This window comes from Venenivibrio stagnispumantis, assembly GCF_900182795.1.
Lineage (GTDB): Bacteria > Aquificota > Aquificia > Aquificales > Hydrogenothermaceae > Venenivibrio > Venenivibrio stagnispumantis.
In genome coordinates this window covers 1-55,395 of sequence record NZ_FXTX01000009.1, presented here as the reverse complement: position 1 = coordinate 55,395, position 55,395 = coordinate 1, and the positions used below count along the sequence as shown (strand labels likewise).

At 29.2% G+C, this 55,395-nt stretch carries 63 protein-coding genes, 1 tRNA gene and 1 pseudogene; 39 read left to right on the top strand and 26 right to left on the bottom strand.

The genetic code is table 11. The annotated features are described in order from the left end of the window. Window positions 1–1,157 (bottom strand): AMP-binding protein (locus QOR43_RS04765; protein WP_283571439.1); only part of this gene is annotated, 1,157 nt, incomplete at its 3' end. Between the two features lie 229 nt (window positions 1,158–1,386). Here QOR43_RS04765 and QOR43_RS04760 point away from each other — a divergent pair. The 5 genes from QOR43_RS04760 to surE all read left to right on the top strand — a co-directional run bounded on the left by QOR43_RS04760 (window position 1,387) and on the right by surE (window position 4,943). Next, window positions 1,387–2,613 (top strand): U32 family peptidase, encoded by a 1,227-nt coding sequence (locus QOR43_RS04760; protein WP_265134390.1) that lies wholly within the window; start codon window positions 1,387–1,389, stop codon window positions 2,611–2,613. After that, window positions 2,610–3,188, top strand: coding sequence for a UbiX family flavin prenyltransferase (locus tag QOR43_RS04755; RefSeq protein WP_265134391.1), 579 nt, complete (start codon window positions 2,610–2,612; stop codon window positions 3,186–3,188). Before QOR43_RS04760 ends, QOR43_RS04755 begins: the two co-directional genes overlap by 4 nt. Beyond that, entirely contained in the window at window positions 3,175–4,053 is an 879-nt protein-coding gene (locus QOR43_RS04750) for a tyrosine-type recombinase/integrase (RefSeq protein ID WP_265134392.1), read from the top strand. The genes QOR43_RS04755 and QOR43_RS04750 overlap by 14 nt, the downstream gene beginning before the upstream one ends. Window positions 4,054–4,084: 31 nt before the next feature. After that, window positions 4,085–4,157 (top strand) — tRNA-Pro (locus tag QOR43_RS04745). Window positions 4,158–4,184: 27 nt separating this feature from the next. Further along, on the top strand, window positions 4,185–4,943 hold the full coding sequence (gene surE / locus QOR43_RS04740) for a 5'/3'-nucleotidase SurE (RefSeq protein WP_265134393.1): 759 nt from the start codon (window positions 4,185–4,187) through the stop codon (window positions 4,941–4,943). On the opposite strand, the gene QOR43_RS04735 is transcribed toward surE, so the two are convergent. From QOR43_RS04735 to QOR43_RS04690, 10 genes are all read right to left on the bottom strand, one after another. Further along, complete coding sequence (locus QOR43_RS04735; RefSeq protein WP_283571438.1) at window positions 4,940–5,602, bottom strand: ABC transporter ATP-binding protein; 663 nt, start codon at window positions 5,600–5,602, stop codon at window positions 4,940–4,942. The genes surE and QOR43_RS04735 overlap by 4 nt on opposite strands. Continuing rightward, on the bottom strand, window positions 5,599–6,819 hold the full coding sequence (locus QOR43_RS04730; protein ID WP_265134394.1) for an efflux RND transporter periplasmic adaptor subunit: 1,221 nt from the start codon (window positions 6,817–6,819) through the stop codon (window positions 5,599–5,601). Before QOR43_RS04730 ends, QOR43_RS04735 begins: the two co-directional genes overlap by 4 nt. Then, on the bottom strand, window positions 6,816–8,081 hold the full coding sequence (locus QOR43_RS04725) for a TolC family protein (RefSeq protein WP_265134395.1): 1,266 nt from the start codon (window positions 8,079–8,081) through the stop codon (window positions 6,816–6,818). Before QOR43_RS04725 ends, QOR43_RS04730 begins: the two co-directional genes overlap by 4 nt. Further along, the gene (locus QOR43_RS04720) at window positions 8,078–8,530 is read right to left on the bottom strand and encodes a hypothetical protein (RefSeq protein ID WP_265134396.1); all 453 of its coding nucleotides are present in this window, start codon (window positions 8,528–8,530) and stop codon (window positions 8,078–8,080) included. The genes QOR43_RS04725 and QOR43_RS04720 overlap by 4 nt, the downstream gene beginning before the upstream one ends. A gap of 54 nt (window positions 8,531–8,584) precedes the next feature. Next, complete coding sequence (locus tag QOR43_RS04715) at window positions 8,585–11,020, bottom strand: AMP-binding protein (RefSeq protein WP_283571437.1); 2,436 nt, start codon at window positions 11,018–11,020, stop codon at window positions 8,585–8,587. Between the two features lies 1 nt (window position 11,021). Further along, window positions 11,022–11,903, bottom strand: coding sequence for a lysophospholipid acyltransferase family protein (locus QOR43_RS04710; RefSeq protein WP_265134398.1), 882 nt, complete (start codon window positions 11,901–11,903; stop codon window positions 11,022–11,024). Continuing rightward, complete coding sequence (locus QOR43_RS04705; RefSeq protein WP_265134399.1) at window positions 11,900–12,325, bottom strand: NUDIX hydrolase; 426 nt, start codon at window positions 12,323–12,325, stop codon at window positions 11,900–11,902. Before QOR43_RS04705 ends, QOR43_RS04710 begins: the two co-directional genes overlap by 4 nt. A 1-nt stretch (window position 12,326) precedes the next feature. Continuing rightward, window positions 12,327–13,715: an SLC13 family permease gene (locus tag QOR43_RS04700; protein WP_265134400.1), complete on the bottom strand. Its 1,389-nt coding sequence runs from the start codon at window positions 13,713–13,715 to the stop codon at window positions 12,327–12,329. Continuing rightward, window positions 13,702–15,030 (bottom strand): homoserine dehydrogenase, encoded by a 1,329-nt coding sequence (locus QOR43_RS04695; protein WP_265134401.1) that lies wholly within the window; start codon window positions 15,028–15,030, stop codon window positions 13,702–13,704. The genes QOR43_RS04700 and QOR43_RS04695 overlap by 14 nt, the downstream gene beginning before the upstream one ends. A gap of 228 nt (window positions 15,031–15,258) precedes the next feature. Next, on the bottom strand, window positions 15,259–16,437 hold the full coding sequence (locus tag QOR43_RS04690; protein ID WP_265134402.1) for a DEAD/DEAH box helicase: 1,179 nt from the start codon (window positions 16,435–16,437) through the stop codon (window positions 15,259–15,261). 134 nt (window positions 16,438–16,571) lie between these two features. On the opposite strand from QOR43_RS04690, the gene QOR43_RS04685 reads away from it, so the two are divergent. Both QOR43_RS04685 and QOR43_RS04680 read left to right on the top strand, forming a co-directional pair. Then, window positions 16,572–17,438 (top strand): UbiA-like polyprenyltransferase, encoded by an 867-nt coding sequence (locus QOR43_RS04685; protein ID WP_265134403.1) that lies wholly within the window; start codon window positions 16,572–16,574, stop codon window positions 17,436–17,438. Between the two features lie 26 nt (window positions 17,439–17,464). Then, window positions 17,465–17,680: a hypothetical protein gene (locus tag QOR43_RS04680; protein WP_265134404.1), complete on the top strand. Its 216-nt coding sequence runs from the start codon at window positions 17,465–17,467 to the stop codon at window positions 17,678–17,680. 47 nt (window positions 17,681–17,727) lie between these two features. Here the strand turns inward: QOR43_RS04680 and purT are convergent, their stop codons facing one another. From purT to QOR43_RS04665, 3 genes are read right to left on the bottom strand one after another with little or no spacing between them, the layout of a single operon-like run. After that, window positions 17,728–18,909, bottom strand: a complete 1,182-nt coding sequence (gene purT / locus QOR43_RS04675; RefSeq protein WP_265134405.1) for a formate-dependent phosphoribosylglycinamide formyltransferase — start codon at window positions 18,907–18,909, stop codon at window positions 17,728–17,730. Window positions 18,910–18,917: 8 nt separating this feature from the next. Beyond that, on the bottom strand, window positions 18,918–19,733 hold the full coding sequence (locus tag QOR43_RS04670; protein ID WP_265134406.1) for a 2,3,4,5-tetrahydropyridine-2,6-dicarboxylate N-succinyltransferase: 816 nt from the start codon (window positions 19,731–19,733) through the stop codon (window positions 18,918–18,920). A gap of 9 nt (window positions 19,734–19,742) precedes the next feature. Beyond that, window positions 19,743–19,961, bottom strand: coding sequence for a hypothetical protein (locus QOR43_RS04665; RefSeq protein ID WP_265134407.1), 219 nt, complete (start codon window positions 19,959–19,961; stop codon window positions 19,743–19,745). A 107-nt stretch (window positions 19,962–20,068) separates the two neighbouring features. On the opposite strand from QOR43_RS04665, the gene QOR43_RS04660 reads away from it, so the two are divergent. From QOR43_RS04660 to QOR43_RS04620, 9 genes are all read left to right on the top strand, one after another. Continuing rightward, window positions 20,069–21,148 (top strand): Mrp/NBP35 family ATP-binding protein, encoded by a 1,080-nt coding sequence (locus QOR43_RS04660; protein WP_265134408.1) that lies wholly within the window; start codon window positions 20,069–20,071, stop codon window positions 21,146–21,148. A 12-nt stretch (window positions 21,149–21,160) separates the two neighbouring features. After that, window positions 21,161–22,369, top strand: a complete 1,209-nt coding sequence (locus QOR43_RS04655; RefSeq protein ID WP_265134409.1) for a cysteine desulfurase family protein — start codon at window positions 21,161–21,163, stop codon at window positions 22,367–22,369. Between the two features lie 123 nt (window positions 22,370–22,492). Continuing rightward, window positions 22,493–25,120 (top strand): alanine--tRNA ligase, encoded by a 2,628-nt coding sequence (gene alaS / locus QOR43_RS04650; RefSeq protein ID WP_265134410.1) that lies wholly within the window; start codon window positions 22,493–22,495, stop codon window positions 25,118–25,120. 75 nt (window positions 25,121–25,195) lie between these two features. Continuing rightward, entirely contained in the window at window positions 25,196–25,633 is a 438-nt protein-coding gene (locus tag QOR43_RS04645; protein WP_265134411.1) for a PNPOx family protein, read from the top strand. A 94-nt stretch (window positions 25,634–25,727) separates the two neighbouring features. Further along, window positions 25,728–26,945 (top strand): M16 family metallopeptidase, encoded by a 1,218-nt coding sequence (locus QOR43_RS04640; protein WP_283571436.1) that lies wholly within the window; start codon window positions 25,728–25,730, stop codon window positions 26,943–26,945. A gap of 21 nt (window positions 26,946–26,966) precedes the next feature. Continuing rightward, window positions 26,967–27,158: a YgaP family membrane protein gene (locus QOR43_RS04635; protein WP_265134413.1), complete on the top strand. Its 192-nt coding sequence runs from the start codon at window positions 26,967–26,969 to the stop codon at window positions 27,156–27,158. Then, window positions 27,128–27,583 carry a Holliday junction resolvase RuvX gene (gene ruvX / locus QOR43_RS04630; protein ID WP_345782853.1) on the top strand — a complete coding sequence of 152 codons (456 nt, stop codon included), beginning with the start codon at window positions 27,128–27,130 and terminating at the stop codon, window positions 27,581–27,583. Before QOR43_RS04635 ends, ruvX begins: the two co-directional genes overlap by 31 nt. Then, complete coding sequence (mltG, locus tag QOR43_RS04625; RefSeq protein ID WP_283571435.1) at window positions 27,576–28,580, top strand: endolytic transglycosylase MltG; 1,005 nt, start codon at window positions 27,576–27,578, stop codon at window positions 28,578–28,580. Before ruvX ends, mltG begins: the two co-directional genes overlap by 8 nt. 3 nt (window positions 28,581–28,583) lie before the next feature. Beyond that, window positions 28,584–29,897 (top strand): L,D-transpeptidase, encoded by a 1,314-nt coding sequence (locus QOR43_RS04620; RefSeq protein WP_265134415.1) that lies wholly within the window; start codon window positions 28,584–28,586, stop codon window positions 29,895–29,897. Window positions 29,898–29,934: 37 nt separating this feature from the next. Here the strand turns inward: QOR43_RS04620 and QOR43_RS04615 are convergent, their stop codons facing one another. The 7 genes from QOR43_RS04615 to QOR43_RS04585 all read right to left on the bottom strand — a co-directional run bounded on the left by QOR43_RS04615 (window position 29,935) and on the right by QOR43_RS04585 (window position 34,036). Next, complete coding sequence (locus QOR43_RS04615) at window positions 29,935–30,159, bottom strand: ferredoxin (protein ID WP_265134416.1); 225 nt, start codon at window positions 30,157–30,159, stop codon at window positions 29,935–29,937. A gap of 64 nt (window positions 30,160–30,223) precedes the next feature. After that, a complete protein-coding gene (locus tag QOR43_RS04610; RefSeq protein ID WP_265134417.1) occupies window positions 30,224–30,895 on the bottom strand; it encodes a site-2 protease family protein in 672 nt (223 codons plus the stop codon). Further along, complete coding sequence (locus tag QOR43_RS04605) at window positions 30,895–31,326, bottom strand: universal stress protein (protein WP_265134418.1); 432 nt, start codon at window positions 31,324–31,326, stop codon at window positions 30,895–30,897. The genes QOR43_RS04610 and QOR43_RS04605 overlap by 1 nt, the downstream gene beginning before the upstream one ends. A 9-nt stretch (window positions 31,327–31,335) precedes the next feature. Then, on the bottom strand, window positions 31,336–31,818 hold the full coding sequence (locus QOR43_RS04600; protein WP_283571434.1) for a hypothetical protein: 483 nt from the start codon (window positions 31,816–31,818) through the stop codon (window positions 31,336–31,338). A 59-nt stretch (window positions 31,819–31,877) separates the two neighbouring features. After that, on the bottom strand, window positions 31,878–32,699 hold the full coding sequence (locus QOR43_RS04595) for a cytochrome c (protein WP_265134420.1): 822 nt from the start codon (window positions 32,697–32,699) through the stop codon (window positions 31,878–31,880). Window positions 32,700–32,753: 54 nt separating this feature from the next. Further along, window positions 32,754–33,185: an NfeD family protein gene (locus QOR43_RS04590; RefSeq protein ID WP_265134421.1), complete on the bottom strand. Its 432-nt coding sequence runs from the start codon at window positions 33,183–33,185 to the stop codon at window positions 32,754–32,756. Between the two features lie 2 nt (window positions 33,186–33,187). Next, the gene (locus QOR43_RS04585) at window positions 33,188–34,036 is read right to left on the bottom strand and encodes an SPFH domain-containing protein (RefSeq protein ID WP_265134422.1); all 849 of its coding nucleotides are present in this window, start codon (window positions 34,034–34,036) and stop codon (window positions 33,188–33,190) included. Window positions 34,037–34,155: 119 nt separating this feature from the next. On the opposite strand from QOR43_RS04585, the gene hisD reads away from it, so the two are divergent. The 6 genes from hisD (at window position 34,156) to QOR43_RS04555 (ending at window position 38,802) form a co-directional block, all read left to right on the top strand. Continuing rightward, entirely contained in the window at window positions 34,156–35,445 is a 1,290-nt protein-coding gene (gene hisD, locus QOR43_RS04580) for a histidinol dehydrogenase (protein ID WP_265134423.1), read from the top strand. An 8-nt stretch (window positions 35,446–35,453) separates the two neighbouring features. Then, complete coding sequence (gene smpB, locus QOR43_RS04575) at window positions 35,454–35,912, top strand: SsrA-binding protein SmpB (RefSeq protein WP_265134424.1); 459 nt, start codon at window positions 35,454–35,456, stop codon at window positions 35,910–35,912. Between the two features lie 14 nt (window positions 35,913–35,926). Further along, complete coding sequence (locus QOR43_RS04570) at window positions 35,927–36,187, top strand: DUF6952 family protein (protein WP_265134425.1); 261 nt, start codon at window positions 35,927–35,929, stop codon at window positions 36,185–36,187. 3 nt (window positions 36,188–36,190) lie between these two features. Continuing rightward, window positions 36,191–37,270: an alanine racemase gene (gene alr, locus QOR43_RS04565; protein ID WP_265134426.1), complete on the top strand. Its 1,080-nt coding sequence runs from the start codon at window positions 36,191–36,193 to the stop codon at window positions 37,268–37,270. 72 nt (window positions 37,271–37,342) lie between these two features. Next, a complete protein-coding gene (locus QOR43_RS04560; RefSeq protein ID WP_283571433.1) occupies window positions 37,343–38,311 on the top strand; it encodes a flagellin N-terminal helical domain-containing protein in 969 nt (322 codons plus the stop codon). A 140-nt stretch (window positions 38,312–38,451) separates the two neighbouring features. Next, the gene (locus QOR43_RS04555) at window positions 38,452–38,802 is read left to right on the top strand and encodes a rhodanese-like domain-containing protein (protein WP_265134428.1); all 351 of its coding nucleotides are present in this window, start codon (window positions 38,452–38,454) and stop codon (window positions 38,800–38,802) included. On the opposite strand, the gene QOR43_RS04550 is transcribed toward QOR43_RS04555, so the two are convergent. Beyond that, window positions 38,799–39,083: a GTP 3',8-cyclase MoaA family protein gene (locus QOR43_RS04550; RefSeq protein WP_265134448.1), complete on the bottom strand. Its 285-nt coding sequence runs from the start codon at window positions 39,081–39,083 to the stop codon at window positions 38,799–38,801. The two genes, QOR43_RS04555 and QOR43_RS04550, sit on opposite strands and share 4 nt — an antisense overlap. A 364-nt stretch (window positions 39,084–39,447) precedes the next feature. Here QOR43_RS04550 and QOR43_RS04545 point away from each other — a divergent pair, with 364 nt between their 5' ends. From QOR43_RS04545 to rpoD, 7 genes are all read left to right on the top strand, one after another. Then, window positions 39,448–39,654, top strand: a complete 207-nt coding sequence (locus tag QOR43_RS04545; RefSeq protein ID WP_265134429.1) for a cold-shock protein — start codon at window positions 39,448–39,450, stop codon at window positions 39,652–39,654. 12 nt (window positions 39,655–39,666) lie between these two features. After that, window positions 39,667–39,873 carry a cold-shock protein gene (locus QOR43_RS04540; RefSeq protein WP_265134430.1) on the top strand — a complete coding sequence of 69 codons (207 nt, stop codon included), beginning with the start codon at window positions 39,667–39,669 and terminating at the stop codon, window positions 39,871–39,873. A gap of 370 nt (window positions 39,874–40,243) precedes the next feature. Next, complete coding sequence (argS, locus tag QOR43_RS04535) at window positions 40,244–41,902, top strand: arginine--tRNA ligase (protein WP_265134432.1); 1,659 nt, start codon at window positions 40,244–40,246, stop codon at window positions 41,900–41,902. Beyond that, window positions 41,902–42,672 (top strand): SPOR domain-containing protein, encoded by a 771-nt coding sequence (locus tag QOR43_RS04530; protein WP_265134433.1) that lies wholly within the window; start codon window positions 41,902–41,904, stop codon window positions 42,670–42,672. Before argS ends, QOR43_RS04530 begins: the two co-directional genes overlap by 1 nt. Then, complete coding sequence (locus tag QOR43_RS04525; RefSeq protein ID WP_265134434.1) at window positions 42,669–43,313, top strand: DUF445 domain-containing protein; 645 nt, start codon at window positions 42,669–42,671, stop codon at window positions 43,311–43,313. The genes QOR43_RS04530 and QOR43_RS04525 overlap by 4 nt, the downstream gene beginning before the upstream one ends. A 47-nt stretch (window positions 43,314–43,360) precedes the next feature. Then, window positions 43,361–45,004, top strand: coding sequence for a DNA primase (gene dnaG, locus QOR43_RS04520; protein ID WP_265134435.1), 1,644 nt, complete (start codon window positions 43,361–43,363; stop codon window positions 45,002–45,004). A gap of 5 nt (window positions 45,005–45,009) precedes the next feature. Then, window positions 45,010–46,752, top strand: coding sequence for an RNA polymerase sigma factor RpoD (gene rpoD / locus QOR43_RS04515; protein ID WP_265134436.1), 1,743 nt, complete (start codon window positions 45,010–45,012; stop codon window positions 46,750–46,752). Window positions 46,753–46,785: 33 nt separating this feature from the next. Here rpoD and QOR43_RS04510 read toward each other — a convergent pair whose 3' ends face one another. Then, window positions 46,786–47,799 (bottom strand): aspartate-semialdehyde dehydrogenase, encoded by a 1,014-nt coding sequence (locus tag QOR43_RS04510; RefSeq protein WP_265134437.1) that lies wholly within the window; start codon window positions 47,797–47,799, stop codon window positions 46,786–46,788. Window positions 47,800–47,867: 68 nt separating this feature from the next. On the opposite strand from QOR43_RS04510, the gene QOR43_RS04505 reads away from it, so the two are divergent. From QOR43_RS04505 to QOR43_RS04490, 4 genes are read left to right on the top strand one after another with little or no spacing between them, the layout of a single operon-like run. Continuing rightward, complete coding sequence (locus QOR43_RS04505; protein WP_265134438.1) at window positions 47,868–48,074, top strand: hypothetical protein; 207 nt, start codon at window positions 47,868–47,870, stop codon at window positions 48,072–48,074. Beyond that, window positions 48,071–48,781 carry a tol-pal system protein YbgF gene (gene ybgF / locus QOR43_RS04500; protein WP_265134439.1) on the top strand — a complete coding sequence of 237 codons (711 nt, stop codon included), beginning with the start codon at window positions 48,071–48,073 and terminating at the stop codon, window positions 48,779–48,781. The genes QOR43_RS04505 and ybgF overlap by 4 nt, the downstream gene beginning before the upstream one ends. Next, window positions 48,778–49,467, top strand: coding sequence for an undecaprenyl pyrophosphate synthase (gene uppS, locus QOR43_RS04495; protein WP_265134440.1), 690 nt, complete (start codon window positions 48,778–48,780; stop codon window positions 49,465–49,467). The genes ybgF and uppS overlap by 4 nt, the downstream gene beginning before the upstream one ends. Further along, a complete protein-coding gene (locus QOR43_RS04490) occupies window positions 49,464–50,237 on the top strand; it encodes a phosphatidate cytidylyltransferase (RefSeq protein WP_265134441.1) in 774 nt (257 codons plus the stop codon). The genes uppS and QOR43_RS04490 overlap by 4 nt, the downstream gene beginning before the upstream one ends. On the opposite strand, the gene mqnC is transcribed toward QOR43_RS04490, so the two are convergent. Beyond that, a complete protein-coding gene (gene mqnC, locus QOR43_RS04485; protein WP_265134442.1) occupies window positions 50,210–51,295 on the bottom strand; it encodes a cyclic dehypoxanthinyl futalosine synthase in 1,086 nt (361 codons plus the stop codon). The two genes, QOR43_RS04490 and mqnC, sit on opposite strands and share 28 nt — an antisense overlap. Before the next feature lie 56 nt (window positions 51,296–51,351). Between mqnC and QOR43_RS04480 the strand changes: the two genes are divergently transcribed. The 6 genes and pseudogenes from QOR43_RS04480 (at window position 51,352) to QOR43_RS04460 (ending at window position 54,857) form a co-directional block, all read left to right on the top strand. Next, complete coding sequence (locus QOR43_RS04480; protein WP_265134443.1) at window positions 51,352–52,500, top strand: FIST signal transduction protein; 1,149 nt, start codon at window positions 51,352–51,354, stop codon at window positions 52,498–52,500. Window positions 52,501–52,503: 3 nt separating this feature from the next. Then, window positions 52,504–53,889, top strand: coding sequence for a bifunctional diguanylate cyclase/phosphodiesterase (locus QOR43_RS04475; protein ID WP_265134444.1), 1,386 nt, complete (start codon window positions 52,504–52,506; stop codon window positions 53,887–53,889). A gap of 12 nt (window positions 53,890–53,901) precedes the next feature. Continuing rightward, a complete protein-coding gene (locus tag QOR43_RS04470) occupies window positions 53,902–54,126 on the top strand; it encodes a cytochrome C oxidase subunit III (protein WP_265134445.1) in 225 nt (74 codons plus the stop codon). A 46-nt stretch (window positions 54,127–54,172) separates the two neighbouring features. Beyond that, window positions 54,173–54,290, top strand: a pseudogene (locus QOR43_RS08610) (IS1/IS1595 family N-terminal zinc-binding domain-containing protein); the annotation flags it as partial. After that, window positions 54,266–54,478, top strand: coding sequence for a transposase (locus QOR43_RS04465; protein ID WP_425609133.1), 213 nt, complete (start codon window positions 54,266–54,268; stop codon window positions 54,476–54,478). The pseudogene QOR43_RS08610 and the gene QOR43_RS04465, both read left to right, overlap by 25 nt. Further along, a complete protein-coding gene (locus QOR43_RS04460) occupies window positions 54,438–54,857 on the top strand; it encodes an IS1 family transposase (RefSeq protein WP_265135099.1) in 420 nt (139 codons plus the stop codon). Before QOR43_RS04465 ends, QOR43_RS04460 begins: the two co-directional genes overlap by 41 nt. 27 nt (window positions 54,858–54,884) lie before the next feature. On the opposite strand, the gene QOR43_RS08605 is transcribed toward QOR43_RS04460, so the two are convergent. Further along, window positions 54,885–55,130 carry an IS1 family transposase gene (locus QOR43_RS08605; protein ID WP_425609132.1) on the bottom strand — a complete coding sequence of 82 codons (246 nt, stop codon included), beginning with the start codon at window positions 55,128–55,130 and terminating at the stop codon, window positions 54,885–54,887. Window positions 55,131–55,137: 7 nt separating this feature from the next. Then, window positions 55,138–55,395 (bottom strand): hypothetical protein (locus QOR43_RS04455; RefSeq protein ID WP_283571432.1); only part of this gene is annotated, 258 nt, incomplete at its 5' end.

Below are 55,395 nucleotides of genomic sequence, written 5' to 3'. Positions count from 1 at the left end.
ACAGAACCAAGCACTCTTAAAGTTGATAAATCATATTTTGCTGGTATTTCTTCTCCAAATCTCATTAACATTCTTATTGCTGTTGGTGCTGTGTAAAATACATTTACTCCGTATTTTTCAACATATTCCCACCATATTCCAGGATGAGGATATACAGGAACTCCTTCCATTATTACAGAAGTTATACCATTTGCAAGTGGCCCATACACTATATAACTATGTCCTGTAATCCAGCCAATATCGGCAGTGCACCAATAGATAGTATCTTCTTTTACATCAAAAACTGCTTTTGTTGTTAGATATGTATTTACCATATATCCGCCGGTTGTATGTAATACTCCTTTTGGTTTTCCTGTTGTCCCTGATGTATAAAGTATGAATAATGGGTCTTCTGCATCCATTACCTCTGGCTCGCAAGTTTTTGGATGGCTTTTGATTAAAGTTTCAAAATCCACAACAAAATGCTCTTCAAATTCCTCAGACATATCTTTATCTCTATCCCAAAGGATAACTTTTTCAACAAAATCTAAATCTCTAATAGCTTCTCTTACAACCGGATAAAGAGGTATTCTTTTTCCTCTTCTTTTTGTATAAGTAGCTGTTATAACTACTTTTGCTTTTGCATCTTCTATTCTAATTTTTAAAGCCCCTTCGCTAAATCCGGCAAATACAACACTATGGATTGCTCCTATTCTTGCACAGGCAAGCATAGAGATTATAGCTTCTATTGTATTTGGCATATATATAGATACTCTATCTCCTTTTTGGACACCGAGGGATTTAAGCCCATTAGCCAATCTATTTACTTGTTCTAATAGCTCTCCATAAGTTATCTTTTTTTCATTTCCTTCTTCATCTACATATATGTATGCTACTTTATTTCTTTTTCCGTTTTTAACATGTCTATCAAGGCAGTTATAGGTGATATTTGTTTTTCCACCTACAAACCATTTTGCATAAGGATAATTCCATTCAAGGACTTTTTCCCATTTGGAAAACCATTCAAGCTGATTTGCTATTTCGCTCCAAAATTCATCCGGATTTTCTATTGATTTTTTATAAACAGATTCATAATCCGGAAAATTTGCTGTCTTTACTATCTCTTCCGGTGGGTAATACTTTTCCTGAACATTCAAAAGCAAATCTGTCTTTTCCATAATGAAACCTCCTTTGTTAAGATTTTTTAAAAAACGGTGAAGCATTATATATAACATCGTTTTATTTGTCAAATTTTTTATAATTAAATCAAGATTTTAAAACATTGTTTGATTTTGTTAAATAAAACAGTGTTTGATTTTTTAAATAAAAAATTAGATGACAAAAAACATCTTTTCTTTTATTGATTTATGTCATAATTTGTTATTATTAATAACCGGAGGTAATGTTATGAATAAACCTGAAATACTTGCACCTGTTGGACATTATGAAGGGCTTGCTGCTGTAATAAAGGCAGGGGCAGATGCTATATATATGGGCTGTGGAAAATTAAATCAGAGAGCCTTAAAATCTGAATTTGATATAAATGATGTAAAAGAGATTAGAAAAATTACACAAGATAAAGGAATAAAACAGTATATAGTTTTAAACTCAATAGTTTTTGAAGATGATTTGCCATTTATAAATGAAACCTTAGACCAGCTTAAAGAGATAGGAGTAGATGCAGTAATCGGTTGGGATATGGCTGTATTATCCGGAGCCATTCAAAGAGGTATAACAACTCATCTTTCTACAATGGCTTCTGTATCAAACTCACAGGCAGCAAAATTTTATGAATCTCTTGGAGTAAAAAGAATAGTTCCTGCAAGGGAAGTTAAACTGCAAGGATTATTAGACCTTAAAGAAAAAACAAATCTTGAAATAGAAATATTTGTCCATGGAGCAATGTGTATGGCAGTATCCGGAAGATGTTTTTTAAGTCACGATGTTTTTGAAACTTCCGGAAACAGAGGAGAATGTTATCAAGTATGCAGACATGAATTTGAAGTAAAAATAACATCAAAAAATACCGGAACAGATTTTATACTCGGTTCAGATTATGTTTTATCTGCAAGAGATTTAGTTACACTCAATTTTATAGATAGATTAATGTGGGCAGATAGCTGGAAAATAGAAGGCAGAAATAAAAACCCTGATTATGCATATCTTGTAACTTATGCTTACAGAGAAGCAAGAGATAGAATATTAAACGGAGAATGGAGCACAAAAGGTTATCAAGATTTATGGGATTTATTAGAAAGGGCATATCATAGAGAATGGGATAGTGGATTTTATTTCGGAGAAGGGTTATTTGGCTTAAATAAATCTATTGCAAAAGAGAAAAAATTATATGTAGGAGAAGTTATAAAATATTATCCAAAAATATCTGTAGCAGAAGTAAGAATAATAAATCATCCGATTAAAATTGGTGATACAATACATATTATAGGAAAAACTACCGGAGTAGTAAGACAAAAAGTAGAATCAATGCAGATTGATAGAAAAGATATTACAGAAACTGAAAGGGGAATGGTAATAGGCTTAAAAACAATAGATAAAGTAAGAGAAGGAGATAAAGTATATCTTATGCAAGAAGTATCAGAAGAGGAGTTATTGGCAGAAAAATCATTACGATGAAAAAATTTGTTGTAGGTATAACCGGAGCAAGTGGTTTTATATATGGAAAAAGATTAGTAGAAGAGCTTTCCAAAAACAATAAAGTCTATCTTATTGTTTCGCAGGCCGGTTATACCGTTATGGAAAAAGAAAATAATGTAAAAAAATCTGATTTTATAAAAAGTTTAAATGAAAATGTAAAAATTTTTGATAATAAGGATATAGCTTCTCCACTTGCAAGTGGTTCAAATATAGTAAAAACAGAGGGAGTTATAATAGCTCCCTGTTCTATGGATACATTATCTGCCATTGCAAATGGTGTAAGCTCTAATCTCATACAAAGGGTTGCAGATGTTGCATTAAAAGAAAGAAAAAAATTATATCTTCTTGTCAGAGAAATGCCTTTTTCAATAATTCATATACAAAATATGAAAAAAGCAACAGAAGCTGGAGCAATAGTAGCATCTGCTTCACCGGCATTTTACCATTATCCAAAAACAGTAGATGATATGATAAATTTTGTTGTAGGAAAAATTTTAGATACATTTGGTGTAGAGCATAATTTATATAAAAGGTGGAACAATGAAGCTCTCTGAATGTATAGATTTTTATATATCTTATATAGCAGATAAATCACCCCATACGGTAAAAAATTACAAATCCGATTTAAAACATTTTATACAGGCTATAGGAGATAAAGATATAGAAAATATAACAAAGGCAGATATAGCAAAATTTAGAATGTATCTACAGATGAATAAGAAAAAATCTTCAACAATAGCAAGAAAACTTGCATCTTTAAATTCATTCTTTCAATATTTTATAGATATAGAAATAATAAATGCTTCTCCTATAACAAAATCCCACAGACCAAAAGTTTCACAAAAAATACCAGCTTCATTATCAGACGAAGAGATAAAAAAAATTTTAGATAATATCCAAAGCCTACAAGATAAAGTAATAATATCAATGATGCTTACAACAGGTATTCGTTCTTCTGAACTTTTGAATATAAAAAGGAAAAATATTATTTTGTATAGAGAAAATCAAACTTACAGCATAGATTATGCAATAAATAATGGTTTAAAAGAAAATGATGTGGCATTTATTAAGATAAAAGGAAAAGGAGATAAGGAAAGAGATATTCCTATTTCCGGAAAAACCTTGGAAATATTAATTGAGTATCTAAAAGAGATACCTTTTGAAGATATCTTTCCTATATCTTATTACTCTTTATGGAGAAGAATAAAAAATATCGGGAAAAGCCTTGGAATAGAGCTTCATCCTCATAAACTTAGACATACAGCAGCAACTATGGCTTTAAAATCAGGAACAGAACTTAGAATTATTCAGGAACTACTTGGACATGCATCTCCTACCACAACAGCAAGATATGCAAAAGTCGGACAAAAAGCTCTTATTGAAGCAACAAAAATACTTTCAAATTTACTTGAAAAATGAGGTAAAATTTATATATTAAAAAATTTGCATTCGGAGCGTGGCGCAGGTGGTAGCGCACTGGCATGGGGGGCCAGAGGTCGCCCGTTCAAATCGGGTCGCTCCGACTAAAATAAATATATAAAGGAAGAAAGATGAGTAAATATAAAGTTTTACTTACAAATGATGATGGATACCAATCGGAAGGTATATTACAAATAAGAAAAGCTCTGATAGATGCAAATTTTGATGTGGTTACTATTTCTCCTGATAGAAATATGAGCGGTACTTCCCACTCTCTAACATTTACAAGACCTTTAAAAATTGTGAAAAAAGAAGAAAATTTTTATTATATTGTTGATGGAACTCCGGCAGATTGTGTTCATCTTGGCGTAAATGTTATACTAAAAGAAAAACCGGATTTATTAGTTTCCGGTATAAATACAGGGCCAAATATAGGAAATGATATTTTTTATTCCGGAACTGTAGGAGCAGCAAGGGAAGGAACTTTATTTGGTATTCCATCGGTTGCTTTTTCTGTAGCATCTTCTAAAAATCCGGATTTTGAGAATGCATCAAAAATAGCCTTAAAAATTATAAAAAAAGTTATTGAAAAAGGCTTACCAAAAGGAACATTATTAAATGTAAATATTCCAAATAATCCAAAAGGTTATTTACTTACAAAGCAAGGAAGAGGTGCTTATAAAGAAGAGATTGTTAAATATTTATCTCCAAGTAAAGAAGAGTATTGGTGGATAGGTGGAGAAGAAGCTTTATTTGAAGAATGTGAATCCGGAACAGATTATACAGCCATAAAAAATGGTTTTGTATCAATAACCCCTATCAAACTTGATTTAACCGATTATGATAGCTTAACATTCTTAGATGAAACAGGATTTTTAAAGATAGATTAATATCTAATATTTCCATCCTCTATATAGATAATCCTTCTTGCATATTTTGCTATTTCAGGGTCATGGGTTACCATTATTATTGTTTTGCCTTCTTTATTTAAACTACTAAATATATCCATTATCTCAAATGCCGTTTTTCTGTCTAATGCGCCGGTTGGCTCATCTGCTATTATAAGTTCAGGGTCATTTATTAAAGCCCTTGCAATTGCTACCCGTTGTTGTTGTCCTCCTGAAAGCTGAGATGGTTTTAGGTTTATCTTATCTTTCATTCCTACCTTTTCAAGAAGAAATATAGCTCTATCTTCTGGAACATCTTTTGAAGAGTATAATGTAGGAACTAAAACATTTTCTTTTGCAGTTAGATATTGAATTAGATAAAACTGCTGAAAAACAAATCCTATATGCTCATTTCTTATTTTAGATAAAGTATCATCATCTAAGGATGATATATCTTTTCCTTTAAAAAAATATTTCCCTGATGTTGGAGTATCAAGACAACCGATTATATTCATTAATGTTGTTTTACCCGAACCAGATACCCCCATTATACATACAAACTCCCCTTCTTCTATTGTTAGATTTACTCCTTTTAAAACCTGTGTTTCTATATCGGCTGTTTTATATATTTTTATTATATTTTGTAGTTTTATTAAGCTCAATGCTTAGCCTCTGGTAATATTAGCTTTGTGGCAACAATATCTCCTTCTTTTAATCCTTCTAAGATTTCTGTGTATTCAGAAGTTATCCAACCGGTTTTTACTTTAACTTTTGTTATCTTTTTTCCATCTACTTTATAAACTACTTGGTTATTTTCTTCAAATTTAACTGCTGAGTTTGGAACTACCAATGCATTTTGTTTTTCACCGGTTATTATTTTTGCATAAACAGTCATCTGAGGTTTTAAAAATAATGCATCTTCTTCTTTTGCTTTAACTATTGCAAGATAATAAACAATATTATCCTTTACAACAGGCTCCGGATATATTTTAGATATAACACCTTCAAACTTTTTCCCCGGATATGCATCTGCAGTATATTCTACCTTTTGTCCTTCTTTTATCTTTCCTATATCTGTTTCATCTACATAAATCTGTATTTCTACTTTTGTTGGGTCTAATATTGTAATTAAATTTGCAACCTGCAAGCCGGCTACAACCGTTTCTCCTTCTCTTGCAGTTACATTAGATACTATCCCATCAATTGGTGAGTATATTTCTGTGTATGTTGTTCTTACATTGTTTTTTGTTAGGTTTAATTTTTTTATCTCTACATCTTCTTTTGCTATTCTTAGCTGGGTTTCATACTCCTTTTTTACCCTTTCCAAACTTTTTTCTGCCTGTTCCAATGAAGCTTTTGCAGATTCATAATCCCTTTTAGCCTGTTCTAATGCCTGATAAGTTGTATATTCTTTTTCTATCAGTGATTTTTGTCTTTCTAAATTCCATTTCGCATAATTATAATTTGCTTTAGCTTGCTCCAAAGCCTTTTCTGCTTCTTTTATTCGTAGAGGATAAGTTTCCTGTATTTGATATAAAGTATCTAAGGATTTTTGATAATCTTTTTGGGCTGTCTGAGTATCAATTAATGTTTCCCTTTGGTCTATAATTGCTATTAGCTGTCCTTTTTTTACTTTATCTCCTATATCTACATTCATTTTTACAATTGTTCCTGTTGCCCTTGCTCCTACCTTTACATAGGCATTAACCTGTGGCTGAACTATTGCAGTAGCATCAATAGTGTTTATTATATTTTCCCTCTTTACAACGGCTGTTTCTAATACTTTTATCTCTTCTTTATTTTTAAAAAATTTGTTATATATTCCAAAAATCAATATTCCTATTATAATAATAACTATCAAATAAATTAATTTTTTCATTTTTGCCTCGCTATATCTTCCAATTTGTAAATATTTAGCTCTCTTTCAAGATTTGATACAGAGATAGCTATATCTAATAAACTATTAATATAGGTTTCATGGGCATTTGCAAGTAATGTTTCGGCAGTAGTTAAAGATAGTATATCTCCGGTTCCGGCTTTGTATTCTCCAATTGCCTGTTCATAATTTTGTTTAGCCTGTTCCAAAGTAGTTTTAGAGGCATTTAATTTTTCAAATGATGTTTCCAAATCAAGATATTTGTTGTATAGATTAACAGATATTGTTCTTTCAATTTCTTTTAATCCATTCAACGCAGCTTTTTCCTGTTCTTTTGCCGATAAATAATTAAACTCCCGTTTAAAACCGGAAAATATATTCCATTGTAATCCAAAAGAATAAACATTATAATCATTTTTAACATTTGTTAAACTTGAATATCCATTATTAAAAGAAGCCTGTAAATACAAAGAAGGTAAATATTGAGCTTTAACTAAATTTATACTTTCTTTTGCTTGGTTTAAAATATACTTTTGATATTTATATTCCGGTCTATTTTCCAAAGCTATCTGTTTTAATTTATCAAATTGTGGCAAACTCATTTCTGAAATCTCTTTTAAGACTTTCTCATCTAAGCTAATTTCTTCTTCTAAATTATTTCCTATTAAAGAATTTAGATTAGAAAGAGATTTTTTATAATCATTTTTTGCCTGAATCAAAGATAATTTTGCATTTTCAAATCTTACCTTTGCTTGTAAAACATCTGAAAGTTTAACTAATCCAAGTTCCTTTTTTTCTATGGCTATTTCATAATCTATCTGGGCATTTTTTACTGCAATTTCTCTTATCTCTGCAATCTGTTTTAAAGCAATGGTTTGATAATATGCAACTTTTACATTATAGATAATATCTGATTTTGTTTTATTTAAAAGCTCTTCATAACTTTTATATGTATAAAAATTTATTTTGCTTCCAAAATATGTATTACCACTATCAAATAAATACCATATAACATTTAAAGCATGGTTTCTGCTAAAAAAATCATAAGGGTTATAATCTGTATATTTTGAATAATTGAAACTATAACTAATTTGAGGGAAAAATCCGGATTTTGAAGCTTGATAATTATAATAACTTTGCTCTTTATTATGTATTGCTTCTTTATATTGAGGTAGATTTGTTAAAGCCATATTTATAGCTTCATCTAAGGTTAAAGCAAAAACCGATTTATAAAAAATTATTATAAATAGTAATATTTTTCTCATATTTCTGTTTTATCTACATAATTAATTATTTTTTCAAACTGCTTTTTTGTTAAAATTGATTGAACAGCTTTTAATAAATTTATATCATATAAAGATAACTGAGTTTTTAGCTGGGCTATATCAATCAAAAGCTGTTTTACAACATCAGGATTGTTTTCTTTCAATACTACTTCTTTTAATCTTTCTTCTTCCTCTTTTATTTTTTTTGCTTTTTCAAACATTAAAGGATAATATCTTTCATTTAACTCTTTTATTTGAGATAACTGCTCCGGCGAGAGATTAAGTTGAGATAGATTTTCTGATATAACTTTTATTATATTAAATCTATATGTTAAAAAATATTCATCCGGTATATCATCGTATGTTATCAAAGCTGCATTTTTCTTGTATATCTGCCCTGCATTCGTAGTATAAATTAAGATAAAAATAATTAAAAATATCTTATTCAATTCTTGACTCCACAAAAGTTAGATATAATAATTATTATAACAAAATTTTTTAGATTAGTTTTTTAACTTTTCTTCTATTTTATTTTTTACCATTTCTACTATTTCTTCATAACTAAGGTTAGCCGGATAAACCGGTTCTAAGTAAGATATTTTGATTTTATGAGGTCTTGGAAATTTAGCATTTATAGGATAGCTTTCAAAAGCACCTTTTATAGTTACCGGTATAATTGGTAATTTTAACTCTTTACTTAAAATCGCAAAAGCCTTTTTGAAAGGTAATAAATTCCCATCTCTTGTCCTTGCACCTTCCGGAAATATCACAATATTTTTTCCATTTTTCAACAAATATGCAGATTTTTGTAAAGATAGTTTTAAATCTTTATTTATATTTACTGTAATTATATGAAAATTATCTGCTATAAATTTTCTAAATTTTGACCTAAAATAACTTTCTTCTGCTAAAAAATATGTATTTTCCAATATATTATCAGGCAAAGATGCTACTATCAAAAATCCATCAAGATAACTTTGATGATTTGGAGCTATGATAAATGGTTGATTTGGAAAATATGAATAATCTATCTCTAAATTAAAATATAGTTTAAAAATAGGTTTTAATATTTTTTTCAACAATTTTATATTGAATTTTTTTTCTTTTATCTCTACCTGCTCTATATTTTCTAATATTTTTGCCCAGTTTATTTCTTGGATTTCTATCTTTTGTTTTCTCTCTTTTATTAAATTTGATAAAGATAAAACTGTTAAATTATTGGCAAGTTCTTCTTCTGTAATATCTACTCCAAATATCTCTTTTATAGCTACTAATAACTCAATTTTATCTAAAGAATCAAGCCCTAAATCTATCTCAATATTATCTGTCGGTAATATTTTTATCTCTTTTTTGTATTTTAAAGATAAAGTTTTAATAAGATAATCTTTTAATATTTTATATTCTTCATCTTGTGGCTCAGGGATTTCTTTTATTTCTTTTGGTTTTTCCTCAAGGAGTTCCTGTAATTTATATCTTTTTATTTTTCCGAGTCTTGTTTTTGGAAGTTCTGTATCTACAATTTTAAAACCATTTATTTTTTTATAACTTACTGCATTTAAATTATATTTATCTATCACTTGCCATTTTATTGTTTCATATATATTTGTTACTGTCTCTTTTTTTAATATCTCAAAATCCGGATATATAATTGCAAAAAGCTGTCCTTCTTTTTCTACTACTGCTATCTCTTTTATATATTTTGAAATTTTTAATATTCTGTTTTCTATTTCTTCCGGATTTATATTTTTACCATTTGGTAAGACGATAATCTCTTTTTTCCTTCCAGTAATATATAGATAACCTTCTTCATCTATATAACCTAAATCTCCGGTATAAAACCAACCGTCTTTTAATACTTTTTCCGTTTCTTCCGGTTTATTATAATATCCTTTAAATACATTTTTTCCTTTTACAACTATTTCCTCATTTTCTATTTTTACCTGAACACCTTCTATTGGTTTTCCTACAGAACCAAGTTTTATTTTATCCGGTGGATTAAATGAAACAATAGGAGATGTTTCTGTCAAACCATATCCTTCTACAATTTTAAATCCAAGAGCCCATAAATCTTTTGCTACTTCTAAATCAAATTTTGCACCACCACTTACAAAAAATTTAATATTTCCACCAAATACTTTATGAACCTTTTTAAACAAAATCTTAGATAATTTTTGAGAATTTATTACCGTAGATATTTTAAATAGAGTTTTAGCAAAAAAGTTCTGATTTATTTTTTCAAAAATCTTTTGATGAAATAGATAATATAATCTTGGAACACCAATTAAGATTGTTATTTTATATTTTTGCATTGTTGATAAAATATCTTCTGCAGATAACTTTGGTAAAAAAATTATAGTAGCTCCAATATGCAAAGGAACAAGCAAAGAAACCATAAGCGTATAAGAATGATGAAATGGTAATATTGCTATTGTTTTATCTTCTTTTTTTGCAATATTTTCCTTTTTTATACTATCTATATTAGAATATAAATTTTCAAAACTCAGCATTACTCCTTTTGGATTTCCGGTTGTTCCGGAAGTATATAATATTAATGCGATATCTTCCATTTTTGGATTTATAAGCTCTATATCTATTTTTTTAAAACTAAGCTCTTCAAAAATAATAATATTTTCAAAATTTATATCTTTTAAAATCCGGCTATTATTTTTTGAACAAAATATTAAAGAAGGTGAAGCATCATTGATTATATACTCAACATCTTCTTTTGAAGAAAGATAATCAATAGGGATAGCAATACTATTTTTTTGCCATATCCCGAATAATGCATAAATCCATTCAGGTCTATTTTCAGAAAAGATTGCTACTTTTGTATTTTCCGGCACCAAGCTTGAAAAAAATTTTATATTTTCAATAAGCTCCTTATATGAAATCTCTTTATCTTGATATATTAATGCTGTTTTTTCAAAATCTGTAAGCATTTTAATATATCTTTTCTTCTCCCTCCGGTCTTGTGTTCCATCTTTTATGTGTCCATAAATATTGGTCAGGATGTTTTTTGACGGCTTCTTCTACTTTTTTTGTATAAGCCTGTGTTAAATTTAATACATCTTCTTCAAAATTTCCAGTTATTTTATAATTAACTTCTTGTATTTCACATTTATAAATTTTTTCTTTTTCATCAAAATAATCATAAGCAAATAAAACCGGCTTTTTATACTTGATAGCAAGTTTTGCAGGAAAATTAACGGTAGATGCCTTTATACCGAAAAAATTAACAAAATTTCCCCTATGTGCCAATGCATTTTGGTCAACAAGGAAAGAAATTATTTTTTTATCCTGAAGTAAATTTATAAATGTTTTCATAGGTTGGTCGTGGAAGATTATATTTATTCCACTATTTGTTCTTATATCAGTTATTAACTTATTTATTTTTTCATCTTTTTGTCTATAAGCAAGGCTTGATATACCATCTAAATATGCAGATAAACCGGCTCCACACATCTCCCAACTTCCTATATGGGCAGATACAAATATAAACCCATCTTTTTTATATTCTTTTGCAATATCTAATCCTTTCGTGATTTTAAATATCTCTTTAATATAACCGGATTTTACATACTCGGGTTGTCTTGGAAATTCTATTAATACTCTACTGATATTTATAAGTGATAATCTTGCTATATTTTCTTTCCAATTTTTATCTTTTTCCGGAAATGCTATATCTAAATTTTTAAATATAACATCTTTTCTATAACCGAGTTTCCATAATAAATTACCAATCTGATTTGCTCTTTTTAAGGCTTTTTCTCTACTAATTGAAGAAAAATATTTAAAAATTGATTTTATTAAAAACTCTTTCATTTGGTTATTAATGTTTTAATGATATTTTCTGCTTTTTTTAAAAATTGTTTATCTTTATCAAAAGAAAGGAGTTTTTCTGCTTCTTCTATTGAAACGAAAACTGCTTCATCTATCTCTTCTTTTTGTGGTGTTATCTCTCCACCTTTATATCTAAGTAGATAATAATAAACAAATTTATGGATAGTATCTATCCCTTTTCTGTAATAATATTCAACATTTCCAAGATAATCTATAATCTCTCCTTCTATGCCTGTTTCCTCTTTTATTTCTCTTACAGCTGCATTTTCCTTAGATTCTGTTTTTTCAATATTTCCTTTTGGAAAAGACCATCTATCCTTGGTTCTGACTAATAAAACATATATTTTGTTATCTTCCTCTTTAAAAACAATACCACCTGCTGAAAATTCCCATTTTATGCTCATCTCACACTCCTATAAATAGTATTAATAATAAAGATAAAATAACAATTCCTGCTATTTCTAAAACCAATCCAAATTTAATCATCTGTGAAAGTTTAATATATTTTGTGCCATAAACAATAGCATTAGGTGGCGTTGCAACCGGTAACATAAATGCAAAACTTGAAGCAAATACAACAAATAATACAGGGTAGAATATATCTATATTATACTCCTTTAATACTGCAATAACAATAGGAGCAAATGTTATTACTGTAGCTGTATTTGAGCTTATTTCTGTAATTAAAACTGTTAATATAATAAAGAAAATAAGCAATAACAATATATCCTCTTTTGAGAAAAGGATACTTATTTTTTCACCAATATATTTTGCTAAACCGGATTTAGATATTATATTTCCAAGAGATAATCCACCGGCAAATAATAAAACTGTATCCCAATCAACAGATTTTATATCTTCAGCAGTTAAAATAGGATTTTTTTCTTCATCTTTTAATATAAATAATAAAGAAGCAGATAATAATGCAACTAAACTTTCCGGAATATCAATAACTGCTGATAAAAACCATAAAAAAATTGCCAATCCAAAAGCGAGGATAATTTTTATATCGGTTTTATTAAAATTCTCTTTTTTTGAAGAAAATATAATATTTTTTACAGCTTGATAATCAAGCTCTATATTTCTTATTTTAAATTTTGTATATAAAATCATAACCAAATACATAAAAACAGCTATTGGAAAAGCTATCTTTATCCAATCTAAAAATGTTATTTTATATCCTTCTTCTCTTAAAAATCCAACACCAACTATATTTGTAGGAGAACCAACTATTGTTGCAACGCCTCCAATAGAAGCTCCAAAAGCAATCGTCAAAAGTATATATGCACTGAAATTTTTTATTCCTTTGACATTTTTTTCTTTTAATAAATTTATAACACCAATTGCCATTGGAAGTAGCATAGCAGTTGTAGCAGTATTACTTATCCACATAGATATAAGAAATGATATTAAACTAAATCCTATTATTATGGATATAGAATTTTTCAAAAATATCTCATTTGATAAAAATCTTAAAGCTATTTTTCTATCAACACCATGTTTTGACATTGCATAAGCTATTAAAAAACTTCCTATAAATAGAATTATAACCGGATTTGAAAAACCGGAAAAAGCATCTTTTATATCAATAACACCGGTAAGAACTGCTATTGATACACCAATCAGTGCAGTAATAGATACAGGTATTGGCTCTGTTAGCCATAATATCACACAAAAAACAATTATAGATAAAGTTATTTTTGCAGGGATAGGTATATCATAAGGAGCTATATATAATAAAGTTGCTATTAAAGGTGCAAATATTAATCCTGCCGTTTTTTTATCTATCTTCATCTTCTACTCTTATTAATACTGTTTTCTCTCTGGTTAAATTATTTTCTTCTATCTCTTTTATTGCTTTTTGGATACTATTTTCAGAAGCAGTATGGGTTAATATAACAAGTGGAACTATCTTTTCATCATTTTTCTGATATTTTTGCAATACTTTTTCTTTTTGGATAACTGCCGCTATACTTATATTATATTTTGCAAAAATTGTTGCAACTTTTGCAAGAATACCGGTAATATCAGGAACAGTAAATCTTACATAATATCTTGTAAAGAAATCTTTTACCTTTGTAAGATTTAAATCTTTATGTTGCCAATTTAAAGATGTTATTTCTATCTCTCTACCTATATTTAAGGATATACTTTTTGCAATATCTACAATATCACTAACTACTGCACTTGCTGTTGGTAGGCTTCCGGCTCCTTTTCCGTAAAACATAGTTTCTCCAACACTATCTCCTTCAACCATTACTGCATTAAACACTCCATCAACCTTAGATAAAGGATGATTAGCCGGTAAAAATGTAGGATTTACTCTTATCTCAACCTCTTCTCCGTGGGCTTTACCTATTGCTAATAGCTTTAATATATATCCAAGCTCTTTTCCAAGTTCTATATCAAGTATATCTATATTTTCTATTCCTTCTTTATATATTTTTGAAAAATCTACATATCCACCAAATGCAAGAGATGACAATATAGCTATTTTATGGGCAGCATCTGTTCCGTTTATATCAAGGGTTGGGTCTGCTTCTGCATATCCTTCTTTTTGAGCTTCTGATAAAGCAGTTTTAAAATCTTTTCCTTCCTTATACATACTTGTTAATATATAATTTGTAGTTCCATTTAAAATACCATAAATTTTATTTATATTATTTGCTATAAGCCCTTCTCTTAATGCTTTTATTATTGGTATCCCGCCTGCTACTGCTGCTTCAAAACCTATTCTGATATTCTTTTTTTCTGCTTCTTTGAAAATTTCCTTTCCTTTTTCTGCAAGAAGTGCTTTATTTGCAGTTACAATATTTTTATTTTTATTGATAGCTTCCATCATTAATTTATAAGGAAATTCTATTCCACCTACAACTTCAACAATTATATCAATATCTTCATCATTTAATATATCATCTATTGAATTTACCCTTTTTGATTTGTCTATTTCATAAGGAAATTTTTTATTCCAGTTTCTTGTGAATACTTTTTTTAAATTTATATCAACATTTGATTTTTTTCTGATTAACTCTCTTTTTTCTTCTAAAATTTTAGCTACACCATTCCCAACAACACCATACCCTACAATAGCAACATTTATTGTTTTCAAACAAAAACCTCCGAACTTTTATATAAAAATTATATCAAAAAAAGAAAAACCTCCCTCTCTTTTTGGAGAGGGAGATTATAGGAGGTAAGCCGTGGGAAAGGAGGGATATTAATGCTTGGTTAATAAACATTAACTAAATAATAGTATATACTAAAATAAAAAAAATACAACTGTAATTTTTAATAAGAAAAAATTTCCCCTATCACAGAGGATGGAGGAAAGTAGAGATTATCTTTTGATTTTTTTGAAAATTCTTTTCTTTGGTTTTTCTTCAAAACTTTTTTCTGAGGATTGATTAATCAGCTCAATATTTGCCTTTGTTTTAGATTTTATGTTTTTAAATTGTCTTTCTTCTGATGGTGTGAATATAGATATAGCTACTCCTTCTCTTCCGGCTCTACCGGTTCTACCTATTCTATGTATATAGCTTTCCACATCTCTTGGAAGTTCATAATTTATTACAAGGTCAACACCTTTAATATCAAGTCCTCTTGCTGCTACATCTGTTGCAACAAGTATCTTTAAATTATCTGTTCTAAAACGTTTTAATACATTTTCTCTTTTTGCTTGAGAAAAATCACCATGTATTGCAGAAGCATTAAAACCTTCTTTCTGCAATTTGTTTGCAACTTCATCTGCCATTTTCTTAGTTTGTGTAAAGATTATTGTTTTTACATCTTTGTTTTCATTTAAGATTTCTTTAAGTTTTTCAAATCTATCTTTTTCATCTACTTTGTAAGCTATCTGTTTTATTCTATCTACCGTTACTTCTTCCGGTTTTATTCTTATAGTTTCGTAATCCGGATTTAAAAATTCTTCTGCAAGTTCTAATATAGCTTTTGGCATTGTTGCAGAGAATAAAAGATTTTGTCTATTTTCCGGAAGTTCATTCATAATATCCTCAATATCTTCTATAAAACCCATTTCAAGCATTCTGTCTGCTTCATCTAAAACAAATATTTTTACATTATCAAGTTTTAGATGTCCTCTTTCTATTAAATCTTTTACTCTTCCGGGTGTTCCAACTACTACCACATCGCTACCTTTTTTAAGAAAATCTATTTGGTGTTTTATAGATTTTCCACCATAAACTGCCAATACAAAAACTTTTTTAAATTTACCTAAATCTTTAATTTCTTTTGCTACTTGGATAGCAAGTTCTCTTGTTGGGACTAAAACGAGAGCTTGAATTTTTTTCTGTTTTGGATTTACCATATCAACTATTGGAATTCCAAAAGCCGCTGTTTTTCCTGTTCCTGTCTGAGCCTGGGCTACTACATCTTTTTTCTGCATAACTACCGGAATAGCTTTTTCTTGAATTTCTGTTGGATGGGTATATCCCATTTTTTCAATAGAAGCTAATGTCTCCTGAGAAATACCAAGATTTTTGAATGTTTTTTCTGACATAAAAATGTCCTCCTAAAATAAATTTTTAAGAGGAAAGAATCTTCTGATTATCAGATTACCCCTACCTGATATACTTTGAGGATTTTTTCCTCTTTTGATGATATATAGTATATAATATTTTTTGAAAAATGCAAATGGAAAATTTTTTAAAAAAAATAAAAGCTTACTTAGAGGTTATAAAGTTTAGTCATACGATTTTTGCGTTGCCTTTTGGGTTATCTGCTATCTTTATTTTAGAAAAAGGTTTTCCATCTTTTTATAAATTATTTTGGATAACTATTGCTATTATTGCCGGTAGAACTGCCGGAATGGCTTTTAATAGATTTTTTGATTTACCTTTTGATAAGTTAAATCCAAGAACAAAAAATTGGTCATCTGTTACCGGTGCAATAAAGGATTATGAACTTTTAATTCTTGGTGTTTTATCTTCTATTGTTTTGATTTTTTCTGCTTATATGCTAAATAAGTTAGCTTTTTTACTTTCACCGGTTGCTTTATTTTTTCTTATTTTATATCCACTTGGAAAAAGATTTACTAATTTTGTCCATCTTTTACTTGGAATTGTTTATTTTTTAATTCCAATAGCTGTTTCTATTGCTTTAAAAGGTAATGTAGAGCCTTCTATGGTATTCTTAGGACTTGGAATGGCTTTTTGGGTTTCCGGTTTTGATATTCTTTATGCTCTACAGGATATAGAATTTGATAGAAAATATGGCATTCATTCTATACCGGCAAAATTTGGTGTTAAAAAATCTTTGATATTTGCAAGATTTTTTCATTTTTTAACATTTTTATTTATAATTTTAACCGGAATTTATGCAGATATGGGTAAAATATATTTTATTGGAGTGTTTATTTTATCTACATTTTTATTATATGAACATCTTTTAATAAAAGAAAATGATTTATCAAAAATAAATAAAGCATTTTTTACCATAAACGGATATATTAGCATTTTCTACTTTATATTTGTAATTTTTGATGTGTATTTAAAACTATAGATTTTTCATAGGAGTGTATTACTAATATGTTTTCTTTAGTTTTCGTTGTTATGTTTGCTTATCTTTTATGGTGGATTGTTTTACCGGTAGCCGGTGTTTTTATTTTTATTTATACCGGATTAATGATTTTTTCTCTTGTTTATTCGCTATTTAGCCATCCAAAATCAAAAATAGATGAAATTGTTGAAGAGGCTAAAAAGACTAAATCTAAAGAAGAGCTTAAGTATCCTTATGTTCGTTAAAATTTTATTCAAAAAATTTTACCTTACGGTTTAAACCGTAAGGTTTTTTATTCTTCTATTACTTTTATAGTTTGAGCTACTTTTTTAGCTTTTGCTCTTGCTTCTTCTATTGTGTCTGCTGTTGCAAGGGCTACACCCATTCTTCTTTTCGGTCTTGTTGTCGGTTTCCCAAAGATTCTTACTTTTGTATCCGGTATAGCTAAAGCTTCTGCTAAACCTTCATAATAAGGGGCTACAGAGTAGCTTTTAGCATGGAAACAATAAGAAGCAGAAGGAGAAAGCAATTTAATATTTATCGGAAGTCCTAATATAGCTCTTAAATGTATTTCAAATTCAGACATATTTTGAGATATTAATGTTACCATTCCGGTATCATGAGGTCTTGGAGATATTTCATTAAACCAAACTTCATCTCCTTTTACAAACATCTCACATCCAAAAATACCATATCCTCCAAGGGCATCTGTAATTTTTTTTGCTATATCTTTTGCTTTATTTAAAGCTATTTCACTCATAGGATGAGGTTGCCAGCTTTCCCAATAATCACCTTCTACCTGTATATGCCCTATTGGTTCGCAAAATAAAGTTCCTTGATTTTTTGTTCTTACTGTCAATAGAGTTATCTCATAATCAAAATTTATAAATTCTTCTATTATTACTTCTGAACCTTTTCCTCTTGCATTTTCTTGAGCATAATACCAAGCTTTATCTATATCTTCTTCCGTTTTTACTACAGATTGTCCTTTTCCGGAAGAACTCATAACCGGTTTTACAACTGCCGGCAATCCTATTTCTTTTATTTTTTGTCTATATGTATCTATATCAGATGCAAATGCATATTTTGATGTTTTGAGTCCTACCTCTTCTGCTGCAAGTCTTCTTATACCTATTCTGTTCATTGTATATTTTACTGCCTTTGCACAGGGAACTACATTAAATCCTTCTTTTTCAAGCTCAACTAATATATCAGTATCTATTGCTTCTATTTCCGGCACTATAAAATCCGGTTTTTCTCTATATACTATATTTTTTATCTGATTTGGATTTTTCATATCTATAATATAAGATTTATGAGCAACCTGAGCTGCCGGTGCAAATTGGTAATTATCTACTGCTATAACTTCAAGGCAAAGCCTCATAGCTTCTATAACAAACTCTTTTCCAAGTTCCCCACTACCAAGAAGTAAAATCTTTGTAGCATTGTAACTAAGAGGTGTTCCTATTCTCATATTTTACCTCACACACTTACATTAAATTCTCTAAGAGCTTCATTTAAAGATGTTTTCTTATCTGTTGATTCTTTTCTTTTTCCTATGATTAAAGCACATTGGATGCCATATTCTCCGGCAGGGAATTTTTTGGTTATTGTTCCAGGAACTACTACACTTCTTGCCGGCACTCTTCCTCTATATTCTACCGGCTCATCACCGGATACATCTATTATTCTTGTTGAAGCAGTAATTACTACATTTGCACCAAGGACTGCTTCCTCTTCTACAATTACTCCTTCTACAATGATACATCTTGAACCGATAAAGCAGTTATCTTCTATAATTACCGGTCTTGCAGAAGGAGGCTCTAAAACTCCGCCAAGTCCAACTCCACCAGAAAGATGAACATTTTTACCAACCTGAGCACAAGAACCAACGGTCGCCCAAGTATCTACCATAGTTCCGGAGCCTACATAAGCACCTATATTTACATAAGATGGCATAAGTATTGCTCCCGGTTCTATATAGCTACCATATCTGGCAGTAGCCGGAGGAACAACTCTTACACCTCTTTCTTTATAATTTTTCTTTAAAGGTATTTTGTCATAATATTCAAATGGCCCAACTTCCATAACTTGCATTTCTTGAATAGGAAAATAAAGCAAAATAGCCTGTTTAATCCATTCATTTACAATCCATTCTCCATTTATCTTTTCAGCAACCCTAATTTTACCATTGTCCAATAAATCAATGGTTTCTCTTACAGCATCTTTATATTTTTTCTCTTTTAATAAATCTCTGTTATTCCAAGCTTCTATTATTAACTGTTTTAATTCTTCCATTATATCCTCCTATTTTAGATTTTCTTCTTCTTTTTTTAGTTCTTCTATTAAATTTTTATTTTCAAATTTTTTCATTCTTTCATCTTGTTGATTTAATCTTTTCATAAATTTAATACCAAAAACTATCGCCAATATAAAAATACTCCACGCTATAAGATGTATCAAACCCATCAAAGGAGGATGGGAATTATCAGCCTGAACATTTACAACCTGTTGAAGTGGCTCCATTTCTTCACCTCATTTATTTTCAGACTAAAAACTCTAAATGTGATAGCTATCATAGCATAAAATTACTTATAATAATATAGTATAACAAAATCATTGGAGGCATTCAAATGGCATTGCAAGGAGTAATTGACGCTCTGAAAAAAACCACCTTAGAAGAGATAGGAGTAAGTTTTAGTATTGCAGATTTAATGAAAGATTTAAAAATTGAAGGAGATGATATTTATCTTTTAGTATTTTCTCCATCTGATAAATACCATCAATTAATAAAAGAAAAAGTAGAAAAAGCTCTAAAAAGTATAGGTGCAAAAAATATAAAAATAGAATTTACAGACCAACCACCTGTAAAACAATCTCAACCTCCTCAACCACCACCGGCAGCAAATCCTTTTGAAACAAGAAGAAGAATACCAAATGTAAAAAAAGTTATTGTTGTAGCTTCCGGTAAAGGTGGTGTAGGTAAATCAACAGTTGCAGTAAATTTAGCAGCTGCTTTGAAAAGAATGGGATACAATGTTGGCTATCTTGATGCAGATATGTATGGTCCAAGTGGTCCAACAATGCTCGGAGCCAAAGATAAAAAAGTTATGGCAAGACAAACTCCTCAAGGAGATGTTATTATAGCTCCTGAAAGCCACGGTATAAAAGTTATGTCCATAGGATTTTTACTTCCATCAGAAGATACACCGGTTATATGGAGAGGTCCAGTATTATTTAAAGCATTGACTCAGTTTTTATTTGATGTAGATTGGGGAGAAGAAGAGTTAGATTTTCTTGTTATAGATTTACCACCGGGAACCGGTGATGTCCAGATAACCCTTGGACAAACAGCAGAAATAGATGGAGCAGTAATAGTAACAACTCCTCAAGATGTTGCTCTTATAGATGTAAGAAAAGGTATTCAGATGTTTAACGAAGTCCAAATACCTATATTGGGTATAGTAGAAAATATGAGCTACTTTGTAGCACCTGATACAGGCAAAGTATATGAGATATTTGGAAAAAGTAAAACAGAAGAAGTTGCAAAAAATTATGGTGTAAATCTTCTTGGAAGAGTTCCGATAGAGCCAAAAGTTGCAGAATTTTCAGATTTAGGTATTCCTTATGTTATGGCGATGCCTGACTCCGAAACTGCAAAAGCATTTATGAATATAGCACAAAATGTAATAAAAGAATTAACAACTAAATAAGAGGTGATTAAGATGAGAAGAATATATGTAGACCATTTGGCAACAACTCCGGTTTGTGATGAAGCAATAGAGGCGATGATGCCTTATTTTAAAGAAAAGTTCGGAAATCCAACATCTTTACATGAGATGGGTATTGAAGCGAAAAAAGCTATAAATAAAGCCAGAGAACAGGTTGCAGAGCTTTTAAATGTTTCAAATCCGGATGATATAGTTTTCACATCAGGAGCAATAGAAGCTAACAATCTTGCAATAAAAGGATTTGCAAAAGCTCCCGGTAGAAGAGGAAAACATATAATTGTATCTGCCATAGAGCATCACTCTATTTTACATTCTTGTAAAACCTTGGAAAAAGAAGGTTTTGAAATTACAGAAATTCAGCCGGATAATTACGGAATAATTGACCCTCAAAAAGTGGCAGATGCAGTTAGAGAAGATACAATCCTTGTATCCATAGGATATGCCAATAGAGAAATAGGAATATTACAAGATATGCCTGCAATCGTTGCAGCAGTTAAAGAAAAAAATCCAAGAGTTGTTGTCCATAGTGATATAGCAGCAGCAGTAGGACATACACCTGTAGATGTTGAAGGTTGGGGATTAGATATGGCATCTTTTACCGGTCATTATTTTTATGCACCAAAAGGAGTTGGTGGATTATATGTTAAAAAAGGTATAAGATTAAAACCTTTAATAGAAGGTGGAATACAGGAAGGTGGAAGAAGAGCCGGCACAGAAAATGTTCCTGGTATAGTAGGAATGGGGGCAGCAGCAGAACTTGCAATTAAAGAGATGGATGATAGGGTAAATAGACTTTCTTATCTTAGAGATAAATTAAAAAGAGGAATAGAAGAAAGAATTCCACATATACTTTTTACAGGTCATCCGGAAAAAAGATTACCAAACCATCTATCCCTTATAGTTAAATATATAGAAGGTGAAGCAATGCTTCTAATGCTTAATATCAAAAAAACATATACTGCTTCCGGTTCTGCCTGTGTATCTTATGCATTAAAACAATCCCATGTTCTTGCCTCAATAGGTGTAGAGAAAGAGTTATCTAACGGTTCTATTGTATTTTCACTCGGTAGAGAAAACACAGAAGAAGATATAGATTATATAATAGAAGAATATCCAAAAGTAATAGCCAGATTAAGAGAAATATCTCCATTTAATCCGGAAAACTGGGAAGATTTCACTAAAAAAGCATCAAGATTTAAATAAAAATCCCGTAAAGGTGGCAATAATGCCACCTTCTCTTAAATTATCTAACTAAACTTTCCATCTTTTTATATCTTCAACTATATATTATAATATCTTCTGAAATTTTTCTAATGAGGTTTAGATATGAAATATATGAGTAGTGATGAGATAAGAGAAGCATTTTTGAGATATTTTGAAACAAAAGGACATACAAGGGTAAAATCTGCTTCTATTATACCGGAAACAGACCCTACATTACTTTTTGTAAATGCAGGTATGGTTCCTTTTAAAAATGTGTTTCTCGGGCTTGAAGAAAAACCTTATAAAAGGGCTACTTCCTGCCAGAAAGTGTTTAGAGTTTCCGGAAAACATAATGATTTAGATAATGTAGGATATACACCAAGACATCATACATTTTTTGAAATGCTTGGTAATTTTTCATTTGGAGATTATTTTAAAAAAGAAGCAATAATATTTGCTTGGGAATTTTTAACTGAGCATCTAAATATTCCTACCGAAAAACTTTATGTTTCAGTATTTGAAGAAGATGATGAAGCTTTTGAAATATGGAATAAAGTTATAGGGCTTCCTGAATGGAAAATAAAAAGACTTGGAGTAAAAGATAATTTTTGGTCTATGGGAGATACGGGGCCATGTGGGCCTTGCTCTGAGATATATTACGATAGAGGAGAAAAATACGGTAATCCGGAGCTTGGAGCAGATGATGATTTTAGATATTTAGAAATCTGGAACCTTGTATTTATGCAGTATAATAGGCAACCGGATGGAACTTTAATTCCACTTGCAAAACCAAGCATAGATACCGGAATGGGACTTGAAAGAATAACATCAGTTTTACAACAGGTAGATAGCAATTACGATACAGATTTATTTAAACCAATTATAAATTTTGCAGAAAATATATCAAACAAAGAGTATGGCAAAAATGAAAAAGATGATATTGCTATGAGAGTTATAGCAGACCATCTTAGGGCTATTACCTTTTTAATATCAGATGGAGTTTTTCCTTCAAATGAAGGCAGAGGATATGTTTTAAGAAGAATATTAAGAAGAGCTTTAAGATATGGTAAAAACCTCGGAATAGAGAAGCCTTTTTTATATGAAGGAGTTGATGTAGTAGTTGACAAAATGAAAAATGCCTATCCTGAATTAATAGGAAACAGAGCATTTATAAAAGCAGTTGTTAAATCAGAAGAAGAAAGATTTATAAACACCTTAAAAAGAGGAATGGATATTCTTTATCAGATAATAGAAAATGCAAAAAAAGAAGGAAGAAAACATATAACCGGAAAAGAGATGTTTATGTTATATGATACTTATGGATTTCCAATTGATTTGATAGAAGATATTGCAAGAGATGAAAATTTTGGAACAGATATTGCAGAATTTGAAAAATATCTTGAAGAACAAAGAGAAAAAGCAAGAAAAGCATTTAAAACCGGTGCAAAACAGATAAAACCAATATATTTAGCTCTTAGAAATAGATTGCCTGAAAATGAATTTCTCGGATATGAAACGCCGGAAGTTATAGATGCAAAAATATTAGCCATAATAAAAGAAGATAATGAAGCCCAGTATTTAAATGAAAATGAAGAAGGAGAGATAATCTTAGATAAGACACCATTTTATCCTGAAAAAGGCGGTCAAATAGGAGATACCGGAATAATAGAAGGGGACAATTTTCTATTTGAAGTAATAGATACACAAACACCAGTAGAAGGATTAATAATCCATAAAGGAAAAGTATTATTTGGAAAATTAACAAAAGATAGTATCGTAAAAGCAAAAATAGATGAAAAAAGAAGAGAAGATATAGCAAGACATCATACTGCTACCCATTTATTACATGCAGCCCTTAGAAATATTCTCGGAGAACATGTAAAACAAGCAGGCTCCCTTGTTTCAAATGAATATCTTAGATTTGATTTTACCCATTATGAAAGCTTATCAGATGAGCAAATAAAGATGATAGAAGAGCTTGTAAATAATGAAATAATGAAAAATGAGCCGGTCACCTGTCAAGAAATGAAATATGAAGAAGCACTTAAAACCGGTGCAATTGCTATATTTGAAGAAAAATATTCTGATGTTGTAAGGGTAATATCAACAACATTTTCAAAAGAGCTTTGTGGTGGAACCCATGTAAAAAGAACCGGAGATATAGGATATTTTAAAATAATATCTGAAAGTTCAGTTGCTTCCGGAACACGAAGAATAGAAGCAGTAGCCGGCAGAAAAGCAGTAGAAAAAGGATTAATAGAACATTTCCTATTAAAAGATATAACAAAAATCCTCGGAGCAAAAGAAGAAGATATACTACTTAGAATAAATAAACTTCTATCAGACTTAAAAGAAAAAGAGCAAGAGATAAACAGATTAAAGAAAAAATTAATAATAGAAAATCTTGACAAAAATATAAAAATTGAAGAAAAAGAAGATTTTAAATTGGCAATATTTGAAGCAGAGAATATAACACCGGAAGAATTAAGGGAAATATCAGATATAATAAAACAAAGATATGAAAAGATTATAATCCTTCTTATAGCAAAGGATTTAGAAAAAAGAAAAGTTAATTTTATAGTTTCAGTATCAAAAAATTTAACTGATAGATATAAAGCCGGAGATTTAGTTAAAAAAATAGCCTCAGCAGTATCAGGAAGCGGTGGTGGAAAGCCAGATATAGCCCAAGGAGGCGTTCCAAATTTAGATATGGCTCAAAAAATAGTAGAAGAGTTTAAAAAGATGTTTTAAGATTTGTAATAAAAATCATTGTTGTAAATAATTGATATGATAAGATTTAAAATAAAAAAATAGGAGGATTTAATTATGTTACCAAAAGATGTTATAGATTTAATGAAAAATCTTGGAGTTTTTCCGGTAGTGATTGGTACGGTAGATGCACAGGCAAATCAGCATATTACATTTATAACTTGGATTTATCCTGTAAATGAAAATACATTAAGATTTGCTGTTAGCTCCAAAGCTAAAACATCTGAAAATATCAGAGAAACCGGAAAAGTTGCAATTCAGATTTTTGCACCGGATAAATCATTAACCTGTTATGGCAATGCAAAAGAGATAATAAGCAAAATAGAAGGTGTTCCTTTTGATGTTTCTGTATTTGAGTTAAAGATTGATAAAGTTGAAAATTCTTTATTCCCCGGCTCAACAATAACAGGAACAATTCCTTTTGCCCATACAGGCAAAATATTAAAAATGGCAGAGCTTGATGAAAAAGTTATGTCTGCTGTAAGAGGTGAGTAATATCAAAATGAAAAGATTGTTAATTATTTTATTTATTACTTTTTCCATTATCATAAATGGCAAGAATGTATACGGAAAAACCGGAGGAAATAAGGTGATAAAACATATTTATCCAAATAAAGTTACCATTCTTTATAAAGAAACTTCCGGAAAGGGAATAATTGCCGGCTCTATATTTATAAAAGGAGGTAGCATAGAAGACCCACAAGATAAAAAAGGATTAACAAATTTAGCTGTAAGAATGCTTTTAAAAGGCTCTAAGGATTACTCTCAATTTCAGCTAAATAAAATATTTGAAGATAGTGGGGGATATATATCTGCCTCTGCCTCGGAAGATTATATAGAGATAGATTTTGCACTAAAAGTAGAAGATTTTGATAAAGGAATATCGGTTATAAAAGATTTATTATTTAATCCTTTATTTCCGGAAGATAAACTACAGCAAGAAAAACAAAATACAATAGCCCAAATAAAAGCAAAACAAGAAGAAGGATTTTCTTATGCTTTTGATGAACTTAGAAAAATAATTTATAAAGATACCCCTTATCAATACTCTGTTCTTGGTGAAGAAAAAGATATAAATAATATAACTATCCAAGATATAAAAGACAGATGGAACCAAATTTTAGACTCTTCCAGATTTGTAATCTCAATTGTAGGAGATTTACCATACAAAAAAGTTGAGAAAAAGCTAAAAGATACATTTGCAAATATCCCTTTAAAAACAGATTTTAAATATCCGGTTTATAATAAAAAAATACCAACTTCCGAATGTAAAATCTTACAAAGGGAAGGAGCCCAAACAACTATACTTCTTGCATATAACTCTCCGACCGTTAAAGAAGGAAAAGATTTTTACAGCATGAAAGTTTTAAATGGAATTTTAGGAGCCGGATTTACATCAAGATTATTTCAAGAAGTAAGAGAAAAGAAAGGATATGCTTATGCAGTTGGTTCAGTATTTCCTACAAGAATTAATATAGGAACATTTATAGCATACATCGGCACAGACCCTAAGAATACCGAAAATGCAAAAGAAGAAATGGTAAAAGTTATATCATCTGTAAAAGAAGGTGTAACTGATGAAGAGATAAATATATCAAAAGAAAAGATAGTAGGGACTTTTTTATTAGAACATCAAAAAAGAGCAAAACAGGCTTATTATCTTGGCTGGTTTGAAACCATAGGAATGGGATATGAAACTGATTTTAACTATACTAAGAATATAAACAAAGTTTCAAAATCTGATATTTTGCAAGTTTATAATAAATATTTAGCAGAAGGTTATAGTTGCGTAATTGTAAAACCTTAAAATTCGTAGGAGGTAAGCGATATGGCTTTTTGGGATTCTCTTATTAGGGTTTTAATTGGTTCTATCCTTGTATTTTTCGGTGTAGAAAAAGGAGGCGTTTTTATCATAGCCCTTATAGTAGGTTTAATACTTATACTTACCGGTATAACTACATTCTGCCCTCTTTATAAAATAGCCGGAATATCTTCAAAAGGAGAAGAAGCATCAGCATAGGAAATAAAAAAAGAGTTTTAGCATTAGATATAGGTTTAAAAAGGATAGGTGTTGCTTATTCTGATATATTTGGTATATCAATAACACCTACCGATTATATTCAAAATGATGAAAATGCTATAGAAAAAATAAAATCACTTGTTAATCAGCTAAATATTGGCACAATAGTTGTAGGACTACCTTTAACATTAAAAGGGGAAGAAGGGGAGCAAGCAAGATATACAAAAGAGTTTGCCCAGAAGATAAAGGAAAATATCAATGATATTGATATTGTTTTTGTAGATGAGAGATTTACAACATCTTTGGCAGAAAAACAGCTTAAAGAAACAACAAAAAAATCAAAAAGAAAAGAAAAATTAGACAGTCTTGCTGCTGCATATATTTTACAAACTTATTTATTATCTAAAGATTTAAAAAATGGTTAAAAAGATATTTTTAGCTTTCTCTTTATCTTTTGTGGTTATATTTTATTTAGTTTATGAGGTATTTTTTGATAAAAATGACATTAAAACTCCTATTGAGATAGAGATAAAAAAAGGAAGTTCTAAAATAGAAATAGCTAAGTTGCTAAAAGATAAAAATGTTATAAACAATTGGCAAATTTTTCTTTTATATTCATTAATAAAAGGAGATTTAAAAGCCGGTTTTTATGAGTTTCAAGGAAATTTATCTATAAATGATGTATTTAATATTATTCATCTTGGAAAAGAAAAACTGATAAAGGTTACCATAATTCCGGGAGATAATCTTTTTATAATAGCAGAAAAACTGGAAGAAAATAATCTGATTAAAAAAGATGAATTTTTAAAATATGTATTTAATAAAGAAAATCTAAAAAAATGGAATTTAGAAGGGGCAAGTTTTGAAGGATATTTTCCACCGGAAACTTACGGATTTAAGAAAAATGAAAATATTGACGAAATAATAAATAAATTTTTGGAAATATTTAAAAAAAGGTATATGCCATATAAAGAAAAAATAGAAAATAAAGGTTATTCTGAGTTTGGAATAAAAAAATTAAGCTTCTACCAAGCAATGATTATCGCTTCAATGATAGAAAAAGAAACAGCAATAGAAGAAGAAAAACCTATTATTGCCGGAGTTATACTAAACCGGTTAAAACTGAATATGCCACTTCAAATAGACCCGACGGTAATATATGCTTTGTATATTGAAAATAAATGGGACGGCAATCTAACAAAAAAAGACCTTCAGATAAAATCAGATTTTAACACTTATATAAAAAATGGAGTTCCACCAACCCCTATTTGTAGTTTTTCTATATCTTCATTAGAAGCAGTTTTAAATCCAAGAAAAACCGATTATCTTTATTATGTAGCAACCAAAGAAAAATACCATCTTTTTAGTAATGATTATAAAACCCACCTCAAAAATATACAAAAAATATACAGGAGTAAATAGGTTATGAAAAAACTGTTTATAACTTTATTAATATCAACAACTTTATATGCTGATGAGGTAGATGATATACTTAGAACTTTGTATAATCAGGAAAAAACAATAAAAGAAGAAAAAAAAGAAGATTTATTCAGCATAGCAAAGGCAAAAGTTGAAAAAGATAAATTAGAAGAATTATTTAATAATGTATTAAATTTTTATGCCGATGGTATGTATAACCTTGCAATAGAAAAATCTAAGGAATATCTTTCAAAATCTGCCAAAAATGATTATAAAAGAGATTATATATATATAATCCTTGCAAAATCTTATTATAAGATGTCTGATACCGAAAATATGTTTAATCTTGTAAAAAATTTAGATAATATCTCCATTGATGCCCAATATAAAGTTATCCAAATTGCTTCATTGCTTTTTACAGAATATAAAGAAGAAGAAAAAAATAATTATCTATTATCATTGATAAAGAAGAATAAAAATTATAAGTTGTATTCCACAAAATTTAGTTATATTAACTACAAAGGGGTAGATTTTCCTTTAAATAGAAATGCCTTTGAGATAAAGCCAAACCAAAAAATAATAGGAAACATTTATCTATATGTTGTAGAAAAAGACCAAACATTATTTGAGTTATCAAGAGAATTAGACCTTGGATATTATGAAATGAAATATGCAAATATGGATATTGACCCTTTTGATTTAAGAAAAGGACAAATTGTTATTGTGCCTTTTAGAAAAATTTTACCTGTAGATAGTTATAAATATGAGACAATTTATATTAATCTTGTTGAAAAAAGATTATATTTTCCTGTTTTGGTTAATAACCAGTCTTATATAATAACATTTCCAATAGGCATAGGAACAGATGAAGCCCAATCTCCAATAGGAACATTCAAAATTTCAGAAAAAAGAAAAGATCCGGTTTGGTATGTTCCTGAAAGTATAAAAAAAGAAAAACCGGAACTTCCTGATGTATTTCCTCCGGGAGAAGATAATCCTCTTGGCACGAGAGCTATGAGATTAGGTAATACTACATTTTTAATGCACGGAACAAACAAAGATTTCGGTATAGGTATGAGAGTGAGCCACGGCTGTATAAGAATGTATAATCCGGATGTGGAAAAATTATTTGAAGTTGTTAATATAGGGACAGAGGTAAACTCTTTTGAAAAAAGTATAAAAGAAGCTACTGAGAATGGCAAGAAATATATAGAAATAGATGAAGAAATAACCTCTTTTCCATCTTATTTACCGGTTTTATATCAGAAACTCTTTAAAATTAATATATTAGATAAAGGATATGCAGTAGAAATTAAGTGATAGAAGGGGCAAGAAGCCCCTCTATATTATAAAAAAATTACTCTTCAACAACTTCAGTAACTAATGCACCGGATGGGCATTCGTCAGTTACTTCAAGAACTCTTTGAGCGAGTTCTCCTTCTATAATAGCACCATCTCCACCTACTTCTTCTTTAACTCTAGCTATACCATCGCCTGCATCTTCATACACTTCCGGCACTTCATCATAGCAAAGTGCACAAGCTGTGCATAAATCTTGGTCTACTTGAACTTTTACCTTCATAATGCAACCTCCTTTTAAGAATTTGATAATAGTATAAGCCATATTAAGTTAAATTTCAAATTTTTTATATGAGAATATTCATAAAAAATTCATATATTGGAAAAATTATTTTATTTATGATACCAAGAAATAAAAGTAAAATAATTATAAAAAAACCATATTGTTCTAATGGTTCTAATTTTCTTTCAAGTTCAGGAGATACCAAACTCATTATAACTCTACCACCATCTAATGGAGGAATTGGAAGAATATTAAATATAAATAAAATAAGATTTACCATTACTGCATATTTAAGGAATATTAATATCGGTAATACTATTGACTCAATAATGCCGGTTCCAAAGATAGAAATTAATGATGCTATAAACTCTTGATTTTTAAAACTTTTTAATAAAAATGCAAAAATTACAGCTAATGTAAAGTTAGTAATTGGACCGGCTAAAGCTGTTATTGCCATTCCTTTTCTTATATCTATTTTTTTAAAATTGAATGGATTTATAGGAACCGGTTTAGCCCAACCAAATAAAAACGGAGAGCCTGCTGCAAGTAGTAAAACAGGAAGTATTATAGAACCAAGAGGGTCAATATGTGGGATAGGATTAATAGTTAATCTTCCTTCTAACTTTGCAGTATTATCTCCAAATTTATATGCTATATAACCATGGGCTACTTCATGAAAAATAACTGCTACCAAAAGAGCTGGTAGCATAAATATAACATTTATTATATTATCCATTAAACTACAACCAATACAGATTGGTTTGCATATTTTACTAAACTACTTGCAGTGCTTCCAAGAAGCAATCTTTTAAATCCACCAACCCCTCTTCTTCCTACTACTATTAAATCACATCCATTTTCATCTGCATAACTCATAAGCTCTTCTGCCGGTTCTCCTTCTAAAACCTTTAATTTTGGCTCTAATCCGTTTTGTTTGGCTAATTCTGCAGCATTTTTTAGATATTTTTCTTCTTTTGATATTTCTTCTTTTTCATAAGCTTCTATTTCCTCAATAGTATAAATATCAACTGCTCCAAATTCAAAAGGTCTGATAACACCAACGATATGAAGATTTGCTCCAGAAAGTTTTGCAATCTCTATAGCCCTTTCAAGAGCTTTTTGACTTGCTTGTGAACCATCATATCCAACTAAAATTTCTTTATACATTTTCTCCTCCTATAAACCGAGAATAAAAGCTATTTCTTCAGCTGTTTTACCTTCTAATAAATAATTTAAGGCATTTAATCCTTTTTCATCTATTGATATATATAAATTTTTATCTGAGGATTGGAATGGAACAACAAGAATAGGAATTCTCCATGTTTGAATAAATCTTTTCCAATCACTGCTAAAATTTGTCAGGAGAATTTTTGCTTCTGTTTTTTTCCCCAGTAAATAATTAACAAGAGCAAGCATATATTTTGCTTCTGGTATTTTTGATGCTGCTTTCGCAAGCTCCCTTCTTGCATCTTTTAAGTTTTCATCTATATAATAATTAAATCCTTGAACAAAAGCTTTTTCTTCCTCCGGCATATCTAAATAAAACTCAAAAGGAATTTCCATATAAGTTTCTACATTATCAAAATCTACTGTATCTCCTACTTGTGTAGGAAACCTCTCCGGATGCCCTTTAAATATTAAAATTTTACTTTCTTTCATCTTCTCTCCTTTCATATTTGTATAATCATTATTAGCTATAAAACATTTTATCAAAAATATTATGGTTTAGTTAGTATATCTTTCATTATAGCAGTTGTTTGGTGTGTATTGTGACATTTTGAGCAGTTATTTACAGATATCCAATTTAAATTTTTGTTTACTTCTTGCTTATTATTGGATTTGACTGCATTTATTAATGCATTTAATTTTTCATCCATATCTTTGCCAAAATATATCTGCTCTGATAACTTATTTGTATGACATTCAGAACAGCTTTGGGATAAAGCTTTTAATCTTTTGGCAAAATTATTTGCTTCCAAAACTGCTTTTTCTTGTTTATTATCATCTAAATAAACTCTCAATTTTTTCATAGAATCAGTCATTTTTTTCATATAATCTTCTGTTTCCAAAGCTGTTCTTGTAATAGGGTCATCTATATTTATCATTTTCCAAGAAGGATAATGGTATATTATTTTGGTAGTAAGCATATATTTTTGATGACATTGGGAACAGCTTTTACCAACAGCTTGAGCATTTTCCTGTATACCTTGCATATCTTTATTTTTTACTGCATTAACAAGGGCTGTCATCTCATTTTTTCTTAATCCTTTATCAAATTCAGGAACAAGCTTTCCTACTTTAATGTAATTTTCTTCCAGTATTTTTACCCATTTTTCTGCATTTTTCCAATCTTTTTCTTGCACATTTGTCATTAAGCCGGTAAAGGCAGTTGACATTGCATACATTGTGTTCAAAAATTCAAATTTTTCTGATTTAGGCGGATAATATTTGCCTACGTTTTCTGGGGGTGTTTCCAATTTAACTTCTTTTGCTACTGCTATTGAAAAAATTGATAAGGATATAATAGCTAATTTACGCATTTTGCTTACCTCCTATTTTTCTTTATTATAAATTTTAGATTTTTTTACAAAAAATCAATCTGTCTTTTCTTTTTTAACAATAATTTTATTACCTTCAATTTTTATAACTTTTACCTTATCTCCAAAATTTAATTTTTCTTCAGAATATCCATTCCAGAGCTCCTCTCCTCCTACTCCCATAGGAAATCTTACAAGGTAGGTAAATTCATCTATCTGCCGAACTACATAACCTTCTTTTCCTATCAGTTCCCTAATATCACTTACTTTATTTTTTAATTTCTTAGAGTATTTTATGCTAAAATATGTAGCCGGTATTACCCCTATTAAAAAACCTATGAAAAATCCAAATATTTCAGGATAAAAATAATAAAATATGCCTCCTGTTATAAATCCAACGCCGATAGGTATAAGGAAAAAAGACAAAATAAAACTATCTATTATAATAAGCAGTATTCCCAAAACTATAAATAATTGATATTTTTCCATCTTTATTCTCTTTTATCTTTTCCAATTAAATTAAGTAAACCTTCAACAGAAGCAGGTAAAACTATAATCTTAGAGTTATTACTTTTTGAAAGTTCTTCCAATGCTTTTATATAATTATCTCCAAGTAGTAATAAACCTGCAAGTTGTGGGTCATTTACAGCTTCTCTTACACTTCTGACAGCATTTGCCTGAGCCTGTCCTATTCTTTCTATTGCTTCTGCTTCTTGCATCTTGGCGAGTTTAAATCCTTCTGCTTCAAGCTCTTGAGACCTTCTTTTTCCTTCTGCTTCTAATATCATAGCTCTTTTCTTTCTATCTGCTTCTATTAACATGCTCATTGCATCGGCTATATTCTTAGGTGGTTTTATCTCTTTTACTTCAACCCTATTTATCAATACTCCCCAGCTTTTAGAAGCACCTTGTAAGCTTTCTTTTATTTTTGCATTTATCTTTTCTCTTGAAGACAATATCTCATCAAGTTCCATAGAACCTACAATATCTCTTAGATTTGTTTGGACTGTTTGAATAATAGCATAAACTAATCTTTCTATATTGTAAGTAGCAGCGACAGGGTCAATTATAGTAAAATAGCAAACTGTATCTATGCTAACCAGCACATTATCTTTTGTAATAACTTCTTGAGGTGGAATCTCTATTACCTGCTCTTTTAAAGAAACCTTAGCCCTAACATAATCAATAAAAGGAATAATAAAATTAAGACCGGCTTCTAAGGTTCTATTATATTTACCAAATCTTTCTACAACCCATGCTTCCTTTTGAGGAACTACTTTTACACCATTGATAATTAAAAATACGATGAATATAATTAGAAATATTAAGATAACTTCCATTTTTAGCCTCCATTTTTAAATTTATCATATATAAATGATAAGTTAAGAAAATCAAGAATGCAATAACTCTTTTTATGCTAAAATTTTTACATATATTTTAAGATAGTGGAGTTAAAGTTATGAAAATAATAAATTTAAAAGGTAAATTTTTACTTAATAATAAAGAAGTGGAAAATCTGATAAAAAGAAGTGATATAGAAGTAGAGCAGTATGAACCTATCGTAAAAGAGATTATAAAAAAGGTAAAAGAAGAAAAAGATAAGGCTTTAATAGAGTTTACAGAAAAATTTGATAAACAAAAAATCACCCCGGAGCAAATTATAATACCTTTTGAAGAGCTTGAAAAAGCTTATGATGAAATAGAAAATGATATAAGATGGTCTTTTGAGGTAGCTGTAGAAAGAATTAAAAGATTTCATGAAGCTCAGATTGAAAAATCTTTTTTCTTGGAAGAAGAAGGTATTATTCTCGGTCAAAAGGTTATACCTATTGAGATTGCAGGACTTTATGTTCCGGGAGGAAAAGCAGCTTATCCTTCAAGTGTTATAATGAATGCCATACCTGCAAAAGTTGCAGGAGTAAAAGAAATAGTAATGTGCACACCTTCATCTAATAAATATACCCTTGCAGCAGCATTTTTATGTGGAATAGAAACAGTATATAGGATAGGTGGTGCTCAGGCAATAGCAGCAATGGCTTATGGAACAGAAACAGTCAAAAAAGTTGATAAAATAGTAGGACCCGGAAATATATATGTTGCCCTTGCAAAGAAAAATCTTTATGGTGTTGTTGATATAGATATGATAGCGGGGCCATCAGAGATTCTTGTTATAGCAGATGAAACTGCAAATCCAAGATGGATTGCTGCAGATTTATTATCCCAGGCAGAACATGATGAGCTTGCAGCATCTATTCTTATAACCACATCCGAAGATTTAGCTATAAAAGTTAGGGATATTTTATATAATGAATTTTTAAAAGATTTTGAAAGGGAAGATATAGCAAGGAAATCCCTTGATAACTATGGGCATGCATTTATAGTTGATACGATAGATGAAGCATCTGAACTTGCAAATTATATAGCACCGGAACATCTTGAAATAATTACAAAAAATCCTTGGGATTTATTGGACAAAATAAAACATGCCGGAGCAATTTTCTTAGGTGAGTATAGCACAGAACCGCTTGGAGATTATATACTCGGACCTAATCATGTTTTACCTACAGGAAGAGCAGCAAGATTTTCTTCAGCCCTTGGAGTTTATGATTTTATAAAAAGAAGTTCTATTATATATGTATCTAAAACAGGATTTGAAAGGGTTGCAAAATATGCTTCCAACATAGCGAAAGCAGAAGGATTATATGCACACAAATTAAGTGTAGATATTAGAGAAAATAAAGAAGAATGAGGAATTAGATGGCGGTAAAAGTAGTAGCAACAAATAAATCGGCTTTTCATAATTATAATATATTGGAGAAATATGAAGCCGGTATAGTGCTTACCGGTTCAGAAGTTAAATCTTTAAGGGAAGGAAATTGCAATCTAAAAGATAGTTTTGTAAGGATAGAAGGCGGAGAAGCTTATTTATATAATTGTTATATAGGGCCTTATAAACCGGCAGCAAAACTTGGACACGACCCAACAAGACCAAGAAAGTTATTACTGCATAAAAGAGAGATATTAAAACTTATGGGAAAAGTTCAGGAAAAAGGCTTAACAATCATACCTACCCAGATATATTTTAAAAATGGTAAAGCAAAAGTAGAAATAGCCCTTGCAAAAGGTAAAGTAAAATACGAAAAAAGAGAAGCAATTAAAGAAAAAGATTTAAAACGTGAAATGGCAAAAGATTTTAAAGGAAAACTAAAACTATAATGGAGGTAAGTAAAATGAATATCAATGAGATAAAAGAGCTTGCAAGAAAATTTACACCGGAGCAACTTGAAAACTGCATAACAATGGCTATAGAACAAAAGGAAGGGCATATTCAAGTTTGTGATGGTCAAGTATCAGGGGAAGTTTTAGAAGTAATAAACACTCTTGCAAAAGCTCAAACAGTTAGAGAACTTATGGAACAGGGAATGTCTGAAATAGAAGCCATCAGAGAACTTGCAAGAAGAATAAGATTAGCCCAAGGCGGAAAATTATAGGAAATGTTTTTGCATAGGAGTATAGCAGAGATAAATTTAGAAAATTTAAAGAAAAATATAACGAATATTTATAATTATGCAAAGAAAGAAATAATAGCCGTTATAAAAGCAGATGCTTACGGGCACGGAGCCGTAAATATAGGAAGATTTTTAGATAAAATAGATTTTGTAAAATATTTAGCGGTAGCAACAGCAGAAGAAGGAAAAGAATTAAGGGAAGCAAATATAAAAAAACCGATAATTGTGCTTGGAGGAATACTTAAAGAAGAGATTGATATATTTAATAATTTTAATTTAGTTCCTGTAATTTCTAATTTTTATCAGCTTGAGCAGGTAAAATCTCTAAAAAATAGGAATATACATCTAAAATTTGATACAGGGATGCATAGACTTGGCTTTTATAAAGAAGATATTGAGAAAATAAATAAATTAATATTTGATAACTGTATAAATATAGAAGGTGTAATGTCCCATTTTCCATCAGCAGATATAGATAAAGAATTTACAGAAAATCAGATAAAAATTTTCCAGGAAATAATAAATCAGTTAAAAGCAAAAAACTTAAAATATATACATATTCAAAACTCTGCCGGCATAATATATAATTGTGATTTTTGTAATCTTATAAGAATAGGGCTTGCTATGTATGGAGAAAAACCTATAAAAGATTATCCGGTAGAACTAAATCAAGTCATGCAGGTAAAAGCAAAAATAATATCTATAAAAGATATAAAAAAAGGAGAAGGAATATCCTACTGTCATACTTTTAAAGCAGATAAAGATATGAAAATAGCAGTTATATCTTTTGGATATGCAGATGGATTGCCAAGAGCATTATCCAATAAAGGAGAAGTTATTATCAATAACAATAAAGCAAAAATTATAGGAAATATAACTATGGATATGAGTATTATTGATATTACCGATATTGATGCAGTTATAGGCGATGAAGCAATAATAATAGGCTCTGCCGGAAATCAAAAAATAACATTCACAGATATAGCAAATTTGACAAATACAATTCCTTATGAAATAATGTGTGGAATATCAAAAAGGGTCTATAGAGAGATTATTACCGAATAGATTTCTTCACTAAAAAATTTTAAAATATTTACGATAATAATATTAACAAAATTTAAAATAAGGTAAAAAGCTATGAGAATAGCAGATATAATGAAGATTGATACATATGTTAAATATGATAGAATTAGACAGGAAGAGCTTGAAAAGTATAATAAACAGATAGCTTCCGGAAAAAAGGTTCTTGTTCCATCTAATGATGTTATAGCTTCTGTCTCTGCACTTAGATTAAAAAAGTATAATGCAGAGATTGATAGCTTTCTTAGAAATATGGATTTTGTTTCCAATATTCAAAGCCTTGCAGAATCAGCCCTTGATAATGTTGTAAAAGCAGGACAGGAAGTAAGAGTTGAGATAGTTAGATTATTAAATACAGGAGTTTTAGATAAAGAAGATGCAAATATAATAAAAGAATATCTTACTTCAATGAGAGATTATATAATAAAAGAAGCTAATATATCCATCGGAGATACAAGATTATTTGGCGGTGTAAAATCTCAAACAGACCCATTTGACAGTAATGGTGTATATCAAGGAGATAATATAGAAACAACTGCACCGGTTGCCAAAGGTACAGAGTTAAACACAACTTTTGATGGCTCAAAATATTTTGGAGTAGATACTGCAAACGGAAATAAAATGGCTATCGTTGAAGCTATTGATAAAATCATTGAGATTATAGATGGTGCTTCTGCTTCTCCACCAACTCACAGCTTAGGAGAGTTAAATAGTTATACATTTAGTAATGTAACAGTAAATGGAAAAACATATAATAACATAAAAATCCTTGATTTATTTGATATAGGATTAAATACGGTTATGCAATATAGGTCTGTTATAGGCTCCCAAATGAAAGTAATTAATGATATTAAAACCCAATATCAAAGTAATAAAGTAAACAATAATGAGCTAATATCTAATCTTGAAGATGCAGATATGCCTGAGTCTATCACGAAGTTATATCAAGTACAAACAGCTTACCAGGCTTTAATTGCCTCATATAATCAAAATAAAGATTTAAGTTTATTGAAATATTATAAATAATTTATACGATTCTAGAAATATAGAGAAAATCAATATCCGGAAAAAAATTAATCTAAGCAATGCTTTCTGATATATTTCATAAATAATAATATCAAAATATGCTAATATATTAATGATTTTATAATTTGGAGGTATGAAAGTTGTTCTTAGATAAAGAAACTTATAAGAAAATACATATTTCAGTGCAGGAGCTAAAAGAAAAGATTGATAAAGGAGAAGATTTTATATTATTAGATGTAAGAGAACCACAGGAATACAATTTTTCCAGAATAAAAGAAAAAGAAGCTATGCTCGTTCCACTTATGAGCTTGCCAAGAGTTATAAATAGCTTACCGAAAGATAAAGATATATATGTTTTCTGTAGAACCGGAAATAGAAGCTTACAAGCTACATTATGGCTTCTGGAAAATGGTTTTACAAGGGTTAAAAACGTAGAAGGCGGTATTTATGCTTGGTCTGATTATATAGACCCTACGGTTCCTAAATATTAACCACCGATACTTGTCATAACCCTGACACAATCAGAAAAGGCATAGTTTGATTTTTGTATATTTTGATTAGATATTTCTTTTTGTATTAAGAGATGTTGAATAAAGTTATCAAGTTCTTCATCTGTGCCTTTTCTGATAATATCTTTCGCATGTATCTCTTCATCGGTTCTAAGACAGAGTTTAATCTTTCCTTCTGCTGTAAGTCTTAATTTTGAACATCCATCACAAAATGGATTAGATATAGGAGTTATAAATCCTACCTTTACTTTTAGAGAAGGTATTTCATATAGTACCCCCTAAATTATTCCACACACATCAGGGATTTGGAATTGCTGATATAACTCAGTAATTCACAGGGAGGACTATTACACCCTTTATATCTCTCCAAATACCCTTTTACAGATATTTAAAGGATTTGATTTGACAATAAATATATAACGAAATTTTGCACTTATTTAGTGCAATTAAATATTGACTTTTTACAAAAATGGAAACATACTATTTAAATAACAAAAAGAAGATGTTTAAAGAAGTAAGGGGAGTATCAAAAAGTCCCATCTCAAAACCTAAATCAAAGTAGGTATTTCTTTAAACCTCTTCTTTTAGAGAGGTTAATTTTAATATTTTATTGGAGGTTTTAGACACATGCGTATCACTGGTACAGTTAAGTGGTTTGATTCAAAAAAAGGCTATGGTTTCATCACAAGAGATGATGGCCAAGGAGATGTTTTTGTTCATTTTTCAGCTATTCAATCTAATGGTTTTAAAACATTAGAAGAAGGGCAAAAAGTTGAGTTTGAAATTGCTAAAGACCAAAAAGGTCCAAAAGCACAAAATGTAGTAAGATTGTAGGAGGTTTCAGAAGTGCGTATTACAGGAACAGTTAAATGGTTTGACTCAAAAAAAGGTTTTGGATTTATTACAAGAGATGATAACGGACAAGATATATTTGTTCATTATTCTGCAATCCAAGCAAAAGGTTTTAGAAATCTTGAAGAAGGACAAAAAGTAGAATTTGAAATAGTTCAGGACGAAAAAGGACCAAGAGCACAAAACGTAGTAGCTCTTTAAATCTTATAGGAGAGGTAAAATGCCTCTCCTTTTTATTATATAATATTTGTATGGTTTTTTATAAAGATTTAATTTTTGTTTTTATTCTAAGTTTAATACTGAATTCCATTTTTTATCTTCTGTATTTATATAATCTTAATGAGTATGGCAATCTTAACCATATAGCTATTTTAGGTTTATTATTATTTATCCCTTTCCTTAAAAATAAAAATATAAAAAATTGTTCTTCTACAGCTTTACTAACCGGATTGGTTATATATCTTCCATTAATCTTAACAAAATTTGATATACTTAATCTAATAGTGATTTTTATTTATTTATTAGGTATTATATTTATTATCTGCAGAAAATACTAAAAAAGGAGGAAATATTGAGAGAAGATATACTTAATTTTGTTTTAGAAAAGATTGAAAAAGATATACCGGAAATTAATAAAATTAGAGAAAAAGTAAAGATAGAAACACCAAAAGAAGAAAAATTTGGTGATTTTTCTTTAAATATAGCTTTTTTACTTTCTAAATCCTTAGGTAAAAAACCGGTAGAAATAGCAAATCAAATAAAAGAAATATTACAAAAAGAAGATATCTTTAAAGAAATTCAGGTAGCCGGTGGTGGATTTATCAATATATTTTTATCTGATAAGTATTACCATAATATATTAAAACAGATAAATCAAGAAAAAGAAGAATTTGGAAAAGAAAAAAATAAAAAAGGAAAAATAAATATTGAATTTGTTAGTGCAAATCCTACCGGTCCTCTACATCTTGGACACGGAAGAGGTGCAGTTGTAGGTAATGTTCTTTCAAATCTTTATGAATATGCAGGATATATTGTAGAAAGAGAGTTTTATATAAATGATGCAGGAAGGCAGATTAGAAAGCTTGGAGAATCTGTATATGCAAGATTTAGACAGATAGAAGAACCGGATTATCCATTTCCGGAAGACGGTTACCATGGAGAATATATAAAAGATATAGCAAAAGAGTTATACCATTATGAAAGGGAAAAAATATTATCATTTTTAGATGAAGATGAAGCAATAGAATTTTGTAGTAATTATGCAAAAATTTATTTATTAGATAAAATAAAAGAAGATTTAAAATTGATAGGAGTAGAGTTTGATATATGGTATAGTGAAAAATATCTTTATGAACATGGTAAAGTAGAGGAAGCTCTGAATTTTCTAAAAGAGAAAAATCTTGTTTATGAAAAAGATGGAGCATTATGGCTTAAAACAACAATTTATGGAGATGATAAAGATAGAGTTTTAAGAAAATCAGATGGTGAATATACATATTTTATGGGAGATATAGCTTATCATTATGATAAATTCAGAAGAAATTATGATTTTATTGTAAATATATGGGGAGCAGACCATCACGGATATTTTCCGAGATTAAAAGCAGCAGTTATGGCTTTTGGAGCACCGGAAAACTGGATTAGGGTTTTATTTATTCAGTTGGTTAAGTTATTCAAAAATGGTGAAGAAATTAAAATGTCCAAAAGAGCCGGTGAATTTATAACTTTAAGAGAATTAGTTGATGAAGTAGGAAAAGATGCAGTTATTTATTTCTTTTTAACAAAAGATAGTAATACCCACCTTAATTTTGATATAGATGTTGCCCTTCAAAAAAGTAATGAAAATCCGGTATTCTATGTCCAGTATGCCCATGCAAGAATATGTAGCGTATTTAGAGAAGCAAAAGATAGATTTGGATTTGATGCAGAACAAGATTTTTCAGCAGATTTAAATTTACTTAAAGAAGATATAGAGAAAAGCATAATGAAAAGTTTGGCAGTATTACCGGAACAACTAAAAGAGATAGCAGAAAAAGAACAACCTCACAAAATAACCCAATTAACTTATGAAATAGCTTCAAAATTGCATAAATATTATTACGGATATAAATTTTTAGTAGAAAATGACGAAGATTTATTAAAGGCAAGATTATTTTTACTTAAAGCTGTTAGAAATGCATTAAGATTATTATTTAAACTTATGGGTATAACACCGGTGGAGAGAATGTGATGAACCATAATGAGTTCAGAGAAGTTTTAAAAAGAGCAGAACAAAGAAAAAAGAAAGAAAAAATGGAAAGATTGATAATATTTCTCTCCGGTTTGTTGGCTTTTATGTTATTTGCCGGTGCAGGCTTATATTTTCTTTCAAATAAAGAAGTATCAGAACCGCAAGTTACAAATATAAATAAATTACCTTCATCACCTCAACCACCTAAACAAATAGAAGAAAATAATCAAATACAACCACAAAACCAAATTACATCAGAACAACCCAATATAGAACAAAATCAGGAAAATAAATTAGAAAAGCAAAAAGAAACAAAACAGGCAGAAGAAAAACCTAATCAAAAAGAACAAGAAAAAGAAACTAAACCTACTTTAAAAGAGCAAGAAAAAATAGTAGAAAAAGAAAAGCAGAAAGAAATAAAACAAACAGAAGCTAAATCCAACCAAAAAGAGCAAGAAAAAGCAAAACAGACTGAAAATAAACAAAAAGAAGAAGAGAAAATAGTTAAAAAAGAATCAGAAAATAAACAGCAACCAAAAATGGAAGAAAAACCACAACAAGAAAATATTATCTATTCTATTCAAATAGGAGCTTTTTCTACAGAAGAAAAAGCAAAGTCGGTTATAAAAGAACAAAATTTAAAAAATGCATTTGTTATCAATGAAGGTGGTTTATATAAAGTTTTAGTAGGAAAGTTTAAATCTGAAAAAGATGCAAGAGATTATATGAGAGAACATGATATTAAAGGTTTTCTTAAAATAACAAAATGATAGATTATATTCTTCCACCCTTGATAGGAGCTTTTATTGGATATATCACAAACTGGCTTGCAATTAAAATGCTTTTTAGACCTTTTGAAGAAAAAAGGATTTTTAATATTAAAATACCATTTACCCCCGGATTGATACCAAAACAAAGAGAAGAGATATCAACAGCAATAGCAAAAACAATATATACACATCTAATTACACCGGAAAAATTAAATAAATTATTTAAAGATGCTAAATTTCAAGAAATCTTAATGGAAGATTTATTACACAATTTGGTTGATAAACTGATAAATGATATTCAACATTATATAGAAGATAAATTTTCATTTATTGGAAAATCCAATATAGAAAAAATTTTTGATAAATATAAACCAAAGCTAAAAGAAAAAATAATAAATTTAGTTGATAAAGAGTATAAAGAAGATATTGAAAAAAATTTAGAAGAAAAATTGATAAAAGTTATCCAAAGGTTAGAAATTGAAAAAATGGTAAAAGAAACTCTTATGGAAATAGATTTAGAAACTTTGGAAAATATTGTTCTTGGATTTTCTCAAAAACAGCTTAAATACATAACTTATCTTGGTGGTGTTATTGGATTTTTTATAGGGATTTTGCAGGTTATTTTAAACTTGAAATTTTGAAAAAATTTTATAAATTTTATCTTTGTTTAAATTAAAACGGAGATAAAATGGGAATAGACCCTTCTGTTATTGAAGAAGTCCAAAAAAGAGCTAATGTTTATGATGTTATATCCGATTATATAACTTTAAAAAGAGTTGGTTCGTCTTATACTGCCCTTTGTCCTTTTCATAATGAAAAAACACCTTCTTTTATGGTATCACCGGATAAAAATATATTCAAATGTTTTGGCTGCGGAAAAGCCGGAGATGCTATTAAATTTGTTATGGAATATGAAGGTTTATCATACATTGATGCAGTAGTAAAGTTAGCAAATAAATATGGTATTCCGATAAAATATACCGGCAAAGAAAGTAATTTCAAAGGATTATATTCAGTTACAAAAAAAATAACAGAATTTTATAAAGAACAGTTAAAACATAATAAAGAAGCAAAAAATTATCTTTTTGATAGAAATCTCTCCCCTTCAGTTATAGAACATTTTGAACTTGGATATTCTCCGGAAGATAATAATCTTCTGTTAAAATATGCAAAAGAAAACAATATAACCGATGAAGAGCTTACTCAAATTGGAATTTTAAATAACAACAAAAAGGATAGATTTAGTGGAAGAATTATTTTTCCCATTAAAGACCAAAAAGGCAATATAGTAGCATTTGGTGGCAGGATAATAAAAGATAGTAATACAGCAAAATATATAAACTCACCGGAAACAGTAATATATAGAAAAAGTGAAGTATTATATGGCTTTTATGAAGCAAGGGATTATATCAGGGAAAAAAATGAAGTTATTATTGTAGAAGGATATATTGATTTATTATCTTTGTGGCAGATTGGAATAAAAAATGTAGTTGCTACCCTTGGCACAGCCTTTACAAAAGAACATGCAAATCTTATCTCTAAGTTTGCAAATTCGGTAATACTTATGTTTGATAATGATAATGCAGGGAAAAAAGCCGTTATTTCTGCATCAAAAGAATTACTTAAAAAAGATTTAGAAATAAAATATTTAAAAATACCGGAAGGAAAAGACCCTGCAGATTTATCAACAAAAGGATACAGATTTGTAAAATCCTTATTAGATGAGGCAAAAGATATTTTTGATGTTTTAATAGATAATTTATTATCTTTAAAAGATTTACAAGATATTAATACAAGAAAAAAAAGAGAAGATATAATAAATATTTATTTAGAACTTTTGGCAAATGTAGAAAATATATCTAAATTAGACACTTATTTAGAATTACTTGCCAAAGCCATTGGAACAACAAAAGATATATTTTATACAAGATTGCAAAAATTAAGAGCTAATATAAAGAAAGAAAAACCGGAAGAAAAAGATAAAAATAAATTAAATCTAAATTATAATGAAAGATTATTACTGAAAGCCATAATAAAAGATAAAACATTATTGAAAAAATATGATTTTTTTGATAAAATGTTAGTTTCACAACTTTTTAGATATTTTATAGAACAGATTAAGGAAGATAAATTGGGAGAAGAAGAAGAGCAAATTATCTTAAATTTTGAAGAAGAGCCAACAGAAGAATCTATAAATCAGATTGTAAAAAAACTTCAAGCAGATTGGAAAGAAAAAGAACTTGGACTTCTTGCATTTAATCCGGAAACAAACCCAACAGATTTATTACTGATAAAAAAATCTAAATTAAACGAACTTAAAAATAGGAGGTAATATAAATGGCAGCCCTTTATGAAAGAGATGATGTCAGAAGGTTGATTAACATTGCAAAAGAAAAAGGTTATGTTACTTACTCGGAAATTAATGAGGTTATTGATGAAGATATTCTCCATTCAGACCATCATTTAGATTATCTTATTGAGTATTTAAATGAATTAAATATTGATGTGGTAGAAGACAAAAAGCCAATATCAGAAGAAAATATTGATTTAGAAGAATATCTTGGTGTTGAGTTTGATGATGATGTATGGGCAAAAGCAGATGACCCTGTAAAATTATATCTAAGAGAAATGGGTAAAATCCCTCTTTTAACAAGAGATGAAGAAATCAGATTATCTAAAGATATGGAAAGGGGCAGAAAAAAAGTATTTAGAGGATTACTAAGAACATCTTTCTTAACTGAAAGATTATTAGATGATTGGGCAAAAGTTGCAGAAGGAAAATTAAAAGCTTATGAAATAGTAAATATGGAATTGGAAGAATATCAGGATGAAGATAACGAAGGTGAAAATCAGATAGATAAATTTTCTGCAGATTTTATAAAAAAAGGATTAGAGCTTGCAAAATTATACAGAGATTTGAAAGAGCTTGAAAAGAAAGTTGTAGAAAATAATGATATAGAAACAAAAAAACAGTTCCTTATCCAGCATGCAAAACTAAATAGATTCATCAAAACACTTAACATAAAATTTACAAGACTTGATAAAATTGCTGATGAATTAAAAGAGTTATATCTTAAATTAAGAAAAAGCGAGAAAGAGTTTGAAAAAAGAATTAAAAGAATAGAAAAAATAGATACAGATATAGAAAAATTATTATCTCCTGATTATCATAAAGATGAAACTTTACTCAAGAAAATAGAAAGAAGTGGATTTTCTATACCAAGATATGAAATTTTGAGAACAGAAACAGTTAGATTAAAAGAAGAGATAGAATCTTTAAAAGAAAAAATTGGAACAATTCCTTCTGAATTTGACCATGTAATTAATATAATTCAAGAAGGAAGACAAGAAGTTAATAGAATAAAGCAGATTATAGTTCAGGCTAATTTAAGACTTGTTGTTTCTATAGCTAAAAAATACACAAACAGAGGCTTACAGTTTTTAGATTTAATTCAAGAAGGAAATATAGGATTAATGAAAGCCGTTGATAAATTTGATTATAAAAAAGGTTATAAATTTTCAACTTATGCTACATGGTGGATAAGACAGGCTATAACAAGAGCAATAGCAGACCAAGCAAGAACAATAAGAATACCGGTTCATATGATAGAAACAATCAATAAACTACTCAGAGTTGCAAGGTCTATGGTTCAGGAACTTGGAAGAGAACCTACTCCGGAAGAGATAGCTAAAAAAGTTGGTATGCCGGCAGATAAGGTAAGAAAGATATTAAGAACATCACAGGAGCCTATCTCCCTTGAAACACCGGTAAGTGATGATGAAGAATCACAACTTGGAGATTTTATAGCAGATAAATCGGTTTTATCTCCTGAAGAATATGTTTTAAAACAAGCATTGAAAGCTCAGCTTGATGAGGTATTATCCACTTTATCAGAAAGAGAAGAGCAAGTTTTAAGATATAGATTTGGTCTTGAAGATGATACAGAATATACTCTGGAGCAAGTTGGAAAACATTTTGGTGTTACAAGAGAAAGAATAAGACAGATAGAAGCAAAAGCTTTAAGAAAATTAAGACATCCACATAGAGCAAAATATTTGAAACCATTTATTGAAGATTAATTTATTAAGCGGGCGAATATTCGCCCGTTTTTATTATTTTTTAATTAATTGGTATTTTATAAGTAATTCTGCAATCTGAACAGCATTTGTTGCAGCACCTTTTCTAAGATTATCTGCAACTATCCACATAGAAAGACCATTATCAAAAGCAGTATCTTTTCTAATTCTACCGACAAAAACATCATCTTTTCCAGCTACTTCTATTGGTGTTGGATAAACATTATTAAAAGGGTCATCTTCAAGAATTACACCGGGAGCTTTTGATAAAATCTCTCTTGCTTCTTCTACAGTTATAGGTTCTTCCGTTTCTATAACCACAGTTTCACTATGACCAATATAAACCGGCACTCTTACACAGGTTGGAGATACTTTAATATCAGGAGCATGCATTATTTTTCTTGTTTCATTTATCATTTTCATCTCTTCTTTTGTATAACCATTTGGCTCAAAATTATCTATTCTTGGTATTACATTAAAAGCTATATGGGTTGGTAAAGCTTTTGGATAGTAATATTTTCCTTCAAATCTTGCTTTTGTTTCCATTTCTAAATCTTCTATTGCTGTCGCACCTGCTCCTGAAACAGCTTGATATGTAGATACGAAAATTCTTTTTATTTTCTTTCTTTGGTGTATAGGATATAAAGCTACAACCATCTGAATAGTAGAGCAGTTTGGATTGGCTATTATTCCTTTGTGCCATTTAACATCTTCCGGATTAACTTCCGGAACTACAAGAGGAACATCATTTTCCATTCTAAAAGCAGAACTATTATCAATAACTATTGCACCTTTGGATACAGCCACAGGAGCCCATTTCTTGCTTCTTTCTCCACCGGCAGAAAATAATGCTATATCTATTCCTTCAAAAGCTTCTTCCGATACCGGCTCTACTTTATATTTCATACCATAATATTCAATCTCTTTACCGGCAGACCTTTCAGAAGCCAAAAATTTTATATTATCAATCGGAAAGTTCCTTTCTTCCAAAACTTTTATCATTGTTTGTCCAACTGCACCGGTAGCTCCAAGAATTGCAACATTAAACATCTAAAAACCTCCACAAAAAATTTATTATAAAATATTTTATCATTTCGCAAAAATTGAGGATAAAAATCATGAAAGGGAAATTAGAAAATCCTTTATTTGTTATTACATTAATGACAACCTTAATGGCTTTACCTTTTATTGCATTTTTATTAGATAGATTTTTGTTAAAATTAAATAACTCTTTTTTATTTTTTGCCGAAATAACTATATTATCCTTAGGTATTTCTTCCGGTGTTATTATATTTTTATTTTTAATAGGAGGTAGGAAAAGATGAAAAAGGTAGGATTTTTGGCTTTAATATCGGTTTTTGCATTTTCCTGTGCAAATCAAGACCAGATGGTAGCATTACAAAGGGATATTATTCAGATGAAGGAAGATATAGCTTCTTTAAAAACTGAAACAAAGAATAATAGAGAAGCTATTGAAACATTAACCACAAGGGTAGATAAATTATCTCAAAAAGTTTCAGAAAATAGTATTGAGATAGAAAAATTAAAATCTTCAAAGAAACAAGAGCAAGTAGAAACTAAGGAAAAATTACCAAAACCTGAAGAACTTCCAAAAGAAGGAGCAGAAAAAGTTAAAATTCCGGAAGGGGAAAAAGAGTTATATCAATATGCATTGGATTTATATTTTAAAGGAGATTTGACCGGTGCAAGACAGTATTTTTATGAATTTTTAAAAAAATATCCTGATTCGGATTTATACGGAAATGCTATATTCTGGTCTGCCCAAACATTTTTTGCAGAAGGTAAATATGAGGATTCTATAAAATTATTTCAGGCTTTAATAGATAAATGTGATAAAGGCGAAATAAAAAAATGTAATAAATATCCTGGAGCATTATTAAAACTTGGATATGCTTATATAAATATAGGCGATAAAGAAAAAGGCAAAGAATATCTAAATAAAGTAATACAAATGTTCCCTAATACGGAAGAAGCAGGACTTGCTACTAAAAAATTAGGGACTTTACAATGAATTTATATAAAATCCCAAGCCATGTTGCCATCATAATGGATGGCAATGGCAGATGGGCTAAAAAAAGAGGATTACCAAGGGTTTTCGGACATAGAGAAGGTATCAATGCAGTAGAAAAAGCAGTTAAATTCTCTAAGAAAGTAGGAATAAAATATCTGACTCTTTTTGCTTTTTCTACTGAAAATTGGCAAAGACCGAAAGAAGAAGTAGAAGCTATAATGTCTTTATTCGTTGAATATATAAATAAAGAAATTCCTTTTTTGATAGAAAACAATATAAAACTTCTGTTTATGGGAAGAAGAGATGTTGCTGATTATATAAAATTAGCTATGGAAGAAGCAGAAACTAAAACAAAAAATGGTAAAGATTTAACTTTGATTATAGCATTTAATTATAGTGGTAGGGCAGAAATTATAGATGCTGTTAATAAAATATTAAAAGAGAAAAAAGAGATAACAGAAGAAGATTTTAAGAATTATCTATATTTGCCGGATATCCCTGAGCCGGATTTACTTATTAGAACAAGTGGAGAAAAAAGAATATCTAACTTTATGTTATGGCAACTTGCTTACACAGAGCTTTATTTTACTGAAACATTATGGCCTGATTTTGATGAAGAAGAATTTTTAAAGGCTTTATATGATTATCAAAGTAGAGAAAGAAGATTTGGAAAAGTGATAGAATGAAAGAGTTTGTGATAAGAACTATCTCTGCAATTATCCTTGCCGGCATAGTTATCGGTGGTATTATATATCTTCCGGTTTATATCATTAAATTATTTATTGCTGTTTTATCTGTATTGGCAACTTGGGAAATTAATAATATTTTTGAAAAAAAATTCAGCAATATATCTAATCCTTTTTCTTTAATAACTTCTTTTTTAGCTTCTTTATCTATTCTTTTTGTCAGTTTTTATTTAGCTTTATTTTTGATAACTTTATACTCTTTTTGGGTAGGAAAAAAATATTATGATATTAATTACTTAGTTTTTTCTTTTTTCGGTTTGATATATACCACTTTTTTTATATCTTCCGTAGGAATTTTGATAGAAATTGATAAAAATCTTATTTTTGTTTTATTTGCTGTTGTATGGTTTGGAGATATTTTTGCTTATATTATAGGGAAGAATTTCGGAAAAAGAAAATTATCTCCGGTAATATCTCCTAAGAAGACGGTTGAAGGAGCAATTGGTAGTTTTGTGGCTTCTGTTATATTTGGTTTAATCTTTGCATATTATTTAAAATTTGATGTTTTATATCTTTCTATTCCTATTTTTTTATCTGCTATCTTTTTACAGATTGGGGATTTATTTGAAAGTTTTATAAAAAGACAGTTTGAAGTTAAAGATTCTTCAAACATAATACCGGGACACGGTGGTATTCTTGACAGAATAGATTCTCTTATTTTTGCTTCTGTAATATTTGTTATTTATTCCCAGATTTTTAAAATTTTGTAATATGTATCTCTTTGGGCAGGTATAAATCCGGCTTCTTTTATATATTTTGCCATTTTTTCCGGTTTTGGATAAGATACCTTAAATCCGGTAGAAGCTACCACATTTTCCTCTATCATAGTACTTCCAAGGTCATTTGCTCCAAAATGAAGGGCTACCTGACCTATTTTCATAGTTTGGGTTACATGTGAAGCCTGAATATTATCAAAATTGTCAAGAAATATTCTGCTTAAAGATAAAACTTTTAAATAATATGTGGATGTTGCCGGTTCAAGATAATCAAGCATTGTATTTCCCTTTTGGAAAGTCCAAGGAATAAAAGCAGTAAATCCGCCGGTTTCATCTTGAAGATTTCTTATATTGGATAGATGTTCTATTATATGTTTTGGTTTCTCTATATGTCCAAACATCATTGTAGCAGTGCTTTTCATACCAAGCTCATGGGCGGTTTTATGAACTTCAAGCCAAGTTTTTGTATTTGTTTTATTAGAAGAAATTAAAACCCTAACTTCGTCTGATAAAATTTCTGCTCCTCCACCGGGTAAACTATCCAAACCTGCTTCTTTTAATTTAACCAAAACATCTTTTATACTCATATTTTCAAGTTTGGCTATATAATTAATTTCGGTTGCAGATAAAGAATGTATCTGAATATTCGGAAATTTTTCCTTTATAGATGATATTAAATCTATATAAAAATCAAGTCTCAAATCCGGATTTAATCCTCCCTGCATTAATAAAGTTGTTCCTCCCCAATCTATAAGCTCCTGTATTTTTCTAAATATCTCATCATATTCCAGAACATAAGCATCTTTATCTTTTTTCTTTCTTTGAAAAGCACAAAATTTACAACCGGCAACACATATATTTGTGTAATTAATATTTCTATCAACAACAAAAGTTACAATATTTGAAGGATGTTTCTGCTTTCTAATATAATTTGCAATTTTACCTAAGGTAATAACATCGCTATTTTCAAAAATATATAAAGCTTCTTCTTCGGATATTCTTTCTTTATTTAAAACCTTATCATATATATAATTAAGATTTAAAGTCTTCATTTTAAACCTCCAGAAAAATATGTATAATAATATATAACAACTTCAAGAGGGATGCTATGCTATTTAAGTCTTTTGGATTTGATAAGATAGATAAGAAAGAATGCTTACTAAAGCTAAATAAAACTATATTTCCGGATGCAAAATTATTAGTTATTTTTGTTCCTTATGAATTTCTTGATGAAGATTTTGATAAATGTATCAGGCAGTATTATGGTGGTGATTATATAGCAATTTCTGCTATCGGAGTTATGTTTAATGAAAATCTATTTTATGATGGCATTTCCGGTTTTGGATATTATGGAGAAAATTATAATATCTTTTTACAAGAAGATATAACTGAAAATATAGAAAAAACAGCAGATAATTTAAAAAATTATTATTTAAACAATAGAGAGAATGTAAACCTTATTTTTGCAAATGTATCTCCGGTTTCAATAAATAAGGTGTTGGATAGCTTGCATGGTTTTTCGGAAGAAGGAAATTTATGGGGTGGTATTGCTTCTTCAAGAGATAAAGAGTTTAGAACAAGAATTATCTATAACGGAAAATTTATTGAAGATGGATTTGTTGTCTTAACCTTGAAAAATTTAAAAATATATTCAAATATATCACTTGGATTTATACCGGTTGGACTTCCTTATAAAATAACAAAAGCAAAAGATAATAAAGTTTATGAAATAGAAGGAATGAAAATAGATTATTTTTTAGAAAAATTACTACAAGGAACCGGAATTAATCTTGAAAATTTAGATCCACTTACAACAGCTCAAACTTTATGGAACTTCCCTTTTCTTATATTAAATAAGGAATATGGATATGTTTCTGTTAATAGAACTGCTTTTAAATATAATAAAGAAGAAAATGCATTAATATTTTATGGAAATATAGAAGAGGGTAGCGAAATAAGAATTGCAATAGCAGATTCAGAAGATATTTTAAATAGTTTTGAAAGAATAATCAAACATTTTCAAGATGAGATAAAAAATAAAAAAATATATATAATGCTTAATTTTTCCTGCTTGGCAAGAATTTATTTATTAAAAAAAGAAGGAAAAGAACAGGAAGAACAAAAAATTTTAAAAAAATATTTTCCTACCATAGATATTGTTGGATTTTTAACATCCGGCGAAATTGGGCATGATAGATTTGGAAAAGCAGGTATGCTATATAACGAAACATCCTTAATTGTAGCTATTGGAGAGTAAGATATGGATAATATTAACCAGAAAATATTAAAAAATTTATTAAAAGAGATAACTTCCAGATATGATTATATGGCTAAAAGCTTCTCTTCTTTAAAACAAGAAGTAGAAACAATTAAATATATAGATTATTTAACAGGGCTTTTATCAAAAGAGGGATTTTTGAGAGAACTTGGAAAGTTAATAGAAAAAGCAAAATCAGAAAACAAAGATAAAAAAATATTTGTAATGACACTTGATTTAGATAATTTTAAATATATAAATGATGTTTATGGGCATGAAATAGGTGATATATTTTTAAAAGAGATTGCAATTAATATTTTAGAGAACATAGACAGGTCTAATTCTATCTTAGGAAGAACCGGAGGAGATGAATTTTGTATAGCCATTTATGATGTAAAAAATGAAGAAATTATAAAAACAGCAGAAATTTTACTACAAAAAATAGAAAATTTTTCTTTAAATTTAGGTAAAAATCATCTTAAAACTACTGCATCCATAGGAATTTCTATTTATCCAAATGATGCTTTAGATGCAAAAAATTTAATCCTTAGAGCAGAAGAAGCTTTATATGAAGCAAAACAAAAAGGAAAAGGAATTTTTATTGTATTTAACAAAGAGCTTCACGATAGATTTAGAAGAATAGAGGAAGCAAAAGTTTTATTAAATAAAGCTATAATTTCAAAAAATGTATATCCATTTATCCAGCCAATTTTTGATATAAAATCTAAAAAATTTATCGGTGGAGAGATACTTCTTAGAATTAAAGATGGAAATGAATTTATACCGGCTTATAAATTCATAGATGTAGCAAATAACTTTGGATATATTGACCAGCTTGAGCATATAATAATTGAAAAAATAATAGATGAAGACAATTTAAAAATTTTAGAGGATAAATTTATCTTTATAAATAAAACGATAAAATCCGAAAAAAAAGCAGGATTTATAAAAAAAGAGATAGATATTTACCACACAATGAAAAAAGAATACAATATAACACCGGTAATTGAAATTACAGAAAGCTCTTTTGTCGAATATTTTGGAATTTTATCTGAATTTATAAAAAAGTTAGAAGAAAAAGGGATATTTTCTGCCCTTGATGATTTTGGAGCCGGATATGCTTCATTTAGATATCTTTTAAATTTGGATATAAATATTTTAAAAATAGATGGTTCTTTGATAAAAGATATTTTAAATAACAAACGCTCAGTAGCTATTGTTAAAGCAATCTCAGAAATTTCAAAAGATTTTGGTATAAAAACCGTTGCAGAATTTGTAGAAAATAAAGAAATTTTGTCAGTATTAAATATTTTGGATATAGATTATGCACAGGGCTTTTATTTATCAAAACCTATGAGTATAATAGATTTTAAAAATTTTTTGAAATAAGAACTATTAAAAATGGCAGGACATTTAGAAAATACAAGAGCAGTTGATAAAATTACTTATGTAACAGATGCTGTTCCTACATGGTGGATGATGTTTTGGATTGGCTATATCTTATTTACGGTAGCTTATATAGTTTTTGACTGGATACCTGATTTCCTTGGATGGATGAATGTAGTAGGCCAAGGAACTGAAGCTGTAGATAAGTATATCTGGCTGAGAGAATTAATGAGAAACTAAAAGTTGGGTATTCAGTTTAAGAGTTGATTAGTGTAAAATATATAATATGAGGTGCGTATATTGTAATTCGGAAAAAATAGTAAAGAATGGGAAATCAAATCAAGGAAAACAAAGATATTTATGTAAAGAATGTGGAAGAATTTTTGTAGAGAACCCAGAAAGAAAGCATTATCCCGATAATCTAAAAAAAACAGCAATAAGACTATACACAGATGGTGTTCCAATAGCAGTAATAAGTCGGTCTTTAGAAGTTCCTTATGAAACAGTTCGTAGTTGGATACGGGCGGCTGGAGAAAAAGCAATAAAAAAAAATAGAAGGAAGGAAAAAAGTCTTTCAGAACAAAGTATTTAAAAAAGCAGGATTAGATGAAATGTGGACTTATGTAGGTAAGAAGGAAAATGAGATATGGATATGGACAGCAGTTTTTGATAAAGATTTTAAATTTTTTGAATTGGGAAAACGAGATGAAGAAACATTTTGGAAACTTTACTATCAAATACCTATAGCTAAAGATATACATACAGACGCATATAAAGTTTATGGAAATTTGGATAATAGGAAGGTAAAGAAATACGGATATACAAATTGGAATGAAGGATTGCATTCCTTTTTAAGAGATAAACTTGCTATGCTAAAAAGAAAAACAAAAGCTTATGCTAAATCTATTAGAGCTTTATATAGAGCTTTAGCTTTAGTTTTTGTTAGATGGAATTTATTATCTACTCTTTAACTAACTACCAAAAGTTGGTAGTCCTATCTAAAGGTGGCTAAAATCAGTTGGAATATTAGTAAGGCTAAAAACAATAGCTAATGCATATCTCAATGCATTAATGTTTTTACTATACTCTTTTGTTTTCCTTTGTAGTCTTTTTAATCTATCTCTTAATCTTGAATGCAACCCTTCATTCCTGTTTGTCTTCCCGAATTTACTTATCTTATGCTGTTTCCTATTTAACCAAGATTTATATATACGGTATCCGTCTGTATGATATTCTTTTGCCAATGGTAATTTAGCCAATAGATTTTAAAAAAGTTTTTTCTTCCCTATCTCCAATTTCATATAAATAATATTTTTCATTACCTTTCTTAACACAAGCTGTCCATATCCATACTGAATTTTCTTCTGTATTTTTGTTTATATACGTTCTCATCTCATCTATTGATATTTCATCCATATCTATCCTATTAGCTAATTTTTTCCATTTTTCCTGTAAATGCTTATCTAAAAATTTGCCAACTTCATATGTCCATCTGGCTACTGTTCCATA

What these genes read in the sequence shown, in the direction of transcription:
- QOR43_RS04760 (WP_265134390.1), top strand. Translation starts at nt 1,387, where the DNA reads ATGAATAAACCTGAAATACTTGCACCTGTTGGACATTATGAAGGGCTT.
- QOR43_RS04755 (WP_265134391.1), top strand. Translation starts at nt 2,610, where the DNA reads ATGAAAAAATTTGTTGTAGGTATAACCGGAGCAAGTGGTTTTATATAT.
- QOR43_RS04750 (WP_265134392.1), top strand. Translation starts at nt 3,175, where the DNA reads ATGAAGCTCTCTGAATGTATAGATTTTTATATATCTTATATAGCAGAT.
- surE (WP_265134393.1), top strand. Translation starts at nt 4,185, where the DNA reads ATGAGTAAATATAAAGTTTTACTTACAAATGATGATGGATACCAATCG.
- QOR43_RS04730 (WP_265134394.1), bottom strand. Translation starts at nt 6,819, where the DNA reads ATGAAAAAATTAATTTATTTGATAGTTATTATTATAATAGGAATATTG.
- QOR43_RS04725 (WP_265134395.1), bottom strand. Translation starts at nt 8,081, where the DNA reads ATGAGAAAAATATTACTATTTATAATAATTTTTTATAAATCGGTTTTT.
- QOR43_RS04715 (WP_283571437.1), bottom strand. Translation starts at nt 11,020, where the DNA reads ATGCTTACAGATTTTGAAAAAACAGCATTAATATATCAAGATAAAGAG.
- QOR43_RS04710 (WP_265134398.1), bottom strand. Translation starts at nt 11,903, where the DNA reads ATGAAAGAGTTTTTAATAAAATCAATTTTTAAATATTTTTCTTCAATT.
- QOR43_RS04705 (WP_265134399.1), bottom strand. Translation starts at nt 12,325, where the DNA reads ATGAGCATAAAATGGGAATTTTCAGCAGGTGGTATTGTTTTTAAAGAG.
- QOR43_RS04700 (WP_265134400.1), bottom strand. Translation starts at nt 13,715, where the DNA reads ATGAAGATAGATAAAAAAACGGCAGGATTAATATTTGCACCTTTAATA.
- QOR43_RS04690 (WP_265134402.1), bottom strand. Translation starts at nt 16,437, where the DNA reads ATGTCAGAAAAAACATTCAAAAATCTTGGTATTTCTCAGGAGACATTA.
- QOR43_RS04685 (WP_265134403.1), top strand. Translation starts at nt 16,572, where the DNA reads ATGGAAAATTTTTTAAAAAAAATAAAAGCTTACTTAGAGGTTATAAAG.
- QOR43_RS04680 (WP_265134404.1), top strand. Translation starts at nt 17,465, where the DNA reads ATGTTTTCTTTAGTTTTCGTTGTTATGTTTGCTTATCTTTTATGGTGG.
- purT (WP_265134405.1), bottom strand. Translation starts at nt 18,909, where the DNA reads ATGAGAATAGGAACACCTCTTAGTTACAATGCTACAAAGATTTTACTT.
- QOR43_RS04670 (WP_265134406.1), bottom strand. Translation starts at nt 19,733, where the DNA reads ATGGAAGAATTAAAACAGTTAATAATAGAAGCTTGGAATAACAGAGAT.
- QOR43_RS04665 (WP_265134407.1), bottom strand. Translation starts at nt 19,961, where the DNA reads ATGGAGCCACTTCAACAGGTTGTAAATGTTCAGGCTGATAATTCCCAT.
- QOR43_RS04660 (WP_265134408.1), top strand. Translation starts at nt 20,069, where the DNA reads ATGGCATTGCAAGGAGTAATTGACGCTCTGAAAAAAACCACCTTAGAA.
- QOR43_RS04655 (WP_265134409.1), top strand. Translation starts at nt 21,161, where the DNA reads ATGAGAAGAATATATGTAGACCATTTGGCAACAACTCCGGTTTGTGAT.
- alaS (WP_265134410.1), top strand. Translation starts at nt 22,493, where the DNA reads ATGAAATATATGAGTAGTGATGAGATAAGAGAAGCATTTTTGAGATAT.
- QOR43_RS04645 (WP_265134411.1), top strand. Translation starts at nt 25,196, where the DNA reads ATGTTACCAAAAGATGTTATAGATTTAATGAAAAATCTTGGAGTTTTT.
- QOR43_RS04635 (WP_265134413.1), top strand. Translation starts at nt 26,967, where the DNA reads ATGGCTTTTTGGGATTCTCTTATTAGGGTTTTAATTGGTTCTATCCTT.
- mltG (WP_283571435.1), top strand. Translation starts at nt 27,576, where the DNA reads ATGGTTAAAAAGATATTTTTAGCTTTCTCTTTATCTTTTGTGGTTATA.
- QOR43_RS04620 (WP_265134415.1), top strand. Translation starts at nt 28,584, where the DNA reads ATGAAAAAACTGTTTATAACTTTATTAATATCAACAACTTTATATGCT.
- QOR43_RS04615 (WP_265134416.1), bottom strand. Translation starts at nt 30,159, where the DNA reads ATGAAGGTAAAAGTTCAAGTAGACCAAGATTTATGCACAGCTTGTGCA.
- QOR43_RS04610 (WP_265134417.1), bottom strand. Translation starts at nt 30,895, where the DNA reads ATGGATAATATAATAAATGTTATATTTATGCTACCAGCTCTTTTGGTA.
- QOR43_RS04605 (WP_265134418.1), bottom strand. Translation starts at nt 31,326, where the DNA reads ATGTATAAAGAAATTTTAGTTGGATATGATGGTTCACAAGCAAGTCAA.
- QOR43_RS04600 (WP_283571434.1), bottom strand. Translation starts at nt 31,818, where the DNA reads ATGAAAGAAAGTAAAATTTTAATATTTAAAGGGCATCCGGAGAGGTTT.
- QOR43_RS04595 (WP_265134420.1), bottom strand. Translation starts at nt 32,699, where the DNA reads ATGCGTAAATTAGCTATTATATCCTTATCAATTTTTTCAATAGCAGTA.
- QOR43_RS04590 (WP_265134421.1), bottom strand. Translation starts at nt 33,185, where the DNA reads ATGGAAAAATATCAATTATTTATAGTTTTGGGAATACTGCTTATTATA.
- QOR43_RS04585 (WP_265134422.1), bottom strand. Translation starts at nt 34,036, where the DNA reads ATGGAAGTTATCTTAATATTTCTAATTATATTCATCGTATTTTTAATT.
- hisD (WP_265134423.1), top strand. Translation starts at nt 34,156, where the DNA reads ATGAAAATAATAAATTTAAAAGGTAAATTTTTACTTAATAATAAAGAA.
- smpB (WP_265134424.1), top strand. Translation starts at nt 35,454, where the DNA reads ATGGCGGTAAAAGTAGTAGCAACAAATAAATCGGCTTTTCATAATTAT.
- QOR43_RS04570 (WP_265134425.1), top strand. Translation starts at nt 35,927, where the DNA reads ATGAATATCAATGAGATAAAAGAGCTTGCAAGAAAATTTACACCGGAG.
- alr (WP_265134426.1), top strand. Translation starts at nt 36,191, where the DNA reads ATGTTTTTGCATAGGAGTATAGCAGAGATAAATTTAGAAAATTTAAAG.
- QOR43_RS04560 (WP_283571433.1), top strand. Translation starts at nt 37,343, where the DNA reads ATGAGAATAGCAGATATAATGAAGATTGATACATATGTTAAATATGAT.
- QOR43_RS04545 (WP_265134429.1), top strand. Translation starts at nt 39,448, where the DNA reads ATGCGTATCACTGGTACAGTTAAGTGGTTTGATTCAAAAAAAGGCTAT.
- QOR43_RS04530 (WP_265134433.1), top strand. Translation starts at nt 41,902, where the DNA reads ATGAACCATAATGAGTTCAGAGAAGTTTTAAAAAGAGCAGAACAAAGA.
- QOR43_RS04525 (WP_265134434.1), top strand. Translation starts at nt 42,669, where the DNA reads ATGATAGATTATATTCTTCCACCCTTGATAGGAGCTTTTATTGGATAT.
- dnaG (WP_265134435.1), top strand. Translation starts at nt 43,361, where the DNA reads ATGGGAATAGACCCTTCTGTTATTGAAGAAGTCCAAAAAAGAGCTAAT.
- rpoD (WP_265134436.1), top strand. Translation starts at nt 45,010, where the DNA reads ATGGCAGCCCTTTATGAAAGAGATGATGTCAGAAGGTTGATTAACATT.
- QOR43_RS04510 (WP_265134437.1), bottom strand. Translation starts at nt 47,799, where the DNA reads ATGTTTAATGTTGCAATTCTTGGAGCTACCGGTGCAGTTGGACAAACA.
- QOR43_RS04505 (WP_265134438.1), top strand. Translation starts at nt 47,868, where the DNA reads ATGAAAGGGAAATTAGAAAATCCTTTATTTGTTATTACATTAATGACA.
- ybgF (WP_265134439.1), top strand. Translation starts at nt 48,071, where the DNA reads ATGAAAAAGGTAGGATTTTTGGCTTTAATATCGGTTTTTGCATTTTCC.
- uppS (WP_265134440.1), top strand. Translation starts at nt 48,778, where the DNA reads ATGAATTTATATAAAATCCCAAGCCATGTTGCCATCATAATGGATGGC.
- QOR43_RS04490 (WP_265134441.1), top strand. Translation starts at nt 49,464, where the DNA reads ATGAAAGAGTTTGTGATAAGAACTATCTCTGCAATTATCCTTGCCGGC.
- mqnC (WP_265134442.1), bottom strand. Translation starts at nt 51,295, where the DNA reads ATGAAGACTTTAAATCTTAATTATATATATGATAAGGTTTTAAATAAA.
- QOR43_RS04480 (WP_265134443.1), top strand. Translation starts at nt 51,352, where the DNA reads ATGCTATTTAAGTCTTTTGGATTTGATAAGATAGATAAGAAAGAATGC.
- QOR43_RS04475 (WP_265134444.1), top strand. Translation starts at nt 52,504, where the DNA reads ATGGATAATATTAACCAGAAAATATTAAAAAATTTATTAAAAGAGATA.
- QOR43_RS04470 (WP_265134445.1), top strand. Translation starts at nt 53,902, where the DNA reads ATGGCAGGACATTTAGAAAATACAAGAGCAGTTGATAAAATTACTTAT.